We start from the raw sequence: 53,533 nt of genomic DNA on the forward strand, positions 1-53,533 counted from the left end.
CGCCTCAATCGCCGGCGGGGCTGGAAGTGCGCTGCGCGCACTCCAGCCCGCCAGGCGACGGCCGGCCTATCCAGCCTCGCCGGCGTTTGAGGCGCTGGGGGTACCCCCAGCGGTAGCTGGGGGAGGGGCTGAGGGCGGAGCCCCCAGGAGGGGTCCGGGCGGAGCCCGGGGAACGGTGGAAGGGCGGGTAGGGGACCTCGCCCCGCGCAGCGGCCCACCCAGCCGCAGACGACCCACCTGCCCGGCCACCGAAGCCGGCCCCGCCCCGGGTCCGGCGGACGGAGTCCGGCGCAGCGGCGCGAAGCCGGGGAGGCGCCCCGGCGCCGAGCCGCGCGAGCGGCGCGTCGAAGAGGAGAGCGGCCGCAGGGGTGTTCCCTGTCTCCGATGTCTGGTAGGAAAGTTTCCTAACGGATCAGGGAAAACTCAACCACCCCACGGAGGCCCTGTGTTCACTCCCCGTCGCAAGACGATGGCCGCCGGCGCCCTGCTCGGCGCCGCCCTCCTCACCGCCCCGGTCGCGGCGCACGCGACCGCCGCCCCGCCCGCCCCCGGTGCCACCGCCACCGCCACCGCGCCCGCCGCCACCGCGGCCGGGCTCGACGACCCGGCGAAGAAGGACATCGCCATGCGGATCGTCTCCAGCGCCGAGAACTCCTCCCTCGACTGGAAGGCCCAGTACAAGTACATCGAGGACATAGGCGACGGCCGCGGCTACACCGCCGGCATCATCGGCTTCTGTTCCGGCACCGGCGACATGCTCGACCTCGTCGAGTACTACACCCAGGTCAAGCCCGGGAACGTGCTCGCCAAGTACCTCCCCGCCCTCCGCAAGGTCAACGGCAGCGACTCGCACGCCGGACTCGACCCGAACTTCACCAGGGACTGGGCCAAGGCGGCCCAGGACGCGGAGTTCAAGAAGGCCCAGGACCACGAGCGCGACCGCGTCTACTTCAACCCCGCCGTCGGGCAGGGCAAGTCCGACGGGGTCGGCACCCTCGGGCAGTTCATCTACTACGACGCCATCGTCATGCACGGCGACGGCGGCGACCCCACCAGCTTCCGCAACATCCGCAAGCGGGCCCTCGCGAAGGCCAAGCCGCCGGCCCAGGGCGGCAACGAGACCGCGTGGCTGAACGCCTTCCTCGACGCCCGGGTCTGGGCGATGAAGCAGGAGGAGGCCCACAGCGACACGAGCCGCGTCGACACCGCCCAGCGGGTCTTCCTGAAGAAGGGCAACCTGAACCTCGACACCCCGCTCGAATGGAAGGTCTACGGGGACTCCTACCGCATCGGCTGAGGCGCCCGGGACGCCAGTGGCAGGCGTCGCCAACTCCCCCTGAAAACAACCCCGGTGGCCTGAATCAGGCACCCGGAGATGGCTTGGGCGCGACTGCCCCAGGGCATAACCCGGGCCCGGCCCCTTTCAGGCCGAAGGGCCGTCGATGCCGTCCTTAGGGGGGACTCGTGCACTACTACGTCGACGTCATCAAGCGCTACGCGGACTTCTCCGGCCGCGCGCGCCGCCAGGAGTACTGGATGTTCGTCCTGTGCAGCATCCCGATCATGATCGTGGCGATCGCGGTGGACTTCGCGCTCGGCAGCTACCCGGTCGTCTTCTACATCTACAACCTCGCCGTCTTCCTCCCCACCCTGGGCCTGAGCATCCGCCGGCTGCACGACACCGGCAGGTCCGGCTGGTGGTACCTGATCGGCTTCATCCCCTTCGTCGGCTGGATCGCGATCATCGTCCTGATGGCCCTGGAGGGCGACGCCGGACCGAACGAGTACGGCGCGAGCCCCAAGCAGGTCACCGCCTGAGACGCACGGCGCAGCGGCGCCGCGGCCGGCCCCGGAGGCCGGCGGCGGCGCCTTTTCCGTTGCAGTGACGCGCGTCTCCACCGGTCTTCCGGCAGGGGGCTGTCCAGACATGCCCGATCACGAGATATCTTGATGTCGAGCAATGTTGCAGACGAGAGACGCAGACTGTGGAGCGGAGCATCCGGTGACTGACTCGACCATCATCTACACGCACACTGACGAGGCCCCGGCCCTCGCGACGTATTCCTTCCTGCCTGTGATCCAGGCCTACGCGTCGACTGCCGGTGTGAATGTCGAGACCCGTGACATCTCCCTGGCCGGTCGGATCATCGCCGTCTTCCCCGAGTACCTCGAGGAGGGGCAGCGGATCGCCGACGCCCTCGCCGAGCTCGGTGAGCTGGCGAAGACCCCCGAGGCCAACATCATCAAGCTGCCCAACGTCTCGGCCTCGATCCCGCAGCTGAAGGCCGCGATCGCCGAGCTCCAGGGCCAGGGCTACGCCCTTCCGGACTACCCGGACGACCCGAAGTCGGACGAGGAGCGCGAGATCCGCGCCCGCTACGACAAGATCAAGGGCAGCGCCGTCAACCCGGTCCTGCGCGAGGGCAACTCCGACCGCCGCGCCCCCGCCTCGGTGAAGAACTACGCCAAGGCCCACCCGCACCGCATGGGCGCCTGGACCTCCGAGTCGAAGACGAACGTCGCCACCATGGGCGAGAACGACTTCCGCTCCACCGAGAAGTCCGCCGTGATCGCCGAGGCCGGCACGCTGCGCATCGAGCACGTCGCCGCCGACGGTGCCACCACCGTCCTGCGCGAGTCCGTACCCGTCCTCGCCGGTGAGGTCGTGGACGCGTCCGTCATGCACGTCGACGCCCTGCGCACCTTCCTGAACGACCAGATCGAGCGTGCCAAGGCCGAGGGCGTCCTGTTCTCCGTGCACCTCAAGGCCACGATGATGAAGGTCTCCGACCCGATCATCTTCGGCCACGTGGTCCGCGCCTTCTTCCCGAAGACCTTCGCCCGCTACGGCGAGACCCTCGCCGCCGCCGGCCTGTCGCCGAACGACGGCCTCGGCACCATCCTGAACGGCCTGGGCGGCCTCGCCGACGGCGACGCGATCAAGGCCTCCTTCGACGCCGAGATCGCCGAGGGCCCGGCCCTCGCGATGGTCGACTCCGACAAGGGCATCACCAACCTGCACGTGCCGTCCGACGTCATCGTCGACGCCTCGATGCCGGCCATGATCCGCACCTCCGGCCACATGTGGGGCCCGGACGGCGCCGAGGCCGACACCCTCGCCGTCCTCCCGGACAGCAGCTACGCGGGCGTCTACCAGGTCGTCGTCGACGACTGCCGCGCGCACGGCGCCTTCGACCCCTCCACCATGGGCTCGGTGCCGAACGTCGGCCTGATGGCCCAGAAGGCCGAGGAGTACGGCAGCCACGACAAGACCTTCGAGATCGCCGCCGCGGGCACCGTCCGCGTCGTCGACGCCGCGGGCAACGTGGTCATCGAGCAGGAGGTCGCCGCCGGCGACATCTTCCGCGCCTGCCAGACCAAGGACCTGCCCATCCAGGACTGGGTCAAGCTCGCCGTCACCCGCGCCCGCGCCACCGGCGCCCCGGCCGTCTTCTGGCTCGACGAGACCCGCGCCCACGACGCGCAGCTCATCGCCAAGGTCAAGACGTACCTCGCGGACCACGACACCGAGGGCCTGACCATCGAGATCCTCTCCCCGGTCGAGGCCACGAAGTACTCCCTGGAGCGCATCCGCCGCGGCGAGGACACCATCTCGGTGACCGGCAACGTGCTGCGCGACTACCTGACCGACCTCTTCCCGATCCTTGAGCTGGGCACCAGCGCCAAGATGCTGTCGGTCGTCCCGCTGATGGCGGGCGGCGGCCTCTTCGAGACGGGCGCCGGCGGCTCCGCCCCGAAGCACGTCCAGCAGCTGGTCAAGGAGAACTACCTGCGCTGGGACTCGCTGGGCGAGTTCTTCGCGCTGGCCGCCTCCTTCGAGCACCTCGCCACCACCACGGGCAACGCCCGCGCCCAGGTCCTGGCCGACACCCTGGACCGCGCCACCGGCACCTTCCTCAACGAGGACAAGTCGCCGACCCGTCGCCTCGGCGGCATCGACAACCGCGGCAGCCACTTCTTCCTCGCCCTGTACTGGGCGCAGGAGCTGGCCGGCCAGAGCGACGACGCCCAGCTGGCGGCGGCCTTCGCACCGCTCGCCAAGACGCTGGCCGAGCAGGAGACGGCCATCGTCGCCGAGCTGAACGCCGTCCAGGGCTCCCCGGCCGAGATCGGCGGCTACTACCAGCCCGACCCGGCCAAGGCCGCCGAGGTCATGCGTCCCTCCGCGACGCTGAACCAGGCGCTCGCCATCCTGGGCTGACCCCCGGGCAGTAGGCAGTAGGCGTTCCGCCCCGGCCGGGCCCCGTGCCCGGCCGGGGCGGACGCATGTCCGGACCCGCGGGGCTCAGAGCCGGTGCACCCGCCCCTGGCCCACGGCGAGGGGGTGCCGGCCGGCCGCCAGGATGCGCAGCCCGGGCGCCGCGGCGAGCAGCTCCCGCAGCCAGGTCAGCGCCTCGGGGCCGAGCCGGTCGCTGCCGTCCAGGACCAGCAGCATGTCCCGCTCCGCCAGCCAGGAGGCGGCGTTGGCCGTGCCGCACGGCAGGAAGGGCATGCCCGGTACGCAGCCCAGCGCGCCCACGAGGCCGCGTACGCCCCCGTCCGGGCTGACGGTGACCACCGCGGCCCCGTCGCAGAAGTTGGACGCCAGCCGCCGGGCGACGTCCCGCACCAGCAGGCTCCGGGCCTCGTGGAACCGGCCCGTGACCGTCAGCACCCGGCCCCGCCGGACGGCGGTGAGCAGGTGGGAGAGTTCGGTGGACGTGGTCGGCAGTGTTCCGGTCGCTCCGCCCGATGGTGTCGGCCGGGAGTCCCCCATCATCACGATGCCCCCCGTTGCATACGTGACCCAGTGCGGCACGAGGGTTGTTTCGAGCCGCGTGACGACGATTATGCGTCAATTCGGCAGTATGGCCAGGGGAATGTCGTATTCCGGCGCATGGTCCGGGAACGCCCTGGTCAGCGGCTGCCCTGCCGGGCCGGTGGACGGTTGTCCGCGGGACGCCGATCGGCTCTGCTGAGGGACAGCCCCGGCCGCGGGGCGGGGGGCGAGCTCACCGTGAGGGGACCGGATGACAGCGCACCGGCGGCGCTCACGCTCGTCCGGGCACCGGCTCGCCGTGCCGGTCACCGTCCTCCTGCTCGCCTGCGCCGGCGCCGCGGCCGTCATCGCCCGGGACCCCTTCACCGCCGCAGCCGACCAGAGCGGCGCCCGCCCCGCCGCGCCCTCCGCCGCCCCCGGGCCCCGGCGGGGCGGGCCAGGCCCCGCCCTCCCCGGCGCCGCCGGTCGGCGGCCCGGGACACCGTGGAGGTGCTCGGCTTCCTGACGGGGCCCGCGACCGTCCGTGCCGCCGCCGGCTCCGCCAGGCGGGAGCACCCGGCCCCATCCGGCGTCCACGCCGAACTGCTGCCGCCGCGGCCCGGCACCAGCACGGCGGAGGTGACCCGCGGCGGGAGGAGCACCGCCCGGGTGGAGCTGCCGTACGCCGTGGACCACCGGGTGCCGGTGCGGGACCTCCAGTACCACGCGGCGACCAGCGGCCGCCCGAGCTGACGGGGACACCGTGCCGATGGGCCATCGGGCCGGCGGGACACCGGGCCGACCGGGGGCACCCGGCTGGCGGGACACCGCGCTGGCGGGACACCGGGCGGAGGACGCACGTCCGGCCGCCGGGCAGGCCAATCCGGCCCAAGCGGCCCTTCCCTCCCGGGCGGCCAGACCCCATGCTCCGGGTGCGGGCCCACCAGGCCCGCACCCGACACGTCCCGACCCGGAGGTACCCGTGCCCGCGCCGTCCGCCCCCTCAGCCCCGCCCGCCTACCCCGGCGGCCCCGGCCTCTTCCGGCTGGACCCCGCCGTCGCCCACCTCAACCACGGCTCCTACGGCGCCGTCCCGCTGCCCGTCCAGGAGGCCCAGGAGGCCCTGCGGGCCGAGGCCCACGCCGACCCCGACGCCTTCTTCTTCGCCCTCCCCGACCGGCTGGCCGCCACCCGCACCCGGATCGCGGCCCGCCTCGGCACCGACCCGGACGGCCTCGCGTTCATCTCCAACGCCACCGAGGGCGCCAACCTCGCCTTCGAGGCCATCCCGCTCGCCGACGGCGACGAGGTCCTCGTCACCGACCACGGCTACGGAACCGTCACCGCGGCCGCCGCCCGCCGCGCCCGCGTCACCACCGTGGCCCTGGACCCGCACCTGCCCGACGAGGACGCCGTACGCGAGACCGTGCTCGCCGCGCTCACCCCCCGCACCAAGGCGGTCCTGCTCGACCACGTCAGCTCGCCCACCGCCCGGCTCATCGCCTCACCCCGGCTGCTCGCCGAGCTCTCGGAACGCGGCGTCACCACCGTCGTCGACGGCGCCCACACCCCCGGCATGCTGGCCGAACCGGTCGCCGGCGCCGACTTCTGGTTCGGCAACCTCCACAAGTGGGGCTACGCGCCCTCCGGCACCGCCCTCCTCGCCGTCGCCCCCGCCCACCGCGCCCGGGTCCGCTCCCTCTCCCCGTCCTGGCAGGACCACCTCGGCTACCCGCGCTCCGTCGAGTACCGCGCCACCGCCGACTACACCGGCTGGCTGGCCGCCCCCGAGGGCCTCGACCTCATCGAACGGCTCGGCGCCGAAGGCGTCCGGGCCCACAACGAGGCCCTCGCCGCCTACGGGGCCGCACTGCTCGCCCGGATCCCCGGCCTCACCCCGCTCCCGCACACCCCGGGCCTGGCCATGCGCTCCCTGCTGCTGCCGCCCGGCACCGCCGAGACCCAGGACGCCGCCTCGGCCCTGCGCGAGGAGATCGCGGCGAAGGCCCGCATCCGCACCCTCATCTGGGCGCGGCCGGGCGGCGGCGGCATCCGCGTCTGCGGACAGCTCTACAACCGCGCCGAGGAGTACGAACGCCTCGCCGAGGTCCTGCCCGGCTTCCTCAGGGGCGCCTGAGCAGATAGGTGTCCATGATCCAGCCCTTGCGGGCGCGGGCCTCGGTCCGCAGCTCCTCGATGCGGCCGGACACCTCCGCCAGCTTTCCCTGGACCAGGATCTCGTCCGGAGTGCCCACGTAGGCGCCCCAGTAGATGTACAGGTCCTGGTCCAGGTGGGCGGTGAAGGCGTGCCGGGCGTCCAGCATCACCACCACGTCGTCCACGTCCTGCGGCCAGCCCTCCGCGAGCCGGCGGCCGGTGGTGATCTGGACCGGCCGCCCCACCCGGTTCAGGTTGGTCCGGTGCCGGGCCAGCAGCGCCGACACGCTGCTGATGCCCGGCACCACCTCGTGCTCGAACTCCACCCGGCCGTGCTCCAGCACCTCTTCGAGGATCGCGAGCGTGGAGTCGTACAGGGACGGGTCGCCCCACACCAGGAACGCGCCCGTCTCGCCCTCCGCCAGGTCCTCGGCGATGAACCGCTCGAAGATCTCGGCCCGCGCGCTGCGCCAGCCGTCCACCGTCGGGGTGTAGTCGGCCGGGGTGCGGTCCCGGTCCGGGTCGCGGCCCTCCACCAGCCGGTGGCCGGGACGGGCGTGCGCGTCGAGCATCGCCCGCCGCAGACCGGTCAGGTCCGACTTCTCCTCCCCCTTCTCCAGGATGAGGAATGCGTCCGCCGCGCCCATCGCCCTGACCGCCTGGAGGGTCAGGTGGTCCGGGTCGCCCGCGCCTATGCCGATGACTGAGAACTTCTTCACCGGGCTATTGTGCCCATCATGCGCGCCGCCCTGTTCGTCACCTGCGTCAACGACGCGCTGTACCCCCGGACCGGCATCGCCGTCGTACGGCTCCTGGAGCGGCTCGGCGTCCAGGTGGACTTCCCCGCCGCCCAGAGCTGCTGCGGCCAGCCCCAGTACAACACCGGCTACCGCCACGAGGCCGAGCCGCTGCTGCGCCGCACCGCCGCCGCCTTCGCCGGGTACGACCACGTGGTCACCCCCTCCGGCTCCTGCGCCGCGATGGTCCGCGAGCACTACCCGCGCATCGGCCGCCGGGCCGCCGAGGAGGGGCGGGGGAGCGAGCTGGCGGAACTCGCGGGGGACCTCGTACCGCGCGTCCACGAGCTCACCGAGTTCCTCGTCGACGTCCTCGGCGTCACCGACGTCGGCGCGTACTTCCCGCACACCGTCACCTACCACCCCTCCTGCCACGGCCTGCGCTCCCTCGGCCTGGGCGAGCGCCCCCGCCGGCTGCTGGCCGCCGTCAAGGGCCTGCACCTGGTCGAGCTGCCCGGCGCCGAGGAGTGCTGCGGCTTCGGCGGCACCTTCGCCGTCAAGAACCCCGACGTGTCCGCCGCCATGGGCACCGACAAGACCGCAGCCGCCCGCGCCACCGGCGCCGAAGTGCTCTGCGGTGCCGACAACTCCTGCCTCGCCCACCTCGGCGGCATCCTCCACCGCGCCGGGGACCCGATGCGCACCCTGCACCTCGCCGAGATCCTGGCCGCCACCGAGGAGGACCCGCTGGAGGAGAACCCTCTGGAGGAGGACCCCCTGCCATGACCGGTACGCACCTCGGCATGCCCGCCTTCCCGCCGTTCCCCGACGCCGCCCGCGAGGCCGTACGGGACGGCGTACTGCGCGCCAACCTCCGCCACGCCACCCACACCATCCGCGACAAACGCGCCCGCGCCGTCGCCGAACTCGCCGACTGGGAGCGGCTGCGCGCCGCGGGCGCGGCCGTCAAGGACCACACCCTGCGCCACCTCGACCGCTACCTGCTCCAGCTGGAGGCCTCCGTCACCGCCGCCGGCGGCACCGTCCACTGGGCCGCCGACGCCGCCGAGGCCAACCGCATCGTCACGGACCTCGTCCGCGCCACCGGCGAGAGCGAGGTCGTCAAGGTCAAGTCCATGGCCACCCAGGAGACCGGCCTCAACGAAGCCCTCGAAGCCGCCGGGATCGCCGCCTACGAGACCGACCTCGCCGAACTCATCGTCCAGCTCGGCCACGACCGGCCCTCCCACATCCTGGTCCCCGCCATCCACCGCAACCGGAGCGAGATCCGCGACATCTTCCGCTCCGAGATGGGCGGCTGGGGCCGCCCCGCCCCCGAGGACCTCGGCGACGACCCCCGCGAACTCGCCGAAGCCGCCCGCCTCCACCTGCGCGAGAAGTTCCTGCGCGCCAAGGTGGCCGTCTCCGGCGCCAACTTCATGGTCGCCGAGACCGGCACCATGGTCGTCCTGGAATCCGAGGGCAACGGACGCATGTGCCTGACCCTGCCCGACACCCTCATCTCCGTCGTCGGCATCGAGAAGGTCGTCCCCACCTTCCGCGACCTGGAGGTCTTCCTCCAGACCCTGCCGCGCTCCTCCACCGCCGAACGGATGAACCCGTACACCACCATGTGGACCGGCACCCACGAGGGCGACGGCCCCTCCGCCTTCCACCTCGTCCTCCTCGACAACGGCCGCACCGACACCCTCGCCGACGCCACCGGCCGCCAGGCCCTGCGCTGCATCCGCTGCTCCGCCTGCCTCAACGTCTGCCCCGTCTACGAACGCGCCGGCGGCCACGCCTACGGCTCCGTCTACCCGGGCCCCATCGGCGCCGTCCTCAGCCCCCAGCTGCGCGGCACCGGCAGCGCCGTCGACGCCACCCTGCCCTACGCCTCCACCCTCTGCGGCGCCTGCTACGAGGTCTGCCCCGTCGCCATCGACATCCCCGAGATCCTCGTCCACCTCCGCGAACGCGTGGTCCAGGGCGGCCCCGTGACCCGCGAGGGCGTACGCGTACGCCTGCGCCCCGCGCACGGCCACACCGCCGAACGGGCCGCCATGCGCGCCGCCCGGCTGCTCCTCGACCATCCCGGCGCACTGCGCGCGGGGGAGCGGCTGCTGGCCCGCGCCCGCAGGCTGCGCCCCCGCCGCCTCCCCGGCCCGGGCCGGGCCTGGACCGACACCCGCGAACTGCCCGACATCCCGGCGGAATCCTTCCGCGACTGGTGGCTCCGAGAACGGGGGAACCGAGGTTGAGCACCAAGGACCGCATCCTGTCCCGCATCCGGCGGGCCACCGCCGGGGCCCCCGACGCCCCGCCCGTCCCCCGGGACTACCTCCGCGTCCACGGCAGCCGCACCCCCGCCGAGACCGCGGACCTCCTCGCCGCCAACCTCACGGAGTACCGGGCGAAGGTCCACCGCACCGACGAGGACGGCATCGCGCGGCTCCTGGCCCGGCTGCTCCCGGCCTCCCGCACCGTCCTCGTCCCGCCGGCCCTCCCGGGGCACTGGCTGGCGTCCACCACCGCCACCCGCATCCACGACGACGCGGCCTCCACCCCGCACGACCTGGACCGCGTCGACAGCGTGGTCACCGGCTGCGCCCTGGCCATCGCCGAGACCGGCACCATCGTCCTCGACGGCGGCCCCGACCAGGGCCGACGCCGCATCACCCTGGTCCCGGACCACCACGTATGCGTGGTCCGCGTCCCCGCCCAGGTCGTGGACTCCGTCCCGCAGGCCCTCGAACGCCTCGACCCGACACGCCCGCTGACCTGGATCTCCGGCCCCTCCGCCACCAGCGACATCGAACTCGACCGGGTGGAGGGCGTACACGGCCCCCGCACCCTGGAGGTCGTCCTCCTCGGCGCACAATAGGCCCATGCCCTCCCACATCGCCCTCACCGCCCTCGTGGTCCACGACTACGACGAGGCCATCGACTTCTACACCCGCGCACTCGGCTTCGAACTCGCCGAGGACACCGCCCGCCCGGACGGGTCGCGCTGGGTCGTGGTCCGTCCGCCCGGCGCCAAGGAGTCCGCCATCCTCCTGGCCCGCGCCAAGGGCGAGGCCCAGAGCGCCCGCGTCGGCGACCAGACCGGCGGCCGCGTCGGCTTCTTCCTCTACACCGCCGACTTCGCCGCCGACCACGCCCGGATGACCGCCGAGGGAGTCCGCTTCCTGGAGGAGCCGCGCCACGAACCGTACGGCTCCGTCGCCGTCTTCGAGGACCTCTACGGCAACCGCTGGGACCTCCTCGAGCCGGCCTCCTAGACCAGCCGGGGGGCCTCGGCCGCGGCGTCGACCCGCTCCCCGGCCTCCACCCGCCCGGCCAGCTCCCGGGCCCACCCGACGAGCCCGGCCACGTCGATCCCGTACGCCTCCCCGGCCCTGGCCCTGGCCCCGGCCCCGGCCCCGGCCCCGAGCCCAGCCAGTGCCCCGGCCCCGCGCCGCAGCAGCCGCGCCCCGCCGACGGAGTTCCCCCGCGCGGCGTGCGTCAGCCCCACCGCCAGCTGCGCCAGCCCCCGCCACAGACCGGCGTCCTCGGCCCGCCCGGACTTCCACGCGTCCTCGAACACCTCGTGCGCGTGGAAGGGCATCCCGGCGTCCAGCAGCCGCTGCGCCTCCGCCACCGTCACCCCCGGCGCCCGCACCACCCCCTCGGGCTGCCGCGCCACACCCTCGGCCCCGTACGGCAGCGGCCGCCCCAGCCCGTCCCGCGGCCGCGCACTGCGCGCCCGCCCCTCACCGTCCCGGTCGCGTTCCCGTTCCTCCACCAGGCCATCCTGCCCGTCACCGATTACCCGTGCACACGCACCCCTCAGCGTGGGGTAATGTTCTGCATGTGCCCGGCACGAGGGGGAAACCCCAGGTGAGGGGCACGAAGCAGTAACGGGACGTGGCGCAGCTTGGTAGCGCACTTGACTGGGGGTCAAGGGGTCGCAGGTTCAAATCCTGTCGTCCCGACTCGAAAGAGTCGCAGGTCAGGGGCCGTTTCAGAGCAATCTGAAACGGCCCTTTGATCATTTCTGGGGACCGTTTGGGGACCTGTGCACTTGACCGGGGCGAAGTGCACCTTGACTCGGTCGAGATGCGTTGGTCGCCGCAAGGCTGTCTCGCCCCCAGACCGGGACTTCACGGTGATGTGGCGCCGGTCCGGCCCACGTCGCCGCTGCCCGGATCTCGGCCCGACCGCGCGGTCTGCGGAGGTTCAGGAGATGGAGGTCGCCGCCACGAGCACTCGCCAACTGCCCCGCGTTGCGCGAGCTGGAACCGTGCCCACGGAACTCCGCTTTGAGGAGCACCACGTCCTGGTCACGTTCGGCCAGCCGCAGGGCGGTCACCATGCCGCCGAGGACAGCGATGTCGCAGGCGAGGTCTTCGGCCGGTGCCGGGAGGACATCTGACGACTGATCCGACCCCCCCGCTGAAGGTGGAAATGCTCCACGTTGTCGGTCTTCAACTGCATTCCCCGCCTGCGGTGTTCAGCGAGGTCGGCACGGATCCGGTTTCAGGCGCCAGGTGCGGTGGTCCAGGGCCCCTGCAGCCGGGCCGCGAGGTCCGCGGGCAGGCGTAGTGAAGCCGGTGGCCGCGTGTGCGGGCAGCAGCGCGGCCAGTCGGCGGAGGGCGGTCGTCTTGCCCGCTCCGGGACGGCCCTCCAGCAGGATCCTCGTCTCGGCACACGGCCATCCTCAGCCCGCTCCGGCATCCGGGCCGGGTGGATTCGGCTGTACGGGGGTTTCGGGCTGCGGACCGGTGCCGGCACCGCTGCCCGCGGGTATGGCCGCGCGCATGAGCGGAATTGATCTGAGCAGCACCGCGTTCGACGATCACAAGGTGATCCCCCGCCGGTACAGCGGGGAGGGAGAGAACATCTCACCGCCCCTGACCTGGTCGGGGGTGCCGCAGGAGGCCACGGAGCTGGTGCTCCTGTGCGAGGACCCGGACGCGCCGGGGTCGACCTTCCTGCACTGGCTGGTGACCGGCATCGATCCGGGGACGATCGGGGTGCCGGAGGACCAGAAGCCCCATGGCGGCCTGCCGTGGCCCAACGATTTCGGGCGCGTGGGATGGGGAGGCCCGATGCCCCCGCCTGGGCACGGGCCGCACCGGTACTTCTTCCGCCTGTACGCCGTGTCCGGTCCGCTGCCGCTGCACGACCGCCCGGGGGTCGAGGACGTACACCGTGCCCTGAAGGGCCGGGAGCTGGCCTCAGGCACCCTGGTCGGGACCTATCAGCGCTGAGCGCCTCACCGCTGGTCATAGCCGTGGGGTCTGACCCGCCGGGCGCATGTCCTCCTGCAGAGCCTGCGCAGTCGACGTGTGCAACCAGGTCCTTGATGAACCAGGGCTCGCGCAGCACACGTTCGACTGGCTGCGCGGTGACCGTGCCACGAGTGGCCGACGGGCCGAACTGCCGGCGCCCGCCGCGACAGCCGGATTCCGGCGCACGGACTGCGACTCGTGGTGATCCGTCCTGCGGGCCTCGACGCCGAAAGCCAACAAGAACATCCGCCCCGATTGACGTCCGCCCGGACGAGTGACGTGCGGACCGGGGTCGTTGTCACGATCCAGGCTGCGGTGACTCAATGGCACCGGCCGCGGGTAGCCGCCCGCCGCCGCCCTTCGGTGAGGAGACCGGGCGTGTCACAGGTCGAAGTGAACGGTGTCGAACTCTTTTACGAGGCGGGCGGGGACGGTGATCCGCTGGTCCTGGTGCACGGCTCCTGGGGTGACCACGAGAGCTGGACCCCGGTGCTGCACGCCCTCGCGCTGAGGTTCCGGGTGCTGGTCTACGACCGGCGGGGGCACAGCCAGAGCGAGCGCCCGCCGGGATCCGGTTCCCGGTTCGAGGACGAAGAGGACCTCGCCGCGCTCATGGAGACACTGGGGTTCGCACCGGCGTACGTGGCGGGCAACTCCTTCGGCGCCTCGACCGTACTCGGCCTGGCGTCCCGGCGACCCGATCTCTTCCGGGGAATCGTCGTCCACGAACCCCCGCTCATGAGCGTCGTGGCCGACGACTCCGAGCTGCGGCCGCTGATGGAGGCCACCGACCGGAGGATCGAAGCCGTCCTGGGGCGATTGCGGGCAGGCGAGCCGCTCGCGGGAGCGCGTCAGTTCGTGGAGGAGGTCGCCCTCGGACCCGGGGGCTGGGACCAACTGCCGGAGCGGCTCCGCGACGCCTTCGTCGCCAACGCCCCCACCTTCCTGGACGAGCAGGCCGACCCGGGGTGGGCGGATCTCGACCTCGGCCGGCTCTCCGGCTACCCCGGGCCCGTCCTGATCTCGAAGGGGACAGAGAGCCCGCCGTGGTTCGCCACGATCACGGACCGGCTCTCGAAGGCGCTGCCCCAGGCCGAGACGCACACCTTCCAGGGAGCCGGTCACATCCCCCACATCAGCCACCCGGGGGCCTACGCGGAGCGCTTGACCGCCTTCGTCGACGGGATCCGGCGCACCGCGTAGCCCCGTGGGTCACGGCCTGATGTTGTGGTTCAGGCGGAACAGGTTGCCGGGGTCGTAGCGGCGCTTCAGGGACCGGAGCCGGTCGTGGTTCTGCCGGTAGTTGGCGGGCACCCGGTGCTGGTCGTCCGCGTCCATGAAGTTCACGTACGCCCCCTCCGCGGAGTGCGGGGCCAGGGCCGCCGCGAAGCCGCGCACCCATTCCATCGCGTCCTCGCACCCGGCGCGGGTCGACATGGTCGGGCTCAGGGCCGTGGCGAAGTCCGCGTCCCGGTAGGCGAACGCGGTGTCCTCCGGCCCCACACGTTGTACGGCGCCGTCGAGGGGGAACACCACGGTCGCGCTCTCGATGCTGGGCGTGCCGGCGCCGAATGACGCGTACGCCTCGATCGCCCCGTCCGGCAGGCCGCGGCTGAAGGTGCCCTTCCAGTAGTGGAAGAGCCCGGCGGGGAGCATCTCGTCGAAGAACGTGTTGACCACCGGATAGGGCATCCGCCCCAGGTACTGCCCGAGGACGGGGCCGAGGGCGGCCAGCCGGGCGCGGATCCGCTCGTCCTCCTCCTCGGGACCGGACCAGCAGGTCACGACCCCGCAGAGCGGCCGCCCGTGCCAGCGCTCCGGCAGGAACGGAACCGGCGGCCCCAGCCCGACGACCAGCAGCGCGCCGAACTCCTCGGGGGAATCGGCGATCAGCTCCCGGTACCGGCGCATCACGTCGGGGTCGAGGGGATAGAACGTCGGTCCGCCGAGGATGTCGGCGATCGGGTGCAGTCGGTAGGAGAGCGAGGCGAGCACACCGAAGTTGCCGCCCCCGCCGCGGACGGCCCACAGCAGATCGCTCTCGTGCTCCGGCGTGCACGTGACGAACGAACCGTCCGCCGTGACCACGTCGGCCGCGATGAGGTTGTCGCAGGCCAAGCCGCAGCGCCGGGACAGGTAGCCCATGCCGCCGCCCGTGGTCAGCCCGCCGATGCCGGTGCTGGAGATGACTCCGCCGGTGGTGGCCAGGCCGAAGGCGTGCGCGGCGTGGTTGAGGTCGGCCCAGGTGCAGCCTCCCTCGGCGCGGGCTGTGCGTGCCTCGGGGTCGATGCGGATCCCGCGCATCCGCCCGAGGTCGAGGACCACCCCGCCGTCGCAGGTGCCGTAGCCGGCGACGGCGTGGCTGCCGCCGCGCACCGCCAGCGCGAGGTCCTGCTCGCGTGCGAAGTCCACGGTGGTGATGATGTCGCCGGCGTCGGCGGCGCGGACCACGGCCGCCGGCCGCCTGTCGTGCATGGCGTTGTAGACCTTGCGGGCGTTCTCGTAGTCCGGGTCTCCCGGCTCGACGACCTCCCCGTGGACGGAGTCCCGGAGCTGCCGGGACAGCGTGTCCGTGAGAGTCGTGGTGCGGGTCCGGGCCGGAGCCGTCGGTTGGGCGGTCATGACGGCCACCGCCTCTCTCCTCATGCCTCTCTTCTGCGCTTCGTACCGCCGTTGTAGCTCCGAGGTCGGACGAGGCTCATCGCCCCAACCACCCATTGCGGCGGGCGCGCGGATGGGCAGAACAGCCCATGAGGAGGATCCGTACGGGAGGAGCCGTACGGGAAGAGCCGTACGGGATCAGGCCAGGCCGTGGGTGTACACGTAGGCCGTGGCGGCCGCCCGCGAGGACACGTCGAGCTTCGCGAAGATGTTGTTGAGGTGGCGGGCGACGGTGTGCTCGCTGATCACCAGCTCGGCGGCGATGGACCGGTTGGTGTGTCCGGCCGCGACCAGCCGCAGCACCTGGGTCTCCCGCTCGGTCAGCCCGCCCGGCAGCCGCCGCTCCGCGCCGCCGAGCAGGGCGGCGGCCCGGCGCGCGTCGGGCTCCGCGCCCAGCTGTGTGAAGACGGCGCGGGCAGCCTGGAGCTCCAGCCGGGCGCCTTCCTCGTCCTCACCGGCCCGCGCAGCCGCCGCCAGGGTCATACGCACCTGCGCGGCCTCGTACGGCACGCCCAGCTCCAGCCACAGCGCCAGCGCCCGGTGCAGCAGCGCCCGCGCGTCCTCCTCGTGGGCGGCGTACGCGACCGCCCCGCGGGCTGCCGCGGCCCTGGCGTGCAGCACCGTGTGAGCGGATCCGCACCGCTCCTCCCAGGCGAGGGCGCCCGCCGCCAGTTCGCCGGCCGCCGCCCTCGCCAGGTCCATGTCGCCGAGCGCGAGGGCGACCTCGACCTGCGCCGCGAGCAGCCGGGTCCGCTCCGGCAGGCCTGCCTCCTCCGCGTCCTCACGGGCCAGCGCGCCGCGCAGGCCGGCAGCCGCGGCCGCCGCCTTGCCCTGGGCGAGGTGCAGCAGGGACAGCCCCGGCTGCGGGTCGCGGCCCAGCTCGTGGGCGCGGGCGTACGAGGCTTCGGCTGCCGCCAGGTCGCCGCGCCGGCGCTGGATCCCCGCGGTCACGTAGACCGCCTCCGCCGCCATCCGCGTCTCGTAGGGAAGCAGCTCCGCGCAGGTCACGGCCGCCTCGTCGGCCGCGCGGGCCCAGTCCCCGGACAGCTCGGCGACCTGCGCGCGGTGGACCCGGCACAGCCCCCGGAAGTTGTTCGCCTCGGGCATGGAGGCGCACCAGGCCATTGCGGCCTCGGCCCATTCGGCGGCCCGACGCAGGTCCGCGCAGGCCATGCACGCCTGGAGCCCCAGGCAGTAGATCCAGCCGGTGAAGAAGGCGCTCAGCTCGCCCGCCGTCGCGGCGCACATGGCGCCGTCCAGCCGGGCCAGGCCCTCGGCCACCCGGCCCTCGGCGAGCAGGACGCCGCTCTGCGCGAGGGTGCTCATGGCCAGCAGGTCGGTGCTGCCACAGCGTCGTGCGATCGCGGCCATCTCGGAGGCCTTCTCGGCGGCCTCGGAGAACGCGCCGCGCTCCTGGGCCTCCTCTGTCTCCACCCAGACGAGGTAGCACTGTTCCTCGCATTCGGGCAGGTCCCGCAGCTGCTCGCGGGACCGGGCCAGCCAGCCGGCGGCAGCGCTGGTACGGCCGGCGAGCCGGTGCTCGTAGTAGAGCAGCCAGGCCATCATCGCGGCCCCGCGGGCGAGGCCGGCAGCCTCGTAGCCGGTGTACGCGCGGGCCCGGGCGGTGATCGACTCGTCGACCCGGCCGGTCCACCAGGCGGCGTCCGCGAGCACGGCCTGGTCGTCGGGGCCGAGCCGCGCGGGGTCGAGGGCGCGCAGCAGCGGATAGGCCTCGGCCCAGGCCTCCCGGGCGGCGGCAGCCCTGGCCCGGTCGATCGACCGTTCTTCCACGGTGACCACGCCTACCAGCGTAGGAGCATGCCGGACCGGGTGCATGGCTTGCCGCCGTCTCCATGGCACCTGCCCGGCGTAGCGCGTCACTGGGAGGCGTCAGCGATGCCGCAGGGTGTCCCGGGGCCACGTTTGACCGGGGGCCTCGACGGTGCGGGGGTGTGTTTCGTACATACGCACCACGACGATGAGGCCTCAGGCGGCGGTGAGGGCGGCGCAAGTCGGCCCTGGACGTGGCTTTCGCCTGCATGGCAAGGCGCTGATCAGCGGAAACGCCTGGGACTGCTCGACCTGCCGGCGCAGCGTGAGCGCACGGTCGACGCGCTCGCCGAGGCGGCCGGACTGAACCTGACCACCGCCTCGGCGCACCTGCAGACCCTCAAGCAGGCCGGGCTCGTCGCCGGCCGCCGCGAAGGCGTACGGATCCACCAACGCCTCGCCGGCCACGACGTCGGCGCCCTCTACGGCCTCCTGCGCCAGGTCGCCCAGACCCACCAGGTCACCGTCGAACCGGCGCGCACCGCATGCCTGCGTGAGGTTGGCTTTCCGCCCCCGAGATGCCGGGAATCCGCGGCTGGGTACGCGATGATCTCGCAGCCGCCAGCCAGGTGGTGATCAACGCAGCGTGTGATCACGGGGAGTTGAGGAATGTCCGCGAGCACCCGATCCGTCCGGCGGCCTACGCCGCACTGGCGCCGGGCCCTGGCGGTCGTGGCCATCCTGGCGGCCACCGGCACCGTCCACCGGGCTCGCCCGCGCCCAGTCCGCGGAGCCTGCGTCGCCACCGAACACCTGACGCAGCTCCGCCGCGCGCTTGACCGGCCCCGGGCGGCGGTGTATCCGGCGGGGCCGGAGCCTATGACGATGACGTCGCGGACGTCGTCGGTCGGGTCGTCTCGGTCACGTCAGGTGCCTCAGGCCTTCGACTTGGCGTCGATCTCGGCGATGAGGCCCTCGATGAGGCCCTTGATCTCGTCACGGATGGGGCGGACGGCCTCCACGCCCTGGCCGGCCGGGTCCTCGAGCTGCCAGTCGAGGTAGGTCTTGCCGGGGAAGTACGGGCAGGCGTCGCCGCAGCCCATCGTGATGATGTAGTCCGAAGCCTGGGCAGCCTCGGGGGTGAGGACCTTCGGCTTCTGGTCGGAGATGTCGATGCCCAGCTCGGCCATGGCGGCGACGGCGGAGGGGTTGATCTGCTCGCCGGGCATGGAGCCGGCGGAGCGGACCTCGACCCGGTCGCCCGCGAGGTGGCGCAGGAACCCGGCAGCCATCTGAGAGCGGCCCGCGTTGTGGATGCAGACGAACAGGACGGAGGCGGCAGGAGCGGAGGACATCTGTTCTTCCTAGGGGGTGAGGCGACTGCGATGGGGATGCGTGGGGGTCGGCCACGGGCCAGTCGAGGTAGCGGCGGCCCGGTACCACGGGGCAGGCGTCGGCCGGTTCCACGCCTGCCTCGGTGAGGGCCTGGCTGATGTGCGGCGCGACCTCGTCTGCGGGGCGGGTGCCTGCGGAGGAGACGGTGACGGCATCGCCTGCCCGGTGGGCGAGGAGGGCGGCGGCCATCCGGGAGCGGCCTGCGTTGTGGCTGCACACGAACGGTACCCGTGTCGGCCCGCACGTCAGCCCCTGGGTGTGGGCGAGGGTGTCGAAGCGGTCGGCGGTCAGCCGTTCGTCCGGCAGGAGGGGCGAGGAGGGCGAGGGCATGGCGATCCTGTCCAAAGGAGCCAATAGGATCAGCTCGGGCTGGTGTCAGCCCCGACTGATGTGACAATATCAGTCCATGATGATGTCAGTCGACACTGATCTGATCCGGGTTCTGGCCGACCCGCTCAGGCTCCGGATCGTGACCCTGCTCGCCCGTGAGACGCTCTGCACCACCCACCTCGTGGAGGAGACGGGCGCCAAGCAGACGAACCTCTCCAACCACATGAAGGTGCTGCGCGAGGCCGGGGTCGTCGAGACGGAGCCATGCGGGAGGTACATCTACTACCGCCTGCGCCCGGAAGTCATCGAAACCCTCGCCGGTCAGTTCGCCGACCTCGCCCAGACCGCGCGAGCCACCGCCGAAGCGAACCTCAAGCGGTCCTGCCCATAGCCTTCACAGCTCGTCTGCTCTGCCTCACCTGCCCGAGGAGAACCTGTCTTGACCGCCACCGAGCCCGCCGCGAGCGGCGCCATAGCCGACGATGCGGCGCCGCAGCCCGCGCCCGGCGCGACCCCGCCCCGTACCCCGCTGATCGCCCGCGCCGCTGCCGAGCTGGTCGGCACCGCCGCCCTCGTCGCGGTCGTGGTCGGATCGGGCATCCAGGCCACGAAGCTCACCGACGACGTCGCGCTGCAGCTGCTGGCCAACTCGACCGCCACGGTGTTCGGGCTCGGCGTCCTCATCGCACTCCTCGGCCCGGTCTCCGGCGCCCACTTCAACCCCGCCGTCACCCTGGCCGAGTGGTGGACCGCCCGCCGCGGCGGAGCCGGCGTCAACGCCCGCGAGCTGGGCGTGTACGTGCCCTCGCAGATCGTGGGCGCCATCGCGGGCGCGATCCTCGCGGACGCGATGTTCGGCGAACCGCTGGTCAAGTGGTCCACCCACGACCGCTCCGCCGGGAACCTCCTCCTCGGCGAGGTCGTCGCCACGGCCGGCCTGATCCTGCTGATCTTCGGCCTGGCCCGCACCGACCGCCTCCGTTTCGCACCCGTCGCGGTCGCCTCGTACATCGGCGCCGCGTACTGGTTCACCTCCTCCACCTCCTTCGCCAACCCGGCCGTCACCATCGGCCGCGCCTTCACGGACACCTTCGCGGGCATCGCCCCGGCCTCGGTGCCCGGCTTCATAGGCATGCAGCTCGCGGGCACCGTCGTGGGCCTGGCCCTCGTGGCCGTCATCTTCATGCGCGGCAAGACGGACAACGGGACGCCTGCGGCATGACGCAGCGCACGGACGTGGTGGTGATCGGCGGCGGCCAAGCGGGGCTCGCCGCCGGTTACCACCTGCGCCGCCTGGGCATCGAGCACGTCATCCTCGACGCCCAGACGGCGCCCGGCGGGGCCTGGCAGCACACCTGGGACTCCCTGCGCCTGTTCTCCCCGGCCCAGTACTCCTCCCTGCCCGGCCGGCTCATGCCGTCCCAGCCGGGCGAGCTCTACCCGGACGCCGCACACGTGTTCGACTACCTGGCCGACTATGAGAAGCGGTACGAGCTCCCCGTCCAGCGCGGGACGTGGGTGGAGAGCGTCCACCGCGACGGCTCCGGTCTGCGAGTCGAGACGGACTCCGGCACCTGGACCGCGCGGGCGGTCATCAGCGCCACCGGCACCTGGACCCGCCCCTTCCTGCCCGCCGTCCCCGGACGGCGGGAGTACCAGGGCCGCCAGCTGCACACGGTGCAGTACCGCAGCCCGTCCGAGTTCGCCGGCCAGCGGGTGATCGTGGTCGGAGGCGGCAACTCGGGCGCCCAGATCGCCGCCGACCTCGCCCACGCCGGGATCGACCTGACCTGGGTCACCCAGCGCCCGCCCCGCTACCTCGCCGACGACATCGACGGCCGCGCACTCTTCGACGCGGCGACCGCCCGCCGCCGCGCCCTCGACGAAGGACGCACCGACACCGGCGGCGTCGCCTCCCTCGGCGACATCGTCGCCGTCCCGCCCGTACGGGCCGCCTGCGACGCCGGCCTGCTGACCGCCGAGCCGATGTTCAGCCGCCTCGCCGCCACCGGCGTCGAATGGGCGGACGGGACGACGGCCGAGGCCGAGGCGGTGATCTGGTGCACCGGCTTCCGCCCCGCCCTCGCGCACTTCGCCTCGCTGCGCCTGCGCGGGACCCGGGGGCACATCGCCACCGTCGGCACCCGCGCGGTCGACGAGCCACGGCTTCACCTGCTCGGCTACGGAGACTGGACAGGCCCGGCTTCCGCCACCCTCATCGGCGTCGGCCGCCCCGCCCGTGACGCCGCCCGTGAGATCGCCGGGCTGCTGCGGGCTTGACCTTCGAGTCGGGTCGAAGGTTTACGTTCGAGGCATGAGCACACTGCGCATCTCGCAGCTGGCCGAACGCTCCGGCGTACCGGCTTCCACGCTGCGGTTCTACGAGACGGCCGGACTCCTGCCGGCCGAGCGGACGGCGTCCGGCTACCGCCAGTACGGGCCTGACGCGGTCGAGCGGCTGGCGTTCATCTCCTCCGCGAAGCTGCTGGGCCTGGCGCTGGAGGACATCCGCGACCTGCTCGACGTGCGGGACGCGGGGGTGTGCGCGGTGGTGCGGGAGCGGATGGTGCCGCTGGTCGCCGACCGGATCGCGGATGCGGACCGCCGCTCGGCCGAGCTCGCGGCGTTCTCCGCCCGGCTCGCCGAGGTCCACCGGCAGCTGTCCGGGCCGGCGCCGTCCGGTGGGTGCGGCCCGGACTGCGGCTGCACCACCACCGACGGGCGGCCGCAGGCAGCGGGGCAGGTCCTGATCGAGCTCTCGCCCACCCGTACCCAGCACGCGGCCGAGGAGCCGTGGCGCGAGGCGCCGGTGGCCTGCACGCTCGCCGGGGCCGAACTCGGCGAGCGAACCGCCCAGTGGCGGGCACTGACCGCGCAGGCCACCAGCCGCGAGGAGCTCGCCGACGGCGTGCGTCTGGCCTTCCCCAGCACCCCCGAGCTGGCCGCCGAGCTCGCGGCCCTCGCAGCGGCCGAGCAGGACTGCTGCGCGTTCTTCGACTTCACCCTGAAACTCGCCCCCACGCACCTGACGCTGACGGTGCGCGCCCCCGAAGCCGCCGGCCCGCTGCTCGCCGATCTGTTCGGAGTCACCGCATGAACCCCGAGACGAAGTCCTCCGGCGAGTCCCTCCTCGGAGTGGGCAGGCTCGCCCACCGTGCTGATCGACGGCGTGGACCCTTTCGCGGTGCCCGGTGCGTTGCCGTCGGTCTCCTGCCGCCTCTACCGGGATCCGGGCGGGCGCGCGGCCGGGGCGCCGACCGTCCAGGCACTGCGCGGGGTGCTCGATGGAACCCTCGGCGTGAGTGAGGTCGTCGGTGATGCCTGCTGCCAGCCGGACCGGGCGGACGCACTCGAGCTGATCGGACGGGCAGGCCGGGGGCGGCGCGCCCCTGCCGAACGGGCCTTGCGGGCTGTCCACCAGGCGATCCTGCGGCACTTCGCCGCAACCGGCCGCGCACCCGGGCCAGCCGGCCTCGAAGCCGCCGCGGCCACAGCCGGACGCACTGCCGCCGACGTCCTGGCGGAGCTGGACCGCGAGGACTACCTCACCCTCGATGCAGATGGCCGGATCGCTGCTGCCCATCCCTTCTCCGCCACCCCCACCCGGCACCGGATCCGGCTGACCGACGGCGTCCAGGCCTGGTCGATGTGCGCGATCGACGCCCTCGGAATCTCAGCGATGCTCCGGCAGGACCGTCGAGATCGCCGAGCAGACCTTCGGCCCCCTGCCGTAGGAAGGCGACTGACAACACGGAGGTGACCATGGCCGCCATGGACCGGCAGTCCGTGCATGAGGAGTACGAGCGCGCCCGGCGCACCTTCCACCGCCTGCTCGACACCGCCACCGCATCCGACCTCGCCCGACCCGCCAACGGCACCCAGTGGACCAACGAACAGCTGCTGTGGCACATGTACTTCGGCTACCTGATCACCCGGGTCCTGCTGCCGCTGGTGCGGCTGACGGGGCGGCTGCCCCCCAGCACGAGCCGGGCGTTCGCTCGGCTCCTGAACACGGCGACCGTGCCCTTCGATCTGATCAACTACGCAGGTCCCCGTGGTGCCGTGAAAGTGTTCACCCCCGCTCGGACGCGCGCCGCGTTCGACCGTGTGATCGACGCACTCCACCATCGGCTCACCGCCGAGCCGGAGGAGACCCTCGCCCGGGGCATGTGCTTCCCCACGCGCTGGGATCCCTTCTTCAAGGACGTCATGACGCTCGCGGACGTCTACCGCTACCCGACCCGCCACTTCGACTTCCACCGCCGCCAGCTCACCCTCGGCAGCGGAGACCACTGACCGCGGTCAGCTGACCAACGGGCTCCGGCGTTCCAGCAGGACCACGTCCCGCCAGGCCTCGTGGTGGCGGCCGATCCGCTCACGGGTGCCGATGATCCGGAACCCGGCACGGGTGTGGAGGGCGAGGCTGGCGGTGTTCTCGGGGAAGATCCCGGACTGGATCGTCCAGATCCCGGCCGCCTCCGTCGAAGCGATCAACACGTCCAGCAAGGCCCGGGCGACCCCGCGACCGCGGGCGTCGGGGTGGACGTACACGGAGTGCTCGACCACGCCCGCGTATGCGCACCGGTCCGAGACCGCGCTCGCCGCGATCCAGCCCTGCACCCGGCCCTCGTTGTCGAGGGCGACGAAGCGGTGGCCGGGCAGCTTGGCCTTGTCGAACGTGCTCCACTCTGGGGCCTGCGTCTCGAAGGTCGCGTTGCCCTCGTCGATCCCCGCCTGGTAGATGCCCAGCACCTGCTCGGCGTGCTCGGGCAGCAGCGCCTCGATCCGCACCGCGGTCACGCCGTCTTCGCGGCGCCGGACAGCAGCGCGCCCATGGCGGCGAGCACGGACGGCTCGACGCGGTAGTACACCCACGTCCCGCGGCGCTCGGAGGACAGCAGCCCGGCCTCCTTCAGCTTCTTCAGGTGGTGGGAGACGGTGGGCTGGGAGACGCCGACGTCGGAGATGTCGCACACGCAGGCCTCACCGCCCTCGTGGGAGGCGACGGCGGAGAACAGGCGCAGGCGCACGGGGTCACCGAGGGCCTTGAACATCTTCGCGGCGACCTCGGCCTCGTCGGCCGACATCGGACGCTCGTTCAGCGGCGGGCAGCAGGCCGCGACGACGTCGGGCTCCAGCAGCGGCAGAACCTTCACATTCGACATACGTCTATGTTGACACACATCGAACCAAGCCCGGCCGGGCCGACTGCCTGCCTCCGATGGCGACGGATTCCGCATGCTCCACGGCGGCCCCATGAATTAGATGAATGTCTATGTTGACGCCTGTCGATACAGGTGCCATGCTGATCGCGCAAGCCATAGACAAACTTCGAAACAGCAGGGAGTCGCCGCCATGTACGAGCCGGTCACCCCCACCAGCACCCGCCGCGCCGAGGCAGCAAGTTCCTGTTGCGGCACCAGCGAGGGTGCGGAAGCAGCCGGATCCTGCTGCGACCCGCAGGCCGAGCGCGAGGCCGTCGCCACCGGCGCCGGCTGCTGCTGACCGCCCCAAGCCCCACCCCAACCGCCCCCCTGTACGAAGACCCGGAGACATGCCATGAGCGAGACCACCACCGAGCTGCCCGTCGTCGTCATCGGGGCCGGCCCCGCCGGGCTCGCCGCCGCCGCCCACCTCCTCGACCGCGACATCACGCCCCTCGTCCTGGAAGCCGGCCCGCTCGCCGGGGCCGCCGTCCGCGGGTGGGCGCACGTACGGCTGTTCTCCCGCTGGGGTGAGCTCGTCGACCCGGCCGCCGAGAAGCTCTTGGCCCCGACCGGATGGGTCAAGCCCGCCGAGGACACCTACCCCTCTGGCGGGGACTGGGCCGAGCGGTACCTCCAGCCGCTGGCCGACGTGCTCGGCGAGCAGGTCCGCTACGGCGCCCGCGTCACCGGCGTCTCCCGTACCGGCCGTGACCGCATCGTCGACGCCGACCGTGAGGCCCAGCCCTTCGTCGTCCACTACGTGAACGCCGACGGCCACGAGCAGCGCCTCTTCGCCCGCGCCGTCATCGACGCCTCCGGCACCTGGTCCACCCCCAGCCCCGCGGGCGGCAGCGGACTGGCCGCGCTCGGCGAGAAGGCCGCCGCCGGCCGGATCACCTACCGCGTCCCGGACCTGAAGGACCCCGCCGTCCGGGCCCGCTACGCCGGGAAGCGCACCGCGGTCATCGGCTCCGGCGCCTCCGCCTTCACCGCCCTCGCTTACCTCGCCGATCTCGCCAAGTCCGAGGACGGCCAGGGGACGCACGCCACGTGGATCCTGCGCCGCGGCATCTCCGGCTCGACGTTCGGTGGTGGCGAGGCCGACCAGCTGCCCGCCCGCGGCGCCCTCGGCCTGGCCGCGAAGGCCGCGGTCGACGGCGGATACGCCGACGCGGTCACAGGCTTCCGCACCGACGGCGTGGAGCGCACCGAAGACGGCCGTGTGATCCTGATCGGCGAGGACGGCCGCCGTCTCGACCCCGTCGACGAGGTCATCGTCCTGACCGGCTTCCGCCCCGACCTGACCTTCCTCGACGAGCTCCGCCTCGGCCTGGACGAGCGCCTCCAGGCCCCGGTCGAGCTGGCTCCGCTGATCGACCCGAACCAGCACTCCTGCGGCACCGTCTACCCGCACGGCGTGAACGAGCTCTCCCACCCGGAGAAGGACGTCTACCTCGTCGGCATGAAGTCCTACGGCCGCGCCCCGACCTTCCTCGCCATGACCGGCTACGAGCAGGTCCGCTCCATCGCCGCCCACCTCGCAGGCGACCAGGAAGCGGCCGAACGCGTCGAACTCACCCTCCCCGAGACCGGCGTGTGCGGCGGCGCGGGCCTCTTCGACGAGCCCGCGGCCGCGGAGGAGACCGGTGGCGGCTGCTGCGCGGCCCCGGCCACCCTCACCATCGGCGCCGCTCCCGCTTCCTCCGGCGGCTGCTGAGGTGAGCGACCTGCACAGCGGCGTGGCCGCGACCGGGACGGGGGTCCGGTCGCGGCCACGCGCCGTCCTGCCCGCCCTCTGCCTCACGCAGATCACCAGCTGGGGCATCGTCTACTACGCCTTCCTCGTCCTCAACCCGGCCATCACCGCCGACACCGGTTGGAGCGGGGGCGCGACGACCGCGGCGTTCTCCGCCGCCCTCATCGTCTCCGCCGTCGCCGGGGTCTATGTCGGCCGCGTCCTGGACCACCGCGGCCCCCGCACCGTCATGACCGCAGGCTCCGCCCTGGGCGCGCTGAGCCTGCTGGTGATCGCCGCGGCCCCCAACCTGGCCGTCTTCTTCGCCGGATGGATGCTCGCCGGAGCGGCGATGGCCGCCATCCTCTACCAGCCCGCCTTCGCCGCCCTCACCCGCTGGTGGGGGCCCGACCACGTCCGCGCGCTGACCATCGTCACCCTGGCCGGCGGACTCGCCTCCACCGTCTTCGCACCCCTGACCGCGATCCTCGCCGACCACATGTCCTGGCGTGCCACTTACGTGGTGCTCGCCGGCGTCCTCGCGGTGCTGACCGTCCCGGCCCACGCGATCGCGCTGAAGGCCCCCTGGCCGCCGGCCCCGCCGAGCCCGCCGCACGTCACCGGAGGCCACGAGGGCGTGGTGCGCAGCCGGGCGTTCTGGATGCTGGCCGTCACGTTCACCCTGTCGGCGTTCGCGATGTACGCCGTCGTCATCGGCCTCGTCCCCCTCCTGCTCGAACGCGGCTACACCACCACGCAGGCCGCATGGGCCCTCGGCCTCGGCGGCGCCGGCCAGACTCTCGGCCGCACCCTGTACGCGGCTCTCTCCCGCAGCCTCGGCGTCACCGCCCGCACGGTCACCCTGATCGCCCTCGGCGCCCTCACCACTGCAGCCCTCGCAACCGTGGCCGGCCCGTACGCCCTGCTGGTCGCCGTATCCGTCCTCGCTGGGGTGATCCGCGGCAACCTCACCCTCCTTCAGGCCACCGCCGTCACCGACCGCTGGGGCACTACCCATTACGGTCGACTCTCCGGCCTCCTCGGCGCGCCGGCCCACGCAGCCGCCGCCCTCGCTCCATTCGCCGGCGCAGTCCTGGTCGGACCTCTCGGCGGCTACCCCGCGCTGTTCGCGCTGCTGGCCGTCCTTTCCGCCGCTGCTGCGGTCACGGCTTCCGGGGCCCGTACACGGCAGCGCTGACCTGACAGAGCTCGGTTACGAGCGGGTGAGGCCCTCGCTGCGAGCTGGTCCGGATCTTGGTCCGGGGCCCCGGGGTGGTCAGAGGGTGACGGGAAGCGCCTGCGGTGCATGGAGTCGCAGGGATGTCCTCCATTTCAGGTCGCGTTCGGGGACGGCGAGCTTGAGGTGGGTCAGGCGGAGCAGGTGGGTGAAGGCGATGCGGAGCTGGGTGCGGGCGAGAGAGGCGCCGAGGCAGTGGTGGGGGCCGTGACCGAAGGCGAGGTGATGGTTGGGCGTGCGGGTGGGGTCGAAGTGCTGGGGTGCGGGGAAGCGGTGCGGGTCGTGGTGGGCGGTGTCGAGGCTGAGCATGACGGCGTCGCCTGCCCGAACGGTCACGCCCGCGATGGTGAGGTCCTCGCGGGCGTAGCGGGGTGTGGCAGTGGCCGTGGGGGTGGTGAGGCGCACCATCTCTTCCACCGCCGCAGGCAGGAGTTCGGGGTGGTCACGTAGTCGCTGAGTCTGGGCGGGGTGGGTGAGCAGCAAGAGAGTGCCGTGGCTGATGGCGTGGGTGATGTTCTCGATGCCGGCCCACCAGACCTGGAAGGCCAGGGCGGTGAGTTCATCGTCACTGACCGAGTTGTTCGCCTTGCGTGTGCGGGCCCAGCGTGCGAGGAGCCCGCTTCCCCGGTGGTGGTACCGGGCCATGAGGGTGGCGAGTAGGCGGTGGACGCCGTCGACACTGGCGGCGAGTTCCTCGTGCCGGGTGTGGGTGAGCATGGTGTGAGTCCAGCGCGTCAGCGTGGGCCGGTCCGGTGAGGGGACGCCGAGGAGGTCGGCCACGACGGTCAGGGGCAGGGGGAGGGCGAAGTCGGTCACCAGATCGGCGGTTTGCCGTCCGGCGAGGCCCGCCAGCAGGCGCCTGGCGGTGGCCTCCACCTGGTGGTGCAGTGCCTCGCTACGGCGGGCGGTGAAGGCGGGGGTGGCGAAGCGGCGTAACCGGGCATGGTCGGCACCGTCATGGCCCAGCAGGTTGCCGTCCAGCGGACGGGGCAGGTGGAAGCCGCCGTGGGCGTGGGTGGCGTACGCCCTGTTCACGGTCAGGCGGTGATCGACGAGCGCGGCTCGGACATCGTCGTAGCGCGTGACCATCCAGAACGGCGAACCGTCTGCCGCCCGTGCTTTCCGAGGCGGTGCCCAGGAATCTATGGCGGTGGCGGTGGCGGTGGCGGCTGCGTTGGCGAAGGTCCTGTCCACGGCGGGTGCTTCTCCCTCTGGGGTCTCAACGATGCCGGCCGGCGTCCCCGCCCCGTCCCTGCCCGCGCAGGCAGGGGCGCATGTCGAAGAGTGCCGTGCGCAGGACACGACCGGCTCTCCCCTGGCTGCCGTTGCTGCAACACAACGGAGCGCGGACCGGGGCATTGGCGAGCCGGACGTGTCCGGGATCCCGCCGAGGCGGCTGGCGGAGCTGTCGAGGTACGGCGTGGACGGCAAGGAGAGGGATCGACCTGGAGCGCATCGAGCGGCACGGGTAGGAAATGCTGCGGATCACCGGCTCGACCCACACCGCGCGGTGCGGACCCATGACGTGATCCGGATGCTCTCGCGCGACGGCCGGCCGATCGTGCTCGGCGACGCGATCGCGCACCACGGCCGCGCCGGTCAGCCTTAAGAACAGCCGGGTGTCAGCGGTGGGCGTCGCCGGGTGCGAGGAGCCTGGTCACGCCGGCGATCGCTTCCGGGGACGGCTTGAAGCAGCGGCGGACATTTCCCGGCTTCCTGTGCCGGGACCTGGCCCATCGGCATCAGCAAGGACGCACCCTGCTCTCCGAGGTAGGTCAGGCAGGAGTGCCGGTACTCGTGCAGGTCCCAGCCGGTCCCGGGGCCCGTGAAAGCGGTGTGCTGGTCGAGCAGTGCGCGGGCCTGGCAGTAGGCGGGCCGGTCCGGCTTGACCATCACCGCCGAGGGAATGCGGTGGTCCGTTCGGGTGGCAACACGGTGCAGCCGAACACATCGGTCACCTTCAGCGGCACCAATCCGCACAGCGTGATGTTCGGCTGACCGGCCAGGCAGCCTGCCACCGCGTACACCTGCCTTCAACGTCCTTCGGCAGCAGCTCGTGGCCGAGGGCTTCGCAGACGTCCCGAGCCCGTAGCGGGTCGGTCGCGTCGTTGAAGACGGTGAGGATGCGGGGGTAGTCCGGGTGCTCGGGGCCGGTCCGGCGGGGAGTCCCCGAGGGGGCCGAGGTGAACGGCGCCCGCCGGGTCTCGCGAGCTCGACCGGGAGGTGACGCCTGGTTGGGGACCGGATGGGGACCAGCGCCGCCGCGCGCTGGTGCACGGCACGTGCGTTCGTGCACGTTGACCGCCATCGAATAGCGGGACATCTCCTGATTGTGGCCCTGGCGCAGTCATCTGGGGGTCGAGGGGTCGCAGGTTCGAATCCTGTCGTCCCGACTTGGCGGAAACGCAAGTCGGAGGCCGTTCTCTCAACCATGAGAGGGCGGCCCTCACCGTGCCTCGACCCCCTGCGACCGGGCTCGCCGGCGGAGCCGGGCCAGCACGAGGACGAGGGCGGCCGTGGCGCCGTACGCGAGGCTGCCGAGCGCCGGCCGGTAGTCGAAGGCCGGGCCGAGGAGGTAGACGGCGGAGCCCGCGAGTGCGATGCCCAGCCATTCCCAGCGTCCGTCGAGGGCGACGAGTGCGATGAGGAGCAGCGCGTACCAGGAGTAGCCGGGGGTGAGGAGGACGAACGCCCAGCCGGTGACGAGGAGGGCGCCGCTCCAGGGGCGCCGCGGGTCCCCGCGCCACATCACGTACAGGGACACGCCCGCGATGACGGCGACCAGGACGGGGAGGGCCCAGGAGTCGGGCAGGGCCAGGCGCAGGAGCGAGTAGCGGGACCCGGACGAGGGGTCCTCGTAGCCCTCCTCCTCCACGTAGCCGCCGAGGTAGCCGAAGACCGAGTCGTGCGAGAGGAGGAGGTAGGGGAGGTAGGAGAGCAGGACGAAGGCCGTGGCGGGCAGCAGTACGGCGGCCGCGTCGCGCAGGCGCCGGACCCCGGACAGCGCGCCGGGGAGGACGACGGCCGGCATCAGCTTCGTGGCGATGGCGGCGCCGATCAGCACGCCGCCCGACGCCCGCCGCGTCAGGGTGCGCTGGGCGACGAGGCCGAGTCCGGCGACTGCGAGGAGCACGCCCAGGACGTCGATGTGGGCGTTGTTGACGGCCTCGACGGGGACGGCCGGGCACCAGGCCCAGTACGCGGCCTTGCGGAGGTCGTCGCCGCGCCGTCGCAGGATCAGGAGCAGCGTCCCGGTGACGCCGAGGGAGATCAGGGCGGCGCCGGTCTGGAGCGGCTTGTGCCGGGCGCCGGCAGGGGAGAGGCGGTCGACGGCCAGGAAGTACGCCTCGGCGACGGGCGGGTAGATGGTGTGGACGGCGGGCCTGTTGATGCGGGTGCAGTGGCGGGTGCCGCCGGCCGGCGGGACCGGTGCGAGGTCCGGTCCCATACAGGCGGCGCCGGTGGGGAAGAGCCACGGGTCGCGCAGCCGGTCGAGCGCCGGGTCCTGCGGGGCGTGGTCGTACGGGGAGACGCCGGCGGCCTGGACGCGGCCGTCCCAGGCGTAACGGTAGTAGTCGGTGCTGGTCCGCGGCGGTCCCACCAGCCCGGTCACCGTGACGGCGACGGCCCCCGCCACGATCAGCCGTGCGACGAGGCGGGCCGGGACCCGGCGCAGCGCCGGCAAGGCTCCGGCGAAGAGCGCCCAGCAGGCCGCGTACCGCCAGAACAGGCCGACGGGATCACCGGCGGAGCCCCCGTGCCGGAGGGTGAGGACGAGGCCCGTCACGAGAGCGGCGAGAGCGGCGACAGCGGCGAGGGTGGTGACGGTGGTGGTGGCGAGTGCGGTTCGGGGGGTGGCGAGGGTAAGGGGCTTCACCTGCGGAAGCGTTCCAGGAATCGGGCCTCCGGCAGCCGGTGACGCCCTGGCCGTCCGTGTTTCGTAAGGTGTTCCGGCGACCTGCGCGGGGCTCGCGGGGGGTGTGATGGGGGCATGCGTTTCACCCTGCCTCCGGGGCCGCCCGTGACGTTCAAGGCGCGCCTGCACGATGCCCGTACCGCGACCGCGATCGGCCGCTGGCTCGGCCTGGCCATGGTCGTCTGCTTCGCGACCGGTGTACTGAGCCACTACCTCCAGCACCCGCCGGGCCGGCTGGCCGACCGGCTGCCGAGCCGCCCGTACTGGGGCTACCGGCTCACCCAGGGCCTGCACGTGGCGTCCGGGATCGCCGCGATCCCGCTGCTGCTGGCGAAACTGTGGGCGGTCTACCCGCGGTTGTTCGCCTGGCCCCCCGTGCGGTCGGTGCTCCACGCCCTGGAGCGGCTCTCGGTGGCCGTCCTCGTCGCCGCCGGACTGTTCGAGCTGTTCACGGGGCTGCTGAACACCTTCCAGTGGTACCCCTGGCCGTTCGGCTTCGTTCCCGTGCACTACGCGGTCGCCTGGCTCCTGCTGGGCTCGCTGCTTCTGCACGTGGCCGTGCAGTGGCCGGCGATCCGGGACCACTTCACGCTCCGTTCCCCCGGAACCCTGGCCCTGCCCGAGGCCGACGGCCCGGACCGGCGCCGGCTCCTCATCGGTGTCACGGCCGCGGTCGGAGCGGTGACGCTGACGACGGCGGGACAGTCCGTGACCGCGCTCGGCCCGCTGGAGCTGTTCGGCCCGCGCAGCCCCGCCCACGGGGTCCAGGGGCTGCCCGTGAACCGCACGGCCGCCGCGGCGCAGGTCACCCGGGCCTCGCTGGCCGGCTGGCGGCTGACCGTGGCCGGACCGCGTCCCCGCACCCTCACGCTGGACGAGCTGCGCGCCATGCCGCAGTACGAGGTCACCCTGCCCATCGCGTGCGTCGAGGGCTGGAGCAAATCCGCGCACTGGAGCGGAGTAAGGGTGCGCGACCTCCTGGAGCGTGCGGGAGGAGGCCCGGACTCGCGGGCCCGGGTGGTCTCCCTCGAAGCGGCGGGCGCCTACCGGGTGATGGAGATGGGACGGCTCTACGCCCAGGACCCGCTCACGCTGCTGGCACTGCGCCTGAACGGCGAGGTGCTGTCCCTGGACCACGGCTACCCGGCGCGGATCATCGCCCCGAACCGGCCCGGCGTCCTGCAGACCAAGTGGGTCGGCCGGCTGGAGGTCGTGTGACGGGCTTCCGGTACGTGGTGGGCGGAATCGGGCTGGTGCTCGCCGGCTGGGGCGGGTGGATGCTGTTGCAGCAGCCCGAGCCGTGGCGGATCGCCGTCTGGCTCGGGGGAGCGGTCGTGGTGCACGACGGGCTGATCGCTCCCCTCATGATGGCGGTAGCGGCCCTCACCGCCGCGGCGGGTGTGCGGCTGCGCGGCGTACCGCGCGGGGCCCTGATCGTCGCGGGGTCCCTGACCGCCGTCGCCCTTCCTCCGCTCCTGCGTCCCGAGGGCGTGGCGAACCCCACCGTCCTGCCGTTCGACTACGTACGCAACTGGCTGCTCGCGATGGCGGCGGTCGCACTGTCCGCCGTCCTCTGCGCCGGTGTCCGTGCCGTGCTGCGCAGGGTGCGCGGGGTGCGCGGACGGGCCTGACCGGGGTGCCGCGCGAAGAACCGCCGGGCCGGGATCCGCGCTTCTGCGGATCCCGGCCCGGCGGTTCGCCGTGCAGGAGTTCTCAGCGGGTGAGGTGGACGAAGTGCCGGCCCGCCGCCCGCCAGGTGTCGTACGGGGTCCAGCCCGTGGCCTTCGCCTCGGTGTGCAGGGCGCGGGTGCCGAGCCTGGCCCACCAGAAGGAAGCTCCGCGGCCGCCGTTGCCGTCCTCGACGTACACCTCGACGCGTTCGTCGACGTCGGCGGTGGCCACCTCGACCAGCAGGGTGCCGCCCGGCGCGGTCAGTTCGGCGGCCCGGCGCAGGAGGGCGGCGGGGTTGCCGCCGATGCCGATGTTGCCGTCGATGAGGAGGACCGTGCCCCAGCCGCCTTCGCCGGGGAGCGGGTCGAACACCGACCGGCACAGGGCGCTGCCGCCCGCCCGCACGGTGCGGGCCACCGCTTCGGGGGTCACGTCGACGCCGAGTGCCGTGTGTCCGAGCCGGGCGAGGGCCGTGACCAGGCGGCCCGGTCCGCAGCCGATGTCGAGGACGGGCCCGGTACACCGGGCCAGGACGGTGTCGTCGGCCGCGTCGGGCTCGGCGCACCACCGCTCGACGTCGAGGGGCAGCAGCCAGCCGTCGTGGCGGCGGAGGTAGAGCGGGCCCTGGCCGGCGCGCAGCGCGTCGGCGTACGGGTCGGCCTGCCAGGCCCGCGTGGCCGGTCCGGCGAGCCGGGCGGTCAACGCGTCACCGCGCACAGGCCGCAGTACAGGGCGGCGAAGCGCGTCCGCGGTGCGGCCGCGGCGACCCGTGCGGCGTCGGCCGGGGTGTCCACGTCGCACAGCCCGGGCAGGTCCCGTACGGTCAGCCCCGCGCGGGTGAGGCGCCGCCGCTGGACCTCGCCGGTGTGCGCCGCGGACATGGGCACGCCGAGCAGCAGCGCCGGGTCGGGGTCGGCCAGGCCGAGGGCCCAGAACCCTCCGTCGTCGGCGGGCCCGAACCAGGCGTCCGCCTCGCTGAAGTCGAGCCCGGGCGCGAGGAGGCCGGGGGTGACCTGCGGGGTGTCCATGCCGATGAGCAGGGCGGGCCCTGCGGCCAGGGCGAAGGCGCCGGCCAGCCGGGCGTCCAGGCCGCCGGTGCCCTGCGGGACGACCTCGATGCCGTCCGGGATCCAGGGTCCCGGCCGGCCGTCGAGGACCAGGACGCGGCGCCGCGCCGGCGTGGCGAGGACCGCGGCGAGGGTGTCCTGGAGCGAGGCGAGGGCCAGGTCGGCCGCCTGCTGCGGGGTGAACACCGTGGTCAGCCGGGTTTTCACACGGCCCGCGACGGGGGCCTTGGCGATGACGAGGAGGGTGCTCATGCGGAGACCCCCTCCGCCGGTGCGGGCCGGGCCCCCGGTGGCTCGGCCAGCACCCGGCGCATGTCCCGCACCGCGTGCCAGGTACCCAGCCAGGTACCGGTGACCTTGGACTTCCCCGACCTCGGCAGGTAGGGGACGTCCGTCTCGGCCACCCGCCAGCCCGCGTCGGCGGCCCGTACGACCATCTGGAGCGGGTATCCGCTGCGCCGGTCCGTCAGGCCGAGGCCGAGCAGCGCCTCGCGGCGCGCGACCCGCATCGGCCCCAGGTCGTGCAGCCGCAAGCCGGTACGGCGGCGCAGCATCCGGGCCAGGGCGAAGTTCCCGGCCCGGGCGTGCGCGGGCCACGCACCGCGTTCCTGCGGGCGGCGCCGGCCGAGCAGCAGGTCCGTCTCGCCGGCCGCGACCCGTTCGGCCATCGGGGCGAGCAGACCGGGGTCCATGGAGGCGTCGCAGTCGCAGAAGCAGACCAGCTCGGCACGCGCGGCGAGCAGCCCGGCGTGGCAGGCGGCCCCGAAGCCGCGCCGGGACTCGTGCACGACGGTGGCGCCGAGCCCGCGGGCGATCTCCGCCGAGCCGTCGGTGGAGCCGTTGTCGACGACGATGGCCCGCCAGCCGGCCGGCACCCGCGCCAATACCCAGGGCAGGGCCTCCGCCTCGTCGAGGCACGGCAGTACGAGGTCCGCGCGGGGCGGACGCCAATCAGAAGAAGTCACCCTCGACACCGTAGGAACCGGACGGCGGGAAAGGGTGTCCGGAGACCTTACGAAACGCGGACACCGCGCCGCATGGCGGCAGGCCCGGGTCCACACGGGGGTGGTGCGGTGTCACTCTGGAGGCATGGCATCCAGCAACGCAATCGACCGCGGCCCCCTCTCGGGCGACGTCACGGGCCGTGTCCTGGTGGTGGACGACGACCCGACCGTCTCGGAGGTCGTGGCCGGCTATCTGGAGCGGGCGGGGTTCACCGTGCACCGGGCCGCGGACGGCCCCGCGGCGCTGGAAGCCGCTGCCCGGTACCGGCCCGACCTCGTCGTCCTCGACCTGATGCTGCCGGGCATGGACGGCTTGGAGGTCTGCCGCCGGCTGCGGGCGGACCGGAGCGGCATGCGCTCCGTCGCCGTGGTCATGCTCACGGCACGCGGCGACGAGGACGACCGGATCCTGGGCCTCGAAGTGGGTGCGGACGACTACGTGACCAAGCCCTTCAGCCCGCGCGAGCTGGTCCTGCGCGTGCGGTCGGTCCTGCGCCGGGCGTCGGTGGCAGCCCCGGCCGACGAGCCCCGGCTCGCGGCGGCCGGCCTGGAGGCCGACCCCGCCGCCCGCCGGGTGACGCGGGACGGCCTGGAACTCGCGCTCACCCTGCGGGAGTTCGACCTCCTCGTCTACTTCCTCCGGCACCCCGGGCAGGTCTGCGACCGGGAGCGGCTGATGCGCGAGGTCTGGGGCTGGGACTTCGGCGATCTGTCCACCGTCACCGTGCACGTCCGCAGGCTGCGGAGCAAGATCGAGAAGGATCCGGCCGATCCGCAGCTGATCCGCACGGTCTGGGGCGCCGGATACCGCTTCGAGGCGGGCCCGGACCCGTCCGGCCGGGCGACGGCCGGGGCCGGGACCCGGGCGGAGGCCGACCGTGCGTGACCTGCTGCTGATCGCCCTGTACGCCTTCCTCGGCGCGGCGGCCGCCGGTCTGCTCGGCGCCGTCGCGCTGCGGGCACTGCGCCGGCGGAGCGTCGCCGTGTCCCTCGCGGTCGTCGCCGCCGTCGCCGTCTCCGCGATGCTCGCCGGGACCCTCTCCGTGGCCTGGGCGATGTTCCTGTCCTCCCACGACCTCGCCGTGGTGACCACCGTCGTCGCGATGGCCGCCGCCGTGTCGCTGGGCACCGCTCTGCTGCTGGGGCGGCAGGTCGTGCTGCGCTGCCGGGAACTCGTCGGCGCGGCACGCGACTTCGGGGAGGACGGCGCCTTCACGGCGCCCGCCGTGCCGGCCCCCGCCGAACTCGCGGCCCTGAGCCGCGAACTGGCCCTCACCAGCGAACGCCTCGCGGCCTCACGCGAACGCGAGCGGGCACTGGAGACCTCCAGGCGGGAGCTCGTGGCCTGGATCTCGCACGACCTGCGCACTCCGCTGGCCGGGCTGCGCGCGATGTCGGAGGCGCTGGAGGACGGCATCGTGGCCGATCCGGCCCGCTACCACCAGCAGATGCGCGCCGAGGTGGAGCGCCTCAACTCCATGGTCACCGACCTGTTCGAGCTGTCCCGCATCCACGCGGGCGCCCTCGCCCTCAGCCCCACCCGGATGTCCCTCTACGACCTGGTCGGCGATGCGCTCGCGGGCACGGACGCCCTCGCCCGCGAACACGGCGTGCGCCTGGCCGGCGCGGGCGTGGCCCCCCTGCCGGTGGAGGTCGACGGCAAGGAGATGACCCGGGTGCTGTCCAACCTCCTGGTCAACGCCATCCGTCACACCCCGGCCGACGGTACCGTCGCGATCGCCGCCGAGCGCCGTGCGGACGCGGTGGTGCTGTCGGTCACCGACGCCTGTGGAGGCATCCCGGAGGAGGACCTGCCCCGCGTCTTCGACACCGGCTGGAGGGGGTCCCAGGCGCGTACGCCTCCGTCCGGCGCGGGCCTGGGGCTGGCGATCGTCCGGGGCATCGTCGAGGCCCACGCCGGCCGTGCCGACGTCCACAACGTGCCGGGCGGCTGCCGTTTCGAACTGACCCTCCCGGCCCCCGCTTAGGCCGCCCTACGCCAGGCCGCCCTACGCGGGCTCGGTGACGGCGCTCGCCGACGCGCGCTGGTCCGCGCGGGCGAACTCGGCCATTCCGGCCGAGAACCCGACCAGCGGGCGCCAGCCCAGCTCGTCGCGCAGGCGGCTGGAGTCGGCCGTGATGTGCCGTACGTCGCCGAGGCGGAACTCGCCCGTCACCACCGGGGCGGGTCCACCGTGCGCCGAAGCCAGCGCGGTCGCCATCTCCCCCACGGTGTGCGGTTCCCCGCTGCCCGTGTTGTACGCGGTCAGCGTGCCCGCGGCCCGAGTGCCGACCGCGTCCAGTGCCACCGCGTTCGCCGCGGCCACGTCCGCGACGTGGACGAAGTCCCGGCGCTGTGCGCCGTCCTCGAAGACGCGCGGGGCCTCTCCCCGGGCGAGTGAGGAGCGGAAGAAGGAGGCGACCCCGGCGTACGGGGTGTCGCGCGGCATGCCCGGCCCGTACACGTTGTGGTAGCGCAGCGCCACCGCGCGGCCGTCGACGCAGCGGGCCCAGGCCGCGGCCAGGTGCTCCTGCGCCAGCTTCGTGGTGGCGTACACGTTGCGCGGGTCGGCCGGCGCGTCCTCGTCGACCAGGCCCGGAGCCAGCTCGGCCCCGCAGCCGGGACAGCGCGGCTCGAACCGGCCGGCCGTCAGGTCCGCCGTCCGCCGGGGCCCGGGGCGCACCACGCCGTGGCGCGGGCACTCGTACCGGCCCTCGCCGTAGACCACCATCGACCCGGCCAGTACGAGTTCCCGGACCCCCGCCGCTGCCATCTCCGCCAGCAGGACGGCCGTCCCGAGATCGTTGCAGCCGACGTACTCGGGGGCGTCCGCGAAGTCCTTCCCGAGTCCGACCATGGCCGCCTGGTGGCACACGGCGCGGACCCCGCGCAGCGCGGCCCGTACCGCGTCGGCGTCCCGTACGTCGGCCCGGACGAACTCCGCGTCGGGCAGCGGGGGCGTGCCGGGATGGGCGGCGGGCAGCAGGGCGTCGAGGACCACGGGCTCGTGCCCGCGGTCCCTGAGGGCGGTGACGATGTGGGAGCCGATGAACCCGGCCCCTCCGGTGACGAGTACGCGCATACCCGCGACGTTACGCAGCGGGAAACTCCCCGAGGGGCCTCCCACGCCCGCACGTAAGACTTCCGTCACACGCCGCGGCGCCGCGGACGGGGGCGGTCGGCCGGGCCTTCACCTCGCGGCCTTGCGCGCCCGCTCCCGGGCATCCCGTCGCCGAGCCGCCCGGCCCGCGTGCCGGGTCCGGACGAGCAGGGTGACGGCGGAGGCGGTGAAGAGGGCGGCGGTGATCAGCAGCCAGCGGGCGAGGAAGCCGTCCGCCGGGAGCGCGGTGGCCGCGGTGTAGTGGCCGACCTGGCGGAGCACCAGCGGCCACCAGACCAGGAGGAGGACGCCGGCGACGAAGGCGGGTACCCGGACGTAGTTGACGCTCGCCCGGGGCAGCGGACGCGTGGAACCCGTTCCGCGGGCGAAGACCAGCTGGAGCGCCCGGTCGGTCACGGAGTACAGCGGGAGCAGCACCAGATCGTGCAGGAGGGCGGCTCCGACGAACCACACGGCCACACCCGGGGTGTCGCCTTCGAGGAGGCGCAGGCCCGCGTAGAGGGCCAGGGCGAAGGAGGCGAGTACGAGGAGCAGGTGGAGGGGAGGGGCGCCGTAGCGGCGGCGGAAGGCGCTCGCGCCGCTCATCCCGGCTCTCCGAACGTGAGGCGGGTGACCCATTTGGTGTTGTGGACGCCGGGGGCGCCGGCGGCGATGATCCGGGCCGGGTAGCCGTGGTCGGCGGAGAGGACGGCTCCGTTCACGCGCACGGCCAGCAGGGACCGGGGGTCGCGGACCTGGTTGTCGCGCAGTACGGCAGAGGAGAAGGAACCGCCCCGCTGGAGCGAGTTCACCAGGACCTGCGGGGTGTCGGTCCCGAGCCCGACGAGGGCGGCCAGGTCGGTGAGGCGGACCCCGCTCCACTGCTGGTCGGGGGTGGACCAGCCCTCGACGCAGGCGATGGGCAGTGCGGCCTCGTGCTGCGGCATGGCGAGGAGCCGGCCGTAGGTCAGGTCGACCTGCCGGCCCGCCCCGCGCACGGTGAGGCGCCAGGCCGGCCCGATGTCGTCGGCCCGGATGCCGACCGAGCCGGCGGTCTTGTTGATCTGGAAGCCGTTCGGCCCGGAACCGGGGTCTTCGCCGTGCGGTGCGAGGAGCGCGGTCCGCCGGAACCAGCCCCCGATGCTCTGCCCGGCGGTCACCACCAGCAGGGCGAGCGAGCCGGCACCGACCATGGCCAGCGCGCCGCGCCGAGAGATGGTCGGCGCCGACGGACGCGGCGTGACGAGCCCCGCCGCCTCCTCGGTACCGGGTGCCGGATCCCCGGTCCGGGCCCGGACGGCACGCAGGGCCCGGGGCAGCCGGCAGGCGACGTGGACGACGAAGGCGCCGATGAACACCCAGGCCCCGTAGAAGTGCAGGGTGTAGAAGGAGCCCGGGAAGACGTAGTGCAGCTGTACGTTGAGGATGCCGGTGACGAACTCGAAACCGGCCCCGCCCACCAGCAGGAGCAGCGACAGCCGCTCGATGCCGTGACCCGGTGACCGCACCGGGGGCCACTCGAACAGTTTCGGGATCACCGACCACAGCTTCGCCAGCAGCACGGGGACCAGCACCACCCCGAGCGTGACGTGAACGCCCTGCGTGAGGCGGTAGAGCCAGGTCGGCGAGGTCGGCCACGAGAACAGGTAGAAGCCCAGCCACCCCTTGCCGGGAGTCTGGTCGTTGACCCGCGCGAGGTCCGGGTTGTACGCGGCGTACGACAACAGGCCCGTCACGAACAGGATCGTGATGCCGAAGAGCAGGACCAGGCCGAACACCGAGGTCAGCCACGGCCCCCTCAGCGGGCTGCGCCAGAACCCCGGACGCGTCGGCCCCGGCGGCGGCCCCGGGGGCACGGCGGCCGCCCAGGCGGCGCGGATCCGCTCCAGCGGCGTGGACCCGGAATCGCCCGAGGGGGGTCTTGCGGAGCCCGTGTCCTCTTCTTGCGGTTCCCGCTCGCCGTCGCTTGAGTCCACTGGGAAACCTCCGCACGTTCCCGCATGGCGGGCGCATCGACATCAGCCGCTGAGGAGAACATGCCCCAGCGAAAACGCGGCCGGTCAGTGACACGCCAGCCCGAGCACACCGCACCACTCGGAAGCCAGGGCCCGGGCATCCGCCCCGCCGGACAGTGCGGAACAGGACCAAGGGCTCCTTCCTTCAGGACCTTTGCGGGCGGTGGAGGCCCTCGGGCCGCGTGAGGATCGATCCGTTCATGATCGATTCGAACTTCTGGGGTGCCCATGTCGAACGTGCCGGAACCCGGCGGCGGGGGAGAGGACGGCGTACGGGACCCCGCGCCGGTGCCGGTTCCCGCCCCCGCGCCCGCGCGGGTGTCCCCGCCCGTGCCGGTCGCGGTCGTGCGCCCCTACCGGGATCCCCTCGTGCTGGAGCCGCTGTTCCGGGACGAGGAGCACGAGCCCCGGACCCTGGAACAGCCCGTTCTGGGCAGTGGTCCGCCTCCGGGGCCGTCCCGGGGGCAGGCGGCCCCGGGACGCGGTCCGCGACCGGCGGAGCCGGAGGCCCCGTCCCGTCCGGCGGGCGGCGGCCGGCCGCTTCCCGCCGTCCTCGATCCGGGACTCGCCGAGCGACCGGCCCGCGTCTGCTCGGGCTGGTGGGCCCTGACGGTCCTGGTGGCGGCCGCCGCGACGGCCGGCTGGCTGGCCCGGACCCGGGAGCTGCCGACCCGGATCGCACCGGAGTCCTGGCCGACGGCCGCCGTGGCCGGGTGCCTCCTCGCCGCCTTCCTCGCCGTCGCCGGCCTGCGGTGCGGCCGGGCCGGACAGGCCCGTGTGCAGGTCCTGTTCGGCCGCTACCGCGGCACGGTCCGCCGTACCGGCCTCCTGTGGTCCTCGCCCTTCCCCCGGCACCTCAGGGCCGACGTACGGCTGCGGCACTGGCGCAGCGAACCCCTGTCCGTGGTGGACGCGGAGGGCACCGCGCTGCACGCCGTGGTCCTGGTCGTGTGGCGGGTCAAGGACACCGCCCGGGCCCTGCTCGCCGTCGACGACCACCTCGCCTACCTCCGCGAACAGGTCGAGTCGAGCGCCGCCCGCGTCTTCTCGCGGATGCCCGCCGACCCCTTCGACGAGGCCCTCCCCGAGCCCTCCGGGAGCCTGCGCGACGCGGATGCCGTCGGCGACGCGCTCACCCGGGTGCTGGCCGCCGAGTGCCGGGCCGTGGGCATCGAGGTGTTCTCCGTCCGCCCGCTGCAGGTCGCGTACGCCCCTGAAGTGGCCGGGGCCATGCAGCGCCGCCGCGTCGCCGCGATCGACGCCCGCCACCGGGACTCCGTGCTCACCTCCGTCATCGACGCCGTCGACGACGCCGTGCACCGCATGACGGACCGGGGGCTCGTCGGCCTCGACGACTACGAACGCAAGGCGCTCGTGAAGGACTTGACGGTCGCCTTCTACACCTCACGCGGCAGCGCCGCGGACCTCGGCCGCTGAGCCGAGACCATCCCCGCCCCGAAAGGAACCCGCCTTGCCCCTGCGCACCCCTGAATTCACCGAGGAGATCCCGGAGCACTGCGCGTGCCCGGCCTGCGCCCGTACGGCGCCCGGCGCGGCGGCCCCCGCCGGACGGCGGCGCTGCACCGTCCGCGGAGCCGTGGTCGCCGCGGTCGGCGCGGCGGTGCTGACCGGCACCGCGGCCGGCACCGCCTCCGCCGAGCCCGCACCGAGCCACGCCGGCTGGGACGGCTCCAAGTACTGGTACCAGGACGACACGGGCTGGTGGCGCTGGACCTCGCACTACGACAAGTACCTCGCCAGGTCCGGGAAGTCGGGCGGCAGCCAGAAGCAGGCCGGCGGTTCCGGTGGCCCGCGGACCTCGGAACCGGTGTTCCGCGGCCGCCAGGGCTGGGACCCGGTGGACCGGGTGTACTGGTACCAGCGCGGCGGGTCCTGGTGGTGGACCGGCCACAAGGACAAGTACGAGCGCTACACGGGCGGGGGCGGCGCGGCCCGCCCGGCCGACGGCGGTTCCGACGGTTCCGACGGCTCCGGGCGCCCGGGCGGCGCCGGCACGCCCGTCCGGTACGGCACCGAAGCGGCCATCGCCTTCGCGATGAACCACCTGGGCGACCCGTACGTCTGGGGCGGCAACGGGCCGCACGGCTGGGACTGTTCGGGCCTGGTACAGGCCGCGTACCGGAGCGCCGGGATCAGCCTCCCGCGCGTCGCGGACGACCAGTACCGGGCCACCACCCCGATCTCCCGCTCCGAACTGCGCCGCGGCGACCTGGTGTTCTGGTCGGACAACGGCCGGGCCTCCGGGATCCACCACGTCGCGGTCTACCTGGGGGACGGCCGGTACCTGGAGGCCCCCAGGCCCGGCAAGAACGTCCGGATCTCCTCCTTCAGCTCCTACACCCCGAACATGTACGGCCGGATCCGCTAGCGGCCGTGAACGGACGGTGACTACGGTTCCGCCGGCACCGGCGCCGCCTTCTCGACGGGCCTTCCGCTGAACTGTTCGTCACGGTGCGGGGAGCGGGCTACAAGTTCGTCACGGACAGTTGCGGACGGTAGCGGACGGCGGCGGAATACGGCACGGACATTCGGGGAAGGTGCCCCTGCGGGGGACGCGAGCGCCATACGGGCTGAGGTGATCGAGCATGTCGGACTCCGCTCCGTCCCGCCCGGTACGGCGGCACTGCCAGTGCCAGGGAGACGGTGCGCCGGCCCGGGCCCGTGAGGAGGTCCGCCGTCTGGTGGACGAAGCCGGTGCCGAGGGGCGTCCGGTGCCCGCGGAGGTGCGGGACGCCGCGCTGCTCGTCGCCAGCGAGCTGGTGACCAACGCGGTGAAGTACGCCTCCGGCCCGTGCGGGTTCGGCGTCGGCTGGTCGGCCGACGGCCTGGACATCGACGTCACCGACTCCAGCCCCACCCCACCCCGCCGGCGCCCTGCCGACCCGAGCGGAGCGACCGGCGGCTACGGCTGGCCGCTCGTGCGGCGGCTGAGTTCGCAGCTGGACGTCCGGCCGACGCCGGAGGGCGGCAAGACCGTCCACGCCCGCATCCCCCGCCTGCACGGCCCGGGCTGACGCGCCCGGGGCCGGTGGACGGTCAGGGGCGGAAGGGGAACAGGTCACCGGTACCGGTGAGGTCGAGCACCTTCCGTGCCTGGTCGGGAACGCCGGCCAGGGCGAGGGCGCCGCCCTCGGCCCGGGCGCGTTCGCGCAGGCCGAGCAGCACGTTGAGGCCGCTCGGGTCCATGAAGGTGAGGGCCGACAGCTTCAGGACGAGCGTCCGGCCCGCCAGCGGGATCCCGTCGGTGGCCCGGGTCACGCGGGGACAGGCGGCGAGGTCGAGTTCCCCCGCCACCGTCACGGTCACCGCGGCACCGTCCGGGCGCACGGTGACGTCGACGTCGAAGGCGTTCACGGTCGGAATCCGCCGTTCGGATCGGAGCCCATCACGGTCGGCTCCCGAACGGGGCGGAGGAGGCCGTCAAGCGCGCGGCACCGGGCCGCACAAAGCCGAGCGAGACCACCCGCACCTTCCGTCGGCCACGGACGGTGGCCATGTGGTGGCGTGGGGTCTCCCACCAGACCAGGCTGGTCGACGTGCTTCTGCCCCGCCCCGGCGACCCTACGCCTGCGCGGTCAGTCGGGCGGTTCCGGCACCGGCTCCTCGGGGTTGCCGTCCGGGGGGCCGGAAGGGCGGTCCGGGGGGTCCTTCGGCCGCGGGTCGCGGGGGACCGGATCGGGGCCGGACGGGACCGGTTCGGGGCCTTCGGGCGGTGGCGGGGTCGGATGCGTCACGGCACTCACCTCTCCTGCGGCGGACCGGACCCGCGCATGGAGCCGGAGGCCGGGGGCAGGCGCTCCCTGCGGGCGCCCGGCCCCCGGGCGTCCCTTCCCGGCCGTCCTGCTCCGGAGGTGGGTCATGGTTCCGCTCCTTCTCGTCCTGCTGCTGATTCTGCTGCTCTTCGGCGCCGGTTTCGCCGTGAAGCTGCTCTGGTGGATCGCCCTCGTGGTGCTGGTGCTCTGGCTCGTGGGCTTCGCCGCCCGCGGCAGCGGCGGGCGCTGGTACCGGTGGTAGGGCACCGGAGGCCGAGGCCCGGGGGCCCGCCGGACACGGCGGGCCCCCGGGCGTCGCCACCGCCGTCCGGGTGACACCGGGCCGGTCCTCAGGCCTGCGCCGCCCGGTCGAACTCACGCAGCACGGCGGCGCAGAAGACGTCCAGGTCGTCCGGCTCGCGGCTGGTGACCAGCGTGGACGGCCCCGCCCGGCAGACCCGTACCGGCTCGTCCACCCAGGTGCCGCCGGCGTTGCGGATGTCGGTGGCCAGGCTCGGCCACGAGGTCAGGGTCCGGCCGCGTACGACGTCGGCCTCGACGAGGGTCCACGGGGCGTGGCAGATCGCGGCGACCGGCTTGCCCGAGGTGAAGAAGCTCCTGGTGAAGCCGACGGCCCGCTCGACCGTCCGCAGGGCGTCGGGATTGGCCACCCCGCCGGGCAGGACCAGCGCGTCGAAGGCGTCGGAGGTGTCCCCGGCGAGGACGTGGTCGACGGTGAACCGGCCGGCCCTGTCGAAGTGGTCGAACGCCTGCACCTGTCCGGCCTCCGTCGAGACCAGCTGCGGGTTCCAGCCGGCCCCCTGGACCGCCTTCCACGGCGCGGTCAGTTCCACTTCCTCGACGCCTTCGGGCGCGGTCAGAAAGGCGATGCGCACCGAATCCACCTCCTCGTGCTCCGTCCGGATCGGGCGTACCTCACCCGCCTGCCCGGACACGCGCCGCCCAAGCAGCCGCTTCCGCGGGGCGGTGGCCGACGGCCGGCCGCCGGCCGCCGGGGCAGGTTTCAACCGGCCGCGAACGAGCACGCGCCACACGACGGGGGGACCCGATCGAGGAGGAAGAGCCATGTCCCAGTCCGCGGACCGCAGGGAACAGGACGTCGTCGCGGTGATCCTGGAGGACCACCGGACCATGGAGGAGATGTTCCGCCGGATGCGCAGCGTCGAGGACGACCGCGCGGGAGCGCTGGAGGACTTCTCCGCGCTGCTCATCGCCCACGGCGAGGCGGAGGAGGCGGAGGTCTACAGTGCGCTCAAGCGCTTCCGGAACGTCGACGACGAAGAGGTGGAGCACGGCGTGGAGGAGCACGAGGAGGGCAACAAGGCGCTGCTCGCCCTCCTGGAGGTGGACGAAGTCGGCTCCGAGGACTGGGACTCCAAGCTGGAGGACCTGGTGGAGGCCGTCTCCCACCACGTGGACGAGGAGGAGCGGACCATCCTCAACGGCGCCCGCGAGAACGTCCCGGACGAGCGCAGGGCCGAGCTGGGCGCCGCGTTCCTGAAGGAGCGCGAGAGGCAGCTGGAGTCGGACTGCGGCAGCATCGGCAACGTCCGGGCCGTCGTGAACCGGTGAACAGCGGACCGGTGAACCGCGGACCGGTGGGCCGCTACGGCGGGCCCGCCCCCGGGAGGGGGTTGTGGCCCGCCGCCACCCGCTCCGAGCGGGGCAGCGGCCCCGGCGGGGTGCCGTCCCCGAAGGGCCGGCCGCCGAGGCCGGCCCGGTCGTGCGGGGCGAGCCAGGTCTCCGGCTCGGGCCCGGCCGGCACGATGCCGGTGGGATTGATGTCGGAGTGCACCAGGTGGTAGTGCCGCTTGATGTGGTCGAAGTCGACGGTGTCGCCGAAACCGGGGGTCTGGAACAGGTCCCGCGCGTAGCCCCACAGCACCGGCATCTCCGCGAGCTTGTTCCGGTTGCACTTGAAGTGCCCGTGGTACACGGCGTCGAAGCGGACGAGCGTGGTGAACAGCCGTACGTCGGCCTCGGTGATGGTGTCGCCGACCAGGTAGCGGGAGCGTGCGAGCCGGTCGGAGAGCCAGTCGAGCCGGGCGAACAGCCGCTCGTACGCCTCGTCGTAGGTCTCCTGGGAACCGGCGAACCCGGCCCGGTACACGCCGTTGTTCACGTCCCGGTAGACCACCTCGTTCACCGCGTCGATGTCCGGCCGCAAGGCGGCCGGGTACAGCTCGGGCGCGCCCGGGCGGTGGTGGGGCGTCCACTCCAGCGACATGTCGATCGTGATCTGCGGGAAGTCGTTCGTGACCACCGCGCCGGTCGGGACGTCGACGATCGCGGGGACCGTGATGCCGCGGTCGTAGCCGGGCTCCCGCGCCAGGTAGGCCTCCTTGAGGCGCTCGATGCCGAGCACGGGGTCCCGGCCGCCCGGATCGAGGTCGAAGGTCCAGCTGTCGTCGTCGTGGACCGGGCCGGCGACGGCCATCGGCAGGGCCCGCTCCAGACCGAGCAGCCGCCGCACGACCACCGCCCGGCTCGCCCACGGACAGGCCCGGCTGACGACGAGGCGGTAGCGCCCCGGCCGCACGGGGAACCCCTCGCGCCCGTCGGCGGTGATCCGCGTCGTGAGGTAGCGGCTGTCGCGCTCGTACCCCTGGCCGGGTTTCACGTAGTTCACGCCGTGCTCCTGCCCGCGGGGTGCCCCGGCGAACGCGCGGCGCTCCGGCGCCGGCCGGCCTTCTCGGCGAGCACCGGCCCGCCCGGGTCCACCGCCACCGTGCGGGCCGCGGCGCCGTCGGGGGAGAGGTGGTATACCGAGAACGCCTGCCCGATGACGGGCATGGCCACGTTGCGGACCTGGACCCCGCCCGCCGTCATGCCGTGCTCGGTGCCCAGGTGGGCGTGCCCGTGGACGGCGAGGTCGGCGCCCTCCTCGTCCATCGCCTCCGCGAGGAGGTAGCTGCCGAGGAAGGGGTAGATCTCCCGGGGCTCGCCCGCCAGGGTGTCCGGCACCGGGGAGTAGTGGGTGAGCGCGATGCGCAGCGCGCTGCCGGCCTCGCGCAGCTCGCGCAGGGCCCGCCCGAGGGCCTCCGCGCTGGCACGGGTGCAGCGGATGAAGGACTTCATCTCCGGTTCGCCGAACTCGCTGCCGCTGCGGCCGGCGAATCCCCCGCAGAATCCCTTGGTCCCGGCGACCCCCACGGGGGTGCCGCCGAGGTCGAGGAGGACGCCGTCGCCCTCCAGTACGTACAGGCCCGCCGCGCGGAGCTCGTCGGCGACGGCCTCCTGGCGGTCGCTCTGGTAGTCGTGGTTGCCGAGCACCGCGACCACGGGCACCGGCAGCCCGGCGGCCTCGGCGGCCACCACCCGTGCCTCCTCGGGGGTGCCGTGCCGGGTCAGGTCGCCGGCGAGGAGCAGCAGGTCGGCGCAGCCGCCCAGGGTGTCGAATGCGGGCCGCAGCAGCCCGGCGCTGCCAGGCCCGAGGTGGATGTCCCCGACGGCGGCGACGCGGATCACGACAGCTCCTCGGCGTGGTCGGGCGGCCGGGCCCGGTTCAGGGTGATGTCCTCGTACCAGTCGTGGCCCGCCAGTTCCTCGCCGGCGATCCGCAGCACGGCCGCCTTGCGCTCCTCGTCGCCGACGCAGCCGCGGACCACGGCGCGGGAGCCGTGCAGCTCGACCCGGACGCCCAGCTCCGCCAGCTCCTCGCGGGCCAGCCGCTCGCGCAGGTGCGCGATGCGGTACTCGATGATGCCGGTGGAGGTCATGTTCCTTCTCCCGTCACGTCGGCGCGGTCGATGACGCGGAGCCGTTCGAGCAGGTGGAAGAAGGCGTCGGGCAGCGGCAGCGCCCGGTGGTCGCGCTCCAGCCGGTCCCAGTCGATCTGCTCGCGCAGCATGCGGGCCATGGGCAGCAGGTCGCCGAAGTCGCAGTAGTGCTCGCACAGCGCGGCGAGGCGGCTGTCCATCAGGTCGGTGGGGGAGAGGACGGGCATCCACACCGAGTCCACCGCCTTGACGCCCGCCCGCTCCAGCAGCTCCGTGCCGACCGGACGCCGGGCCAGTTCGAAGATCAGGTCGATCTCCTCCCCGCCCGAGCGGCCCTTGACCAGCCAGTCCTCCGGGGCCCGGCGCATGGCGATGCCGCCGTCCTCCAGCGCCTTGACGGCCTGGTCGGCGTCCTCGGGGCGCACGCAGAAGTCCGTGTCGTGCTGGAAGCGGGCCGGCAGGCCATGGGCGAAGGCGGCCACGCTGCCGGCGAGGGCGAAGGGCGGCCCCGACCGTTTCAGCAGGGCCGCCACCAGCTTGGTCGTCTCCAGGATCGCCTGCGTGTGGTCCTTGGGCAGCGCCCCCTCGGCCGGTGCGGGCACGGTCAGGCCGTCCGCCGGGGCGCCGCCACCGGCGGCGGAGGAGGTACGAGCGGTCACGGTGCGCCTCCCTGGTTCCACCCGCACGGTGTCACGGTCGGGCATGGCCCCCGCCTAACCCGTCCGGCCCCGTCGAAACCCCCGGGGCACAAGGAGTGCGGACGGGCGCGCCGGGTAGGCGCGCCGCATGCATCCACTCTCCGGATCCCGCTCCACCGCATCCCGGCACGGCCGCGCAGCGGGCTCACCGTGCCGGTCCCGTCCCGGCAGAGGAGTCACCATGCCCCGAGGTTCCAGTCCCAAGCGTGAACGGCAGTACGAACACATCAAGGAGAGCGCGGAGGAACGCGGCGAGAGCCCCAAGCGGGCCAAGGAGATCGCGGCGCGCACCGTGAACAAGGAACGCGCCCGCGCGGGCGAGTCCAAGACCGCAAGCAGGAGCTCGCTCGACGACATCTCCTCCTCCCGGCGCGGCGGGCTGCACTCCCACAGCGGGGCGCGGGGCCCCACGTACGACCAGCTCTACGCGGAGGCCAAGCGCCGCAACCTGCACGGCCGTTCCTCCATGGACAAGGCCGAACTCGAACGCGCACTGGGCTACTGAAACCCGCCCCCGGGAGGCGGGCAGCAACCGGGACCTCCCGCCCGCGGGCGGGAGGTCCCGGTCGTCCGCGTCGACGCCGACTCCGGATTGTGGCGCCCGCACCACGGCGAGATGCTGGAGGTGGCCCTCGACGCCGTGGCCCGCGTCCACCGGGACCCGGCGCACGCGACCCCGCGCATGATGGAGGTGAACACGGCCGCGGAGGCCCGCGACGGCGTGGACGTGTCCTCGTGGCCGCGCCCCGCATGGCGGCACGGCCGCCGGGTAGGTGCCGGGCACTCGGCAAGGAGGACCCGATGGACGTTCTGACCATGGGGGTGGAGGAGGAGTTCCACCTCGTCGACCGCGACAGCAGGGCGCCGGTGAACCGGGCTCCGGAGGTGATCGGAGAGCTCGCGGCGGAGCTGGGCGATCAGGTCCAGGCCGAGTTCTACAACACCCAGGTGGAGGTCTGCACCCTGCCCGCCGCCGACCGCGAGGACCTGCGCCGGCAGCTGCTGCGGCTGCGCTGCTCCGTCGCGGAGGCCGCCGAGCGGGCCCGCTGCCTCGCGGTGGCCTCGGGGAGCCCCGTCGTCCCGCCGCGGGAGCCGCTCACCATCACCGACAACCCCCGCTACCGCCTGATGGCGAGCCGGTTCGCCGGGCTCGTGGGGCCCTACCGCCTCGTATGCGGCTGCCACGTGCACGTCGGCTGCCTGGACCGGGGGCGGGCGCTCGCGCTGGCGAACCAGATGCGGCCCTGGCTGCCGGTGCTCCAGTCGATCACCGGGAACTCCCCCTTCGTCTGCGGCCGCGACACCGGCCTCGACAGCTGGCGCTCGGTCGCCTACTCCGGCTGGCCGACCGTGGGGCCGCCGCCCCTGGTCGACGAGCGCCAGTACCTCGAATACGTGGACGGCCTGGTCAGCGCGGGGGTGCTGCTCGACCGCCGGATGGTCTACTGGCACGCCCGCCCCTCCGAGCACGTACCGACGCTGGAGATCCGCATCGCCGACGTCAACGCCGACCTCGACACCGTCGTCCTGACGGCCCTCCTCGTACGCGGCCTCGCGGCGGTCCTGCTCGAAGAGGCGGACGCGGGAGTACCGCCGCCCGAACCGCCCGAGCGGGTGCTGCGCGCCGCCCACCGGCTGGCCGCCCGGCACGGGATCGACGGCCCCGGCCTGGACGTGTGGACCGGCGGGCGGGCGCCCGGCCGGCTGCTCGTCGACCGGCTGGTGGAGCGGGCGGCCCCGGGGCTGGAGCGGGCCGGCGACCTGGATGCCGTGCGGGCCCTGTGGGCCGGGACGTGCCGGCGGGGCACCGGCGCCCGCCGCCAGCGGGCCGTCTACGCGGCGACGGGCAGCCTGGCGGCGGTCGTCGACAGCCTGGACGCCGTCACCGGCAGCATGGCCGTCGAAGCCGCCTGAACCGGACCCGCCCGGTCCAGGTCCAGGTCCAGGTCCCGGTCCAGGTCCAGGTCCCGGTCCGGGTCCCGGGCACGCCGAAGGGGGCGTACCGGCCGGGGGAGGGGCCGGCACGCCCCCTTCGGGGGAGTGCGGTCAGCGGTCAGGACCGGGGCGCGGGCTCCAGTGCCTCGTCGGCCTCGCCCGCCGCACGCGCCGCGACCTGCGGGTTGCGCGACTTCAGCACGGCCCAGCCGATGGCCAGGCAGACCGCCCAGCCGGCGCCCACGTAGAGGGAGACGCGGCTGTCGGGGTCGATGGCGATCATCACGGTGACCAGCAGCAGGAAGGCCACGGCGATCCAGCTGCAGATGGTGCCGCCCGGCGCCGGGAAGGAGGAGGCGGGCAGCTTGCCCGCGTCCACCGCGCGGCGGTAGCGGATGTGGCTGACCAGGATCATCAGCCAGGTCCAGATGCCGGCCGCGGTCGCCACCGAGGTGACGTAGCCGAAGGCCTTCTCCGGGACGACGTAGTTCAGGACCACGCCGATGCCCATGAGGGCGGTGGAGAGGGTGATGGCCACGGCCGGGGTCTTGGTGGAGCTCAGCTTGCCCAGCAGCTTGGGGGCCTCGGAGTTCGCGGCGAGGTCGCGCAGCATGCGGCCGGTGGAGTACATGCCGGAGTTGCAGGACGACAGGGCCGCGGTCAGCACCACGAAGTTGACGATCGCCGCACCGGCCGGGATGCCGATCTTGGCGAAGGCCGCCACGAACGGGCTGACACCGGGCTGGAACTCGGTCCACTTGACGACCATCAGGATCACGCTGAGCGCACCGACGTAGAAGACGATGATGCGCCAGGGCAGGGTGTTGATGGCCTTGGGGAGGGTCTTCTCCGGGTTCTCGGACTCGCCCGCCGTGACACCGACGAGCTCGACGGCGAGGTAGGCGAACATGACGCCCTGCAGGGTCATCAGGCTGGAGCCGACGCCCTTGGGGAAGATGCCGTCGAAGGCCCAGAGGTTGGACACGGCGGCGGTGTCACCGGCCTGGCTGAAGCCGAAGGTGACCACGCCGATGCCGATCACGATCATGCCGATCAGGGCCGTGACCTTGACCATCGAGAACCAGAACTCGATCTCGCCGAAGATCTTCACCGAGATGAGGTTGGCGACGTACAGGACCACCAGGAAGACCAGGGCGGTCACCCACTGGGGGACGTCCGGGAACCAGAAGTGCACGTAGATGGCCGCGGCGGTCAGCTCGGCCATGCCGGTGACCACCCACATGAGCCAGTACGTCCAGCCCGTCACGAACCCGAAGAACGGGCTGAGGAACTCGCGGGCGTACTCCGCGAAGGAACCCGATACGGGGCGGTACAGGAGCAGCTCGCCGAGCGCTCGCATGATGAAGAAGACGATGACGCCGGCGAGGGCGTACATGAGGATGAGGCTGGGTCCGGCCTTGGCGATGTTCGCGCCGGCTCCCAGGAAGAGGCCGACGCCGATGGCGCCGCCGATGGCGATCATCTGGACCTGGCGGCTGCCGAGGCCGCGCTCGTAGCCCTCCTCGGGCGTGGTGCCCGTGGTGGCGTTGTCGTCGCCGTGGTGCTGTTCGACCTGCGTCGAGGTCATGCTCTGGTGCGCCTTTCCGCTCCATGCCGATCCGCAGCCGTGCTCGGCCGCGGATCGGGTTCCGATCCCCCGGATGCTGATGGAGTTGCATGCCGGCGGTCGGCCGACTTCAGCGCCCCTGTCCGGACGTGGGTGGTCCGGCAGGCGGTCGAGAAGATGTACCACGGTGCCCGGCGCCCGGCCGTGGCGAACATCACCGGCAAATCGGCCATTCGCCCGTGACCAGGCCCAAAGACCCTTGCGCAGTGATGTCATCGTTATCCGGATCTGAGCCTCCGCTGAGCGAACGCACAATGACATCGAGGCAACGCGTGCCACCACCGTCCCGCCCCGGCGCCGCGACGATCACACAGCGTGAACGCCGAAGCCCCTCCGCGGGGACGGAGGGGCCGGAAGCGGTCCTGACGGTCACCCGGCGTCGCGGTCGTACACCGCCTTCGACCAGCGGTAGCCGAGGACGGTCAGGCCCAGGCACCAGAGCAGGGCGATCCACCAGTTGTTCCCGATCTCCGTTCCGAGCAGCAGCCCGCGCAGGGTCTCGATGGCCGGGGTGAAGGGCTGGTACTCGGCGACCGGCTGGAACCAGCCGGGCATCGCGTGGACCGGGACGAACGCGCTGGAGATCAGCGGCAGGAAGATCAGCGGCAGGGCGTTGTTGCTGGCGGCCTCGGCGTTCGGGCTGACCATGCCCATCCCGACCGCGATCCAGGTGAGCGCCAGGGCGAAGAGCGCGAGCAGTCCGAACGCCGCGAGCCACTCCAGCACCGTGGCGTCCGTCGAGCGGAACCCGATGGCCACGCCGACGGCGCCGACGAGCACCACGCTGACGACCGCCTGGAGCACGCTGCCGACGACGTGCCCGACCAGGACGGACCCGCGGTGGATCGCCATCGTGCGGAAGCGGGCGATGATGCCCTCGCTCATGTCGTTGGAGACGGACACCGCGGTGCCGATCGTGGTGCTGCCGATGGTCATCAGCAGCAGGCCCGGGACCAGGTACGCGATGTAGTCGGCGCGGTCGGCGCCGCCGCCCCCGATGCCCGCGCTCATCACGTCGCCGAACACGTAGACGAACAGCAGCAGCAGGACGACCGGGGTGAGCAGCAGGTTCAGGGTCAGGGACGGGTAGCGGCGGGCGTGCAGCAGGTTGCGCCGCAGCATCGTGGACGAGTCGCGCAGGGCGGGGGAGAGGGAGCTCATCGGACGTCCTCCTGGGCAGGGGCGGGCTGGGTCCCGGTGACGCGGCCGCCGGTCAGGGCGAAGAACACGTCGTCCAGGTCGGGTGTGTGCACGGTCAGCTCGTCCGCCTCGACGCCGGTGGCGTCCAGCCAGTCGAGTACGGAGCGCAGCTCGCGCTGGCTGCCGTCGCTGGGGATCCGCAGGGACAGCGCCTCGTCGTCCCGCGCGGCCCCGTCCAGGGCGGCGGCGGCCGAGCGGTAGGCCGCCGGGTCGGAGAACCGGAGCCGGACGTGCCCGCCGGGGACCAGCCGCTTCAGCTCCTCGGGGGTGCCCTCGGCGACGATCCTGCCTCCGTTGAGCACGGCGACGCGGTCGGCGAGTTCGTCGGCCTCCTCCAGGTACTGGGTGGTGAGGAGGACGGTGACCCCGCCGGCGACCAGCTCGCGGACGATCTGCCACATGGCGTGGCGCGAGCGCGGGTCCAGGCCGGTGGTGGGCTCGTCGAGGAAGATGATCCGCGGGCCGCCGACCAGGGTCATGGCGATGTCGAGGCGGCGCTTCATGCCGCCGGAGTAGGTGGAGGCG

61 protein-coding genes, 1 tRNA gene and 3 pseudogenes (1 of these 65 cut by a window edge) are annotated in these 53,533 nt (G+C 73.3%); 37 read left to right on the top strand and 28 right to left on the bottom strand.

The annotated features are described in order from the left end of the window. Positions 1-469 precede the first annotated feature (469 nt). From AC07A6_RS20750 to AC07A6_RS20760, 3 genes are all read left to right on the top strand, one after another. Positions 470-1,297: a chitosanase gene (locus tag AC07A6_RS20750; RefSeq protein WP_478778103.1), complete on the top strand. Its 828-nt coding sequence runs from the start codon at positions 470-472 to the stop codon at positions 1,295-1,297. A 167-nt stretch (positions 1,298-1,464) separates the two neighbouring features. Next, positions 1,465-1,818, top strand: coding sequence for a DUF805 domain-containing protein (locus tag AC07A6_RS20755; protein ID WP_478778032.1), 354 nt, complete (start codon positions 1,465-1,467; stop codon positions 1,816-1,818). A 184-nt stretch (positions 1,819-2,002) separates the two neighbouring features. Then, positions 2,003-4,222 (top strand): NADP-dependent isocitrate dehydrogenase, encoded by a 2,220-nt coding sequence (locus AC07A6_RS20760; protein ID WP_478778033.1) that lies wholly within the window; start codon positions 2,003-2,005, stop codon positions 4,220-4,222. A gap of 84 nt (positions 4,223-4,306) precedes the next feature. Here AC07A6_RS20760 and AC07A6_RS20765 read toward each other — a convergent pair whose 3' ends face one another. After that, entirely contained in the window at positions 4,307-4,780 is a 474-nt protein-coding gene (locus tag AC07A6_RS20765; protein ID WP_362467268.1) for a hypothetical protein, read from the bottom strand. 489 nt (positions 4,781-5,269) lie between these two features. On the opposite strand from AC07A6_RS20765, the gene AC07A6_RS20770 reads away from it, so the two are divergent. Further along, entirely contained in the window at positions 5,270-5,512 is a 243-nt protein-coding gene (locus tag AC07A6_RS20770) for a hypothetical protein (protein ID WP_478778034.1), read from the top strand. 229 nt (positions 5,513-5,741) lie between these two features. Beyond that, positions 5,742-6,896 (top strand): aminotransferase class V-fold PLP-dependent enzyme, encoded by a 1,155-nt coding sequence (locus AC07A6_RS20775; RefSeq protein ID WP_478778035.1) that lies wholly within the window; start codon positions 5,742-5,744, stop codon positions 6,894-6,896. On the opposite strand, the gene cobF is transcribed toward AC07A6_RS20775, so the two are convergent. Then, a complete protein-coding gene (cobF, locus tag AC07A6_RS20780; protein WP_478778036.1) occupies positions 6,883-7,635 on the bottom strand; it encodes a precorrin-6A synthase (deacetylating) in 753 nt (250 codons plus the stop codon). The two genes, AC07A6_RS20775 and cobF, sit on opposite strands and share 14 nt — an antisense overlap. Before the next feature lie 18 nt (positions 7,636-7,653). Between cobF and AC07A6_RS20785 the strand changes: the two genes are divergently transcribed. From AC07A6_RS20785 to AC07A6_RS20800, 4 genes are read left to right on the top strand one after another with little or no spacing between them, the layout of a single operon-like run. After that, entirely contained in the window at positions 7,654-8,439 is a 786-nt protein-coding gene (locus tag AC07A6_RS20785; RefSeq protein WP_478778037.1) for a (Fe-S)-binding protein, read from the top strand. After that, a complete protein-coding gene (locus AC07A6_RS20790; protein WP_478778038.1) occupies positions 8,436-9,914 on the top strand; it encodes a lactate utilization protein B in 1,479 nt (492 codons plus the stop codon). Before AC07A6_RS20785 ends, AC07A6_RS20790 begins: the two co-directional genes overlap by 4 nt. Further along, positions 9,911-10,537 carry a LutC/YkgG family protein gene (locus AC07A6_RS20795; RefSeq protein ID WP_362467274.1) on the top strand — a complete coding sequence of 209 codons (627 nt, stop codon included), beginning with the start codon at positions 9,911-9,913 and terminating at the stop codon, positions 10,535-10,537. Before AC07A6_RS20790 ends, AC07A6_RS20795 begins: the two co-directional genes overlap by 4 nt. A 4-nt stretch (positions 10,538-10,541) precedes the next feature. After that, positions 10,542-10,934 carry a VOC family protein gene (locus AC07A6_RS20800; RefSeq protein ID WP_478778039.1) on the top strand — a complete coding sequence of 131 codons (393 nt, stop codon included), beginning with the start codon at positions 10,542-10,544 and terminating at the stop codon, positions 10,932-10,934. On the opposite strand, the gene AC07A6_RS20805 is transcribed toward AC07A6_RS20800, so the two are convergent. Next, the gene (locus AC07A6_RS20805) at positions 10,931-11,437 is read right to left on the bottom strand and encodes a DUF309 domain-containing protein (protein WP_478778040.1); all 507 of its coding nucleotides are present in this window, start codon (positions 11,435-11,437) and stop codon (positions 10,931-10,933) included. The two genes, AC07A6_RS20800 and AC07A6_RS20805, sit on opposite strands and share 4 nt — an antisense overlap. A gap of 116 nt (positions 11,438-11,553) precedes the next feature. Between AC07A6_RS20805 and AC07A6_RS20810 the strand changes: the two genes are divergently transcribed. Beyond that, positions 11,554-11,627, top strand: a tRNA-Pro gene (locus tag AC07A6_RS20810). Between the two features lie 56 nt (positions 11,628-11,683). Here the strand turns inward: AC07A6_RS20810 and AC07A6_RS20815 are convergent. Continuing rightward, on the bottom strand, positions 11,684-11,968 hold the full coding sequence (locus AC07A6_RS20815; protein ID WP_478778104.1) for a hypothetical protein: 285 nt from the start codon (positions 11,966-11,968) through the stop codon (positions 11,684-11,686). On the opposite strand from AC07A6_RS20815, the gene AC07A6_RS20820 reads away from it, so the two are divergent. The 3 genes from AC07A6_RS20820 to AC07A6_RS20830 all read left to right on the top strand — a co-directional run bounded on the left by AC07A6_RS20820 (position 11,936) and on the right by AC07A6_RS20830 (position 14,129). Continuing rightward, positions 11,936-12,067 carry a hypothetical protein gene (locus tag AC07A6_RS20820; RefSeq protein ID WP_478778107.1) on the top strand — a complete coding sequence of 44 codons (132 nt, stop codon included), beginning with the start codon at positions 11,936-11,938 and terminating at the stop codon, positions 12,065-12,067. The genes AC07A6_RS20815 and AC07A6_RS20820 overlap by 33 nt on opposite strands. Before the next feature lie 385 nt (positions 12,068-12,452). Next, positions 12,453-12,905, top strand: a complete 453-nt coding sequence (locus AC07A6_RS20825; RefSeq protein ID WP_478778041.1) for a YbhB/YbcL family Raf kinase inhibitor-like protein — start codon at positions 12,453-12,455, stop codon at positions 12,903-12,905. A gap of 399 nt (positions 12,906-13,304) precedes the next feature. Further along, complete coding sequence (locus tag AC07A6_RS20830) at positions 13,305-14,129, top strand: alpha/beta fold hydrolase (protein WP_478778042.1); 825 nt, start codon at positions 13,305-13,307, stop codon at positions 14,127-14,129. 9 nt (positions 14,130-14,138) lie between these two features. Here AC07A6_RS20830 and AC07A6_RS20835 read toward each other — a convergent pair whose 3' ends face one another. Continuing rightward, on the bottom strand, positions 14,139-15,548 hold the full coding sequence (locus AC07A6_RS20835; RefSeq protein ID WP_478778043.1) for an FAD-binding oxidoreductase: 1,410 nt from the start codon (positions 15,546-15,548) through the stop codon (positions 14,139-14,141). 177 nt (positions 15,549-15,725) lie between these two features. Further along, on the bottom strand, positions 15,726-17,387 hold the full coding sequence (locus tag AC07A6_RS20840; protein WP_478778044.1) for a LuxR C-terminal-related transcriptional regulator: 1,662 nt from the start codon (positions 17,385-17,387) through the stop codon (positions 15,726-15,728). 150 nt (positions 17,388-17,537) lie between these two features. Here AC07A6_RS20840 and AC07A6_RS20845 point away from each other — a divergent pair, with 150 nt between their 5' ends. Then, positions 17,538-17,993 (top strand): ArsR/SmtB family transcription factor, encoded by a 456-nt coding sequence (locus tag AC07A6_RS20845; RefSeq protein ID WP_478778045.1) that lies wholly within the window; start codon positions 17,538-17,540, stop codon positions 17,991-17,993. A 299-nt stretch (positions 17,994-18,292) separates the two neighbouring features. Here the strand turns inward: AC07A6_RS20845 and AC07A6_RS20850 are convergent, their stop codons facing one another. Continuing rightward, entirely contained in the window at positions 18,293-18,712 is a 420-nt protein-coding gene (locus AC07A6_RS20850) for an arsenate reductase ArsC (RefSeq protein WP_053631525.1), read from the bottom strand. A gap of 118 nt (positions 18,713-18,830) precedes the next feature. Then, a pseudogene (locus AC07A6_RS20855) lies at positions 18,831-19,082 on the bottom strand (arsenate-mycothiol transferase ArsC); the annotation flags it as partial. A gap of 76 nt (positions 19,083-19,158) precedes the next feature. On the opposite strand from AC07A6_RS20855, the gene AC07A6_RS20860 reads away from it, so the two are divergent. From AC07A6_RS20860 to AC07A6_RS20885, 6 genes are read left to right on the top strand one after another with little or no spacing between them, the layout of a single operon-like run. Continuing rightward, the gene (locus AC07A6_RS20860) at positions 19,159-19,473 is read left to right on the top strand and encodes an ArsR/SmtB family transcription factor (RefSeq protein ID WP_478778046.1); all 315 of its coding nucleotides are present in this window, start codon (positions 19,159-19,161) and stop codon (positions 19,471-19,473) included. Positions 19,474-19,521: 48 nt separating this feature from the next. Continuing rightward, positions 19,522-20,304, top strand: coding sequence for an aquaporin (locus AC07A6_RS20865; protein ID WP_478778047.1), 783 nt, complete (start codon positions 19,522-19,524; stop codon positions 20,302-20,304). Next, the gene (locus AC07A6_RS20870; RefSeq protein ID WP_478778048.1) at positions 20,301-21,362 is read left to right on the top strand and encodes an ArsO family NAD(P)H-dependent flavin-containing monooxygenase; all 1,062 of its coding nucleotides are present in this window, start codon (positions 20,301-20,303) and stop codon (positions 21,360-21,362) included. The genes AC07A6_RS20865 and AC07A6_RS20870 overlap by 4 nt, the downstream gene beginning before the upstream one ends. A 34-nt stretch (positions 21,363-21,396) precedes the next feature. Continuing rightward, positions 21,397-22,179 (top strand): MerR family transcriptional regulator, encoded by a 783-nt coding sequence (locus AC07A6_RS20875; protein WP_478778049.1) that lies wholly within the window; start codon positions 21,397-21,399, stop codon positions 22,177-22,179. 57 nt (positions 22,180-22,236) lie between these two features. After that, complete coding sequence (gene merB / locus AC07A6_RS20880) at positions 22,237-22,842, top strand: organomercurial lyase (protein ID WP_478778050.1); 606 nt, start codon at positions 22,237-22,239, stop codon at positions 22,840-22,842. A gap of 2 nt (positions 22,843-22,844) precedes the next feature. Next, positions 22,845-23,378 carry a DinB family protein gene (locus AC07A6_RS20885; RefSeq protein WP_478778051.1) on the top strand — a complete coding sequence of 178 codons (534 nt, stop codon included), beginning with the start codon at positions 22,845-22,847 and terminating at the stop codon, positions 23,376-23,378. 6 nt (positions 23,379-23,384) lie between these two features. On the opposite strand, the gene AC07A6_RS20890 is transcribed toward AC07A6_RS20885, so the two are convergent. Continuing rightward, the gene (locus AC07A6_RS20890; protein ID WP_478778052.1) at positions 23,385-23,882 is read right to left on the bottom strand and encodes an N-acetyltransferase family protein; all 498 of its coding nucleotides are present in this window, start codon (positions 23,880-23,882) and stop codon (positions 23,385-23,387) included. Continuing rightward, complete coding sequence (locus AC07A6_RS20895; protein WP_362467287.1) at positions 23,879-24,247, bottom strand: ArsR/SmtB family transcription factor; 369 nt, start codon at positions 24,245-24,247, stop codon at positions 23,879-23,881. The genes AC07A6_RS20890 and AC07A6_RS20895 overlap by 4 nt, the downstream gene beginning before the upstream one ends. A 190-nt stretch (positions 24,248-24,437) precedes the next feature. On the opposite strand from AC07A6_RS20895, the gene AC07A6_RS20900 reads away from it, so the two are divergent. The 3 genes from AC07A6_RS20900 to AC07A6_RS20910 are packed head-to-tail and all read left to right on the top strand — an operon-like array spanning position 24,438 to position 27,222. Continuing rightward, positions 24,438-24,587, top strand: a complete 150-nt coding sequence (locus AC07A6_RS20900) for a hypothetical protein (RefSeq protein WP_478778053.1) — start codon at positions 24,438-24,440, stop codon at positions 24,585-24,587. A 54-nt stretch (positions 24,588-24,641) separates the two neighbouring features. After that, positions 24,642-26,006, top strand: coding sequence for an NAD(P)-binding domain-containing protein (locus AC07A6_RS20905; protein WP_478778054.1), 1,365 nt, complete (start codon positions 24,642-24,644; stop codon positions 26,004-26,006). Position 26,007: 1 nt separating this feature from the next. Further along, entirely contained in the window at positions 26,008-27,222 is a 1,215-nt protein-coding gene (locus AC07A6_RS20910; RefSeq protein WP_478778055.1) for an MFS transporter, read from the top strand. A 78-nt stretch (positions 27,223-27,300) separates the two neighbouring features. On the opposite strand, the gene AC07A6_RS20915 is transcribed toward AC07A6_RS20910, so the two are convergent. After that, positions 27,301-28,350: a cytochrome P450 gene (locus tag AC07A6_RS20915; protein ID WP_478778056.1), complete on the bottom strand. Its 1,050-nt coding sequence runs from the start codon at positions 28,348-28,350 to the stop codon at positions 27,301-27,303. A 338-nt stretch (positions 28,351-28,688) separates the two neighbouring features. Between AC07A6_RS20915 and AC07A6_RS20920 the strand changes: the two are divergent. Next, positions 28,689-28,855, top strand: a pseudogene (locus tag AC07A6_RS20920) (Tn3 family transposase); the annotation flags it as partial. A 28-nt stretch (positions 28,856-28,883) separates the two neighbouring features. Here AC07A6_RS20920 and AC07A6_RS20925 read toward each other — a convergent pair. Continuing rightward, positions 28,884-29,139 (bottom strand): annotated as a pseudogene (locus AC07A6_RS20925) (site-specific integrase); the annotation flags it as partial. On the opposite strand from AC07A6_RS20925, the gene AC07A6_RS20930 reads away from it, so the two are divergent. Beyond that, positions 29,098-29,259 carry a hypothetical protein gene (locus tag AC07A6_RS20930; protein WP_478778108.1) on the top strand — a complete coding sequence of 54 codons (162 nt, stop codon included), beginning with the start codon at positions 29,098-29,100 and terminating at the stop codon, positions 29,257-29,259. The pseudogene AC07A6_RS20925 and the gene AC07A6_RS20930 overlap by 42 nt on opposite strands. A gap of 448 nt (positions 29,260-29,707) precedes the next feature. On the opposite strand, the gene AC07A6_RS20935 is transcribed toward AC07A6_RS20930, so the two are convergent. Further along, the gene (locus AC07A6_RS20935) at positions 29,708-31,138 is read right to left on the bottom strand and encodes a glycosyltransferase 87 family protein (protein WP_478778057.1); all 1,431 of its coding nucleotides are present in this window, start codon (positions 31,136-31,138) and stop codon (positions 29,708-29,710) included. A gap of 114 nt (positions 31,139-31,252) precedes the next feature. On the opposite strand from AC07A6_RS20935, the gene AC07A6_RS20940 reads away from it, so the two are divergent. Continuing rightward, positions 31,253-32,395, top strand: a complete 1,143-nt coding sequence (locus tag AC07A6_RS20940; RefSeq protein ID WP_478778058.1) for a molybdopterin-dependent oxidoreductase — start codon at positions 31,253-31,255, stop codon at positions 32,393-32,395. Continuing rightward, on the top strand, positions 32,392-32,808 hold the full coding sequence (locus tag AC07A6_RS20945; RefSeq protein WP_478778059.1) for a hypothetical protein: 417 nt from the start codon (positions 32,392-32,394) through the stop codon (positions 32,806-32,808). The genes AC07A6_RS20940 and AC07A6_RS20945 overlap by 4 nt, the downstream gene beginning before the upstream one ends. 82 nt (positions 32,809-32,890) lie before the next feature. Here AC07A6_RS20945 and AC07A6_RS20950 read toward each other — a convergent pair whose 3' ends face one another. Genes AC07A6_RS20950 through AC07A6_RS20960 form a run of 3 tightly spaced genes read right to left on the bottom strand, consistent with a single transcriptional unit; the run spans position 32,891 to position 34,889 of the window. Further along, entirely contained in the window at positions 32,891-33,565 is a 675-nt protein-coding gene (locus tag AC07A6_RS20950; protein ID WP_386271570.1) for a class I SAM-dependent methyltransferase, read from the bottom strand. After that, positions 33,547-34,167, bottom strand: coding sequence for a TIGR04282 family arsenosugar biosynthesis glycosyltransferase (locus AC07A6_RS20955; protein ID WP_478778060.1), 621 nt, complete (start codon positions 34,165-34,167; stop codon positions 33,547-33,549). The genes AC07A6_RS20950 and AC07A6_RS20955 overlap by 19 nt, the downstream gene beginning before the upstream one ends. Continuing rightward, positions 34,164-34,889 (bottom strand): glycosyltransferase family 2 protein, encoded by a 726-nt coding sequence (locus tag AC07A6_RS20960; protein ID WP_478778061.1) that lies wholly within the window; start codon positions 34,887-34,889, stop codon positions 34,164-34,166. The genes AC07A6_RS20955 and AC07A6_RS20960 overlap by 4 nt, the downstream gene beginning before the upstream one ends. Positions 34,890-35,004: 115 nt before the next feature. Between AC07A6_RS20960 and AC07A6_RS20965 the strand changes: the two genes are divergently transcribed. Both AC07A6_RS20965 and AC07A6_RS20970 read left to right on the top strand, forming a co-directional pair. Beyond that, positions 35,005-35,805 carry a response regulator transcription factor gene (locus AC07A6_RS20965; protein WP_478778062.1) on the top strand — a complete coding sequence of 267 codons (801 nt, stop codon included), beginning with the start codon at positions 35,005-35,007 and terminating at the stop codon, positions 35,803-35,805. Then, on the top strand, positions 35,798-36,907 hold the full coding sequence (locus AC07A6_RS20970; RefSeq protein WP_362467299.1) for a sensor histidine kinase: 1,110 nt from the start codon (positions 35,798-35,800) through the stop codon (positions 36,905-36,907). Before AC07A6_RS20965 ends, AC07A6_RS20970 begins: the two co-directional genes overlap by 8 nt. Before the next feature lie 21 nt (positions 36,908-36,928). On the opposite strand, the gene AC07A6_RS20975 is transcribed toward AC07A6_RS20970, so the two are convergent. The 3 genes from AC07A6_RS20975 to AC07A6_RS20985 all read right to left on the bottom strand — a co-directional run bounded on the left by AC07A6_RS20975 (position 36,929) and on the right by AC07A6_RS20985 (position 39,876). Further along, positions 36,929-38,002: an NAD-dependent epimerase/dehydratase family protein gene (locus tag AC07A6_RS20975; RefSeq protein WP_478778063.1), complete on the bottom strand. Its 1,074-nt coding sequence runs from the start codon at positions 38,000-38,002 to the stop codon at positions 36,929-36,931. Between the two features lie 108 nt (positions 38,003-38,110). Beyond that, a complete protein-coding gene (locus AC07A6_RS20980) occupies positions 38,111-38,626 on the bottom strand; it encodes a hypothetical protein (RefSeq protein ID WP_478778064.1) in 516 nt (171 codons plus the stop codon). Further along, positions 38,623-39,876 (bottom strand): molybdopterin-dependent oxidoreductase, encoded by a 1,254-nt coding sequence (locus AC07A6_RS20985; protein ID WP_478778105.1) that lies wholly within the window; start codon positions 39,874-39,876, stop codon positions 38,623-38,625. The genes AC07A6_RS20980 and AC07A6_RS20985 overlap by 4 nt, the downstream gene beginning before the upstream one ends. Before the next feature lie 387 nt (positions 39,877-40,263). Between AC07A6_RS20985 and AC07A6_RS20990 the strand changes: the two genes are divergently transcribed. From AC07A6_RS20990 to AC07A6_RS21000, 3 genes are all read left to right on the top strand, one after another. After that, complete coding sequence (locus AC07A6_RS20990) at positions 40,264-41,472, top strand: SPFH domain-containing protein (RefSeq protein WP_478778065.1); 1,209 nt, start codon at positions 40,264-40,266, stop codon at positions 41,470-41,472. Between the two features lie 34 nt (positions 41,473-41,506). After that, positions 41,507-42,424 (top strand): C40 family peptidase, encoded by a 918-nt coding sequence (locus AC07A6_RS20995; protein ID WP_478778066.1) that lies wholly within the window; start codon positions 41,507-41,509, stop codon positions 42,422-42,424. Positions 42,425-42,641: 217 nt separating this feature from the next. Next, positions 42,642-43,070 carry an ATP-binding protein gene (locus AC07A6_RS21000; protein ID WP_362467304.1) on the top strand — a complete coding sequence of 143 codons (429 nt, stop codon included), beginning with the start codon at positions 42,642-42,644 and terminating at the stop codon, positions 43,068-43,070. Between the two features lie 22 nt (positions 43,071-43,092). Here AC07A6_RS21000 and AC07A6_RS21005 read toward each other — a convergent pair whose 3' ends face one another. Then, a complete protein-coding gene (locus AC07A6_RS21005) occupies positions 43,093-43,410 on the bottom strand; it encodes an STAS domain-containing protein (protein WP_478778067.1) in 318 nt (105 codons plus the stop codon). 504 nt (positions 43,411-43,914) lie between these two features. Here AC07A6_RS21005 and AC07A6_RS21010 point away from each other — a divergent pair. Then, a complete protein-coding gene (locus AC07A6_RS21010; protein WP_478778068.1) occupies positions 43,915-44,070 on the top strand; it encodes a hydrophobic protein in 156 nt (51 codons plus the stop codon). A gap of 88 nt (positions 44,071-44,158) precedes the next feature. Here the strand turns inward: AC07A6_RS21010 and AC07A6_RS21015 are convergent, their stop codons facing one another. After that, a complete protein-coding gene (locus AC07A6_RS21015) occupies positions 44,159-44,704 on the bottom strand; it encodes a type 1 glutamine amidotransferase domain-containing protein (RefSeq protein ID WP_362467307.1) in 546 nt (181 codons plus the stop codon). 190 nt (positions 44,705-44,894) lie between these two features. Here AC07A6_RS21015 and AC07A6_RS21020 point away from each other — a divergent pair, with 190 nt between their 5' ends. Further along, positions 44,895-45,401, top strand: a complete 507-nt coding sequence (locus AC07A6_RS21020; RefSeq protein WP_362467308.1) for a hemerythrin domain-containing protein — start codon at positions 44,895-44,897, stop codon at positions 45,399-45,401. Between the two features lie 34 nt (positions 45,402-45,435). Here the strand turns inward: AC07A6_RS21020 and AC07A6_RS21025 are convergent, their stop codons facing one another. Genes AC07A6_RS21025 through AC07A6_RS21040 form a run of 4 tightly spaced genes read right to left on the bottom strand, consistent with a single transcriptional unit; the run spans position 45,436 to position 48,207 of the window. Continuing rightward, complete coding sequence (locus AC07A6_RS21025; RefSeq protein ID WP_362467309.1) at positions 45,436-46,458, bottom strand: glutathione S-transferase family protein; 1,023 nt, start codon at positions 46,456-46,458, stop codon at positions 45,436-45,438. Further along, positions 46,455-47,297, bottom strand: coding sequence for a metallophosphoesterase family protein (locus AC07A6_RS21030; RefSeq protein WP_478778069.1), 843 nt, complete (start codon positions 47,295-47,297; stop codon positions 46,455-46,457). Before AC07A6_RS21030 ends, AC07A6_RS21025 begins: the two co-directional genes overlap by 4 nt. After that, the gene (locus AC07A6_RS21035) at positions 47,294-47,548 is read right to left on the bottom strand and encodes a hypothetical protein (protein WP_478778070.1); all 255 of its coding nucleotides are present in this window, start codon (positions 47,546-47,548) and stop codon (positions 47,294-47,296) included. Before AC07A6_RS21035 ends, AC07A6_RS21030 begins: the two co-directional genes overlap by 4 nt. Beyond that, on the bottom strand, positions 47,545-48,207 hold the full coding sequence (locus AC07A6_RS21040) for a nucleotidyltransferase family protein (RefSeq protein ID WP_362467312.1): 663 nt from the start codon (positions 48,205-48,207) through the stop codon (positions 47,545-47,547). The genes AC07A6_RS21035 and AC07A6_RS21040 overlap by 4 nt, the downstream gene beginning before the upstream one ends. A 220-nt stretch (positions 48,208-48,427) precedes the next feature. Here AC07A6_RS21040 and AC07A6_RS21045 point away from each other — a divergent pair, with 220 nt between their 5' ends. From AC07A6_RS21045 to AC07A6_RS21055, 3 genes are all read left to right on the top strand, one after another. After that, entirely contained in the window at positions 48,428-48,751 is a 324-nt protein-coding gene (locus tag AC07A6_RS21045) for a plasmid stabilization protein (protein WP_362467313.1), read from the top strand. Between the two features lie 111 nt (positions 48,752-48,862). Further along, positions 48,863-49,060: a hypothetical protein gene (locus AC07A6_RS21050; protein WP_478778071.1), complete on the top strand. Its 198-nt coding sequence runs from the start codon at positions 48,863-48,865 to the stop codon at positions 49,058-49,060. Further along, positions 49,048-50,160, top strand: coding sequence for a carboxylate-amine ligase (locus tag AC07A6_RS21055; RefSeq protein WP_478778072.1), 1,113 nt, complete (start codon positions 49,048-49,050; stop codon positions 50,158-50,160). Before AC07A6_RS21050 ends, AC07A6_RS21055 begins: the two co-directional genes overlap by 13 nt. A gap of 139 nt (positions 50,161-50,299) precedes the next feature. On the opposite strand, the gene AC07A6_RS21060 is transcribed toward AC07A6_RS21055, so the two are convergent. From AC07A6_RS21060 to AC07A6_RS21070, 3 genes are all read right to left on the bottom strand, one after another. Continuing rightward, positions 50,300-51,769, bottom strand: coding sequence for an amino acid permease (locus AC07A6_RS21060; protein WP_478778073.1), 1,470 nt, complete (start codon positions 51,767-51,769; stop codon positions 50,300-50,302). A 408-nt stretch (positions 51,770-52,177) separates the two neighbouring features. Continuing rightward, positions 52,178-52,969, bottom strand: a complete 792-nt coding sequence (locus AC07A6_RS21065) for an ABC transporter permease (RefSeq protein WP_362467317.1) — start codon at positions 52,967-52,969, stop codon at positions 52,178-52,180. Next, positions 52,966-53,533, bottom strand: the 3' portion of a protein-coding gene (locus tag AC07A6_RS21070; RefSeq protein WP_478778074.1) for an ATP-binding cassette domain-containing protein. Its footprint extends 428 nt past the window's final position; the window shows 568 of its 996 coding nt (coding positions 429-996); its start codon lies off the right edge, out of view — the gene reads right to left on this strand; its stop codon occupies positions 52,966-52,968. The genes AC07A6_RS21065 and AC07A6_RS21070 overlap by 4 nt, the downstream gene beginning before the upstream one ends.

It is taken from the genome of Streptomyces sp. NPDC044002, from assembly GCF_056434525.1.

Bases quoted from the DNA above. Each gene is read 5' to 3' on its own strand.
- AC07A6_RS20940 (WP_478778058.1), top strand. From the start codon at position 31,253: ATGCGTTTCACCCTGCCTCCGGGGCCGCCCGTGACGTTCAAGGCGCGC.
- AC07A6_RS21050 (WP_478778071.1), top strand. From the start codon at position 48,863: ATGCTGGAGGTGGCCCTCGACGCCGTGGCCCGCGTCCACCGGGACCCG.
- AC07A6_RS21000 (WP_362467304.1), top strand. From the start codon at position 42,642: ATGTCGGACTCCGCTCCGTCCCGCCCGGTACGGCGGCACTGCCAGTGC.
- AC07A6_RS20980 (WP_478778064.1), bottom strand. From the start codon at position 38,626: ATGAGCGGCGCGAGCGCCTTCCGCCGCCGCTACGGCGCCCCTCCCCTC.
- AC07A6_RS21055 (WP_478778072.1), top strand. From the start codon at position 49,048: ATGGACGTTCTGACCATGGGGGTGGAGGAGGAGTTCCACCTCGTCGAC.
- AC07A6_RS20785 (WP_478778037.1), top strand. From the start codon at position 7,654: ATGCGCGCCGCCCTGTTCGTCACCTGCGTCAACGACGCGCTGTACCCC.
- AC07A6_RS21010 (WP_478778068.1), top strand. From the start codon at position 43,915: ATGGTTCCGCTCCTTCTCGTCCTGCTGCTGATTCTGCTGCTCTTCGGC.
- AC07A6_RS20895 (WP_362467287.1), bottom strand. From the start codon at position 24,247: ATGTCGAATGTGAAGGTTCTGCCGCTGCTGGAGCCCGACGTCGTCGCG.
- AC07A6_RS20800 (WP_478778039.1), top strand. From the start codon at position 10,542: ATGCCCTCCCACATCGCCCTCACCGCCCTCGTGGTCCACGACTACGAC.
- AC07A6_RS21035 (WP_478778070.1), bottom strand. From the start codon at position 47,548: ATGACCTCCACCGGCATCATCGAGTACCGCATCGCGCACCTGCGCGAG.
- AC07A6_RS20875 (WP_478778049.1), top strand. From the start codon at position 21,397: ATGAGCACACTGCGCATCTCGCAGCTGGCCGAACGCTCCGGCGTACCG.
- AC07A6_RS20870 (WP_478778048.1), top strand. From the start codon at position 20,301: ATGACGCAGCGCACGGACGTGGTGGTGATCGGCGGCGGCCAAGCGGGG.
- AC07A6_RS20965 (WP_478778062.1), top strand. From the start codon at position 35,005: ATGGCATCCAGCAACGCAATCGACCGCGGCCCCCTCTCGGGCGACGTC.
- AC07A6_RS21060 (WP_478778073.1), bottom strand. From the start codon at position 51,769: ATGACCTCGACGCAGGTCGAACAGCACCACGGCGACGACAACGCCACC.
- AC07A6_RS20850 (WP_053631525.1), bottom strand. From the start codon at position 18,712: ATGTCCTCCGCTCCTGCCGCCTCCGTCCTGTTCGTCTGCATCCACAAC.
- AC07A6_RS20915 (WP_478778056.1), bottom strand. From the start codon at position 28,350: ATGGTCACGCGCTACGACGATGTCCGAGCCGCGCTCGTCGATCACCGC.
- AC07A6_RS20765 (WP_362467268.1), bottom strand. From the start codon at position 4,780: ATGATGGGGGACTCCCGGCCGACACCATCGGGCGGAGCGACCGGAACA.
- AC07A6_RS20900 (WP_478778053.1), top strand. From the start codon at position 24,438: ATGTACGAGCCGGTCACCCCCACCAGCACCCGCCGCGCCGAGGCAGCA.
- AC07A6_RS20975 (WP_478778063.1), bottom strand. From the start codon at position 38,002: ATGCGCGTACTCGTCACCGGAGGGGCCGGGTTCATCGGCTCCCACATC.
- AC07A6_RS20790 (WP_478778038.1), top strand. From the start codon at position 8,436: ATGACCGGTACGCACCTCGGCATGCCCGCCTTCCCGCCGTTCCCCGAC.
- AC07A6_RS20825 (WP_478778041.1), top strand. From the start codon at position 12,453: ATGAGCGGAATTGATCTGAGCAGCACCGCGTTCGACGATCACAAGGTG.
- AC07A6_RS20885 (WP_478778051.1), top strand. From the start codon at position 22,845: ATGGCCGCCATGGACCGGCAGTCCGTGCATGAGGAGTACGAGCGCGCC.
- AC07A6_RS21045 (WP_362467313.1), top strand. From the start codon at position 48,428: ATGCCCCGAGGTTCCAGTCCCAAGCGTGAACGGCAGTACGAACACATC.
- AC07A6_RS20835 (WP_478778043.1), bottom strand. From the start codon at position 15,548: ATGACCGCCCAACCGACGGCTCCGGCCCGGACCCGCACCACGACTCTC.
- AC07A6_RS20955 (WP_478778060.1), bottom strand. From the start codon at position 34,167: ATGAGCACCCTCCTCGTCATCGCCAAGGCCCCCGTCGCGGGCCGTGTG.
- AC07A6_RS21065 (WP_362467317.1), bottom strand. From the start codon at position 52,969: ATGAGCTCCCTCTCCCCCGCCCTGCGCGACTCGTCCACGATGCTGCGG.
- AC07A6_RS20750 (WP_478778103.1), top strand. From the start codon at position 470: ATGGCCGCCGGCGCCCTGCTCGGCGCCGCCCTCCTCACCGCCCCGGTC.
- AC07A6_RS20905 (WP_478778054.1), top strand. From the start codon at position 24,642: ATGAGCGAGACCACCACCGAGCTGCCCGTCGTCGTCATCGGGGCCGGC.
- AC07A6_RS20860 (WP_478778046.1), top strand. From the start codon at position 19,159: ATGATGATGTCAGTCGACACTGATCTGATCCGGGTTCTGGCCGACCCG.
- AC07A6_RS20990 (WP_478778065.1), top strand. From the start codon at position 40,264: ATGTCGAACGTGCCGGAACCCGGCGGCGGGGGAGAGGACGGCGTACGG.
- AC07A6_RS21020 (WP_362467308.1), top strand. From the start codon at position 44,895: ATGTCCCAGTCCGCGGACCGCAGGGAACAGGACGTCGTCGCGGTGATC.